This window comes from Streptomyces sp. NPDC048192 (assembly GCF_043202415.1).
Taxonomy (GTDB): Bacteria; Actinomycetota; Actinomycetes; order Streptomycetales; family Streptomycetaceae; genus Streptomyces.
The window spans coordinates 279,235-336,092 of sequence record NZ_JBIDAL010000003.1 but is presented as its reverse complement, the minus strand read 5'-3'; the positions used below and the strand labels follow the sequence as shown (position 1 = coordinate 336,092).

At 72.7% G+C, this 56,858-nt stretch carries 54 protein-coding genes (2 of these 54 only partly in view); 36 read left to right on the top strand and 18 right to left on the bottom strand.

From position 1 onward, the window contains the following. The 6 genes from ACGFZN_RS07175 to ACGFZN_RS07150 form a co-directional block, all read left to right on the top strand. On the top strand, positions 1-4 hold the 3' portion of the coding sequence (locus tag ACGFZN_RS07175) for a TraR/DksA C4-type zinc finger protein (protein ID WP_393857478.1). The gene continues 1,436 nt to the left of window position 1, outside the view; the window shows 4 of its 1,440 coding nt (coding positions 1,437-1,440); its start codon lies beyond the left edge, outside the window; its stop codon occupies positions 2-4. A 59-nt stretch (positions 5-63) separates the two neighbouring features. Next, entirely contained in the window at positions 64-633 is a 570-nt protein-coding gene (lspA, locus tag ACGFZN_RS07170; RefSeq protein ID WP_393857477.1) for a signal peptidase II, read from the top strand. A 71-nt stretch (positions 634-704) separates the two neighbouring features. After that, a complete protein-coding gene (locus tag ACGFZN_RS07165) occupies positions 705-1,649 on the top strand; it encodes an RluA family pseudouridine synthase (RefSeq protein ID WP_393857476.1) in 945 nt (314 codons plus the stop codon). Beyond that, entirely contained in the window at positions 1,646-2,113 is a 468-nt protein-coding gene (locus ACGFZN_RS07160; RefSeq protein WP_393857475.1) for a GNAT family N-acetyltransferase, read from the top strand. The genes ACGFZN_RS07165 and ACGFZN_RS07160 overlap by 4 nt, the downstream gene beginning before the upstream one ends. A gap of 95 nt (positions 2,114-2,208) precedes the next feature. Then, on the top strand, positions 2,209-3,795 hold the full coding sequence (locus tag ACGFZN_RS07155) for a Na+/H+ antiporter (protein WP_393857687.1): 1,587 nt from the start codon (positions 2,209-2,211) through the stop codon (positions 3,793-3,795). 101 nt (positions 3,796-3,896) lie between these two features. After that, complete coding sequence (locus ACGFZN_RS07150) at positions 3,897-4,637, top strand: SDR family NAD(P)-dependent oxidoreductase (protein WP_393857474.1); 741 nt, start codon at positions 3,897-3,899, stop codon at positions 4,635-4,637. 13 nt (positions 4,638-4,650) lie between these two features. Here the strand turns inward: ACGFZN_RS07150 and ACGFZN_RS07145 are convergent, their stop codons facing one another. Continuing rightward, positions 4,651-5,757 (bottom strand): mechanosensitive ion channel family protein, encoded by a 1,107-nt coding sequence (locus ACGFZN_RS07145; RefSeq protein WP_393857473.1) that lies wholly within the window; start codon positions 5,755-5,757, stop codon positions 4,651-4,653. 104 nt (positions 5,758-5,861) lie between these two features. On the opposite strand from ACGFZN_RS07145, the gene ACGFZN_RS07140 reads away from it, so the two are divergent. After that, positions 5,862-6,440 (top strand): dienelactone hydrolase family protein, encoded by a 579-nt coding sequence (locus ACGFZN_RS07140; RefSeq protein ID WP_393857472.1) that lies wholly within the window; start codon positions 5,862-5,864, stop codon positions 6,438-6,440. Between the two features lie 21 nt (positions 6,441-6,461). On the opposite strand, the gene ACGFZN_RS07135 is transcribed toward ACGFZN_RS07140, so the two are convergent. The 4 genes from ACGFZN_RS07135 to ACGFZN_RS07120 form a co-directional block, all read right to left on the bottom strand. After that, the gene (locus ACGFZN_RS07135) at positions 6,462-8,132 is read right to left on the bottom strand and encodes an alkaline phosphatase D family protein (protein WP_393857471.1); all 1,671 of its coding nucleotides are present in this window, start codon (positions 8,130-8,132) and stop codon (positions 6,462-6,464) included. Positions 8,133-8,228: 96 nt separating this feature from the next. Next, the gene (locus ACGFZN_RS07130) at positions 8,229-9,041 is read right to left on the bottom strand and encodes a DsbA family protein (protein ID WP_393857470.1); all 813 of its coding nucleotides are present in this window, start codon (positions 9,039-9,041) and stop codon (positions 8,229-8,231) included. A gap of 131 nt (positions 9,042-9,172) precedes the next feature. After that, positions 9,173-9,862 (bottom strand): hypothetical protein, encoded by a 690-nt coding sequence (locus tag ACGFZN_RS07125; RefSeq protein ID WP_393857469.1) that lies wholly within the window; start codon positions 9,860-9,862, stop codon positions 9,173-9,175. Between the two features lie 67 nt (positions 9,863-9,929). After that, positions 9,930-11,255, bottom strand: coding sequence for a DUF2252 domain-containing protein (locus ACGFZN_RS07120; protein ID WP_393857468.1), 1,326 nt, complete (start codon positions 11,253-11,255; stop codon positions 9,930-9,932). 209 nt (positions 11,256-11,464) lie between these two features. On the opposite strand from ACGFZN_RS07120, the gene dnaE reads away from it, so the two are divergent. Then, entirely contained in the window at positions 11,465-15,004 is a 3,540-nt protein-coding gene (gene dnaE / locus ACGFZN_RS07115) for a DNA polymerase III subunit alpha (protein ID WP_393857467.1), read from the top strand. Between the two features lie 88 nt (positions 15,005-15,092). Here the strand turns inward: dnaE and ACGFZN_RS07110 are convergent, their stop codons facing one another. After that, positions 15,093-15,272 carry a hypothetical protein gene (locus tag ACGFZN_RS07110; protein WP_393857466.1) on the bottom strand — a complete coding sequence of 60 codons (180 nt, stop codon included), beginning with the start codon at positions 15,270-15,272 and terminating at the stop codon, positions 15,093-15,095. A gap of 224 nt (positions 15,273-15,496) precedes the next feature. On the opposite strand from ACGFZN_RS07110, the gene ACGFZN_RS07105 reads away from it, so the two are divergent. The 4 genes from ACGFZN_RS07105 (at position 15,497) to ACGFZN_RS07090 (ending at position 19,387) form a co-directional block, all read left to right on the top strand. After that, a complete protein-coding gene (locus ACGFZN_RS07105; RefSeq protein WP_393857465.1) occupies positions 15,497-16,711 on the top strand; it encodes an NYN domain-containing protein in 1,215 nt (404 codons plus the stop codon). Positions 16,712-16,811: 100 nt separating this feature from the next. Continuing rightward, the gene (locus ACGFZN_RS07100; protein WP_393857464.1) at positions 16,812-17,825 is read left to right on the top strand and encodes an ABC transporter ATP-binding protein; all 1,014 of its coding nucleotides are present in this window, start codon (positions 16,812-16,814) and stop codon (positions 17,823-17,825) included. Between the two features lie 64 nt (positions 17,826-17,889). Further along, complete coding sequence (locus ACGFZN_RS07095; protein WP_393857463.1) at positions 17,890-18,711, top strand: ABC transporter permease; 822 nt, start codon at positions 17,890-17,892, stop codon at positions 18,709-18,711. Positions 18,712-18,745: 34 nt separating this feature from the next. Next, positions 18,746-19,387 (top strand): AAA family ATPase, encoded by a 642-nt coding sequence (locus tag ACGFZN_RS07090; protein WP_393857462.1) that lies wholly within the window; start codon positions 18,746-18,748, stop codon positions 19,385-19,387. 359 nt (positions 19,388-19,746) lie between these two features. On the opposite strand, the gene ybaK is transcribed toward ACGFZN_RS07090, so the two are convergent. The 4 genes from ybaK to ACGFZN_RS07070 all read right to left on the bottom strand — a co-directional run bounded on the left by ybaK (position 19,747) and on the right by ACGFZN_RS07070 (position 23,805). Beyond that, on the bottom strand, positions 19,747-20,247 hold the full coding sequence (gene ybaK, locus ACGFZN_RS07085) for a Cys-tRNA(Pro) deacylase (protein WP_393857461.1): 501 nt from the start codon (positions 20,245-20,247) through the stop codon (positions 19,747-19,749). An 18-nt stretch (positions 20,248-20,265) separates the two neighbouring features. Further along, on the bottom strand, positions 20,266-21,006 hold the full coding sequence (locus ACGFZN_RS07080; protein WP_393857460.1) for an LON peptidase substrate-binding domain-containing protein: 741 nt from the start codon (positions 21,004-21,006) through the stop codon (positions 20,266-20,268). Between the two features lie 11 nt (positions 21,007-21,017). Beyond that, positions 21,018-22,076, bottom strand: a complete 1,059-nt coding sequence (locus tag ACGFZN_RS07075; protein ID WP_393857459.1) for a hypothetical protein — start codon at positions 22,074-22,076, stop codon at positions 21,018-21,020. A gap of 151 nt (positions 22,077-22,227) precedes the next feature. Continuing rightward, positions 22,228-23,805, bottom strand: a complete 1,578-nt coding sequence (locus ACGFZN_RS07070; protein ID WP_393857458.1) for an oxidoreductase — start codon at positions 23,803-23,805, stop codon at positions 22,228-22,230. Between the two features lie 174 nt (positions 23,806-23,979). Between ACGFZN_RS07070 and hisD the strand changes: the two genes are divergently transcribed. The 10 genes from hisD (at position 23,980) to ACGFZN_RS07020 (ending at position 31,587) form a co-directional block, all read left to right on the top strand. After that, a complete protein-coding gene (hisD, locus tag ACGFZN_RS07065; RefSeq protein ID WP_393857457.1) occupies positions 23,980-25,305 on the top strand; it encodes a histidinol dehydrogenase in 1,326 nt (441 codons plus the stop codon). Next, on the top strand, positions 25,302-26,402 hold the full coding sequence (locus ACGFZN_RS07060) for a histidinol-phosphate transaminase (RefSeq protein WP_393857456.1): 1,101 nt from the start codon (positions 25,302-25,304) through the stop codon (positions 26,400-26,402). The genes hisD and ACGFZN_RS07060 overlap by 4 nt, the downstream gene beginning before the upstream one ends. 3 nt (positions 26,403-26,405) lie before the next feature. Then, positions 26,406-26,999, top strand: a complete 594-nt coding sequence (gene hisB, locus ACGFZN_RS07055; RefSeq protein ID WP_030783530.1) for an imidazoleglycerol-phosphate dehydratase HisB — start codon at positions 26,406-26,408, stop codon at positions 26,997-26,999. A gap of 4 nt (positions 27,000-27,003) precedes the next feature. After that, positions 27,004-27,168 (top strand): hypothetical protein, encoded by a 165-nt coding sequence (locus ACGFZN_RS07050; RefSeq protein ID WP_393857455.1) that lies wholly within the window; start codon positions 27,004-27,006, stop codon positions 27,166-27,168. Further along, complete coding sequence (gene hisH / locus ACGFZN_RS07045; RefSeq protein WP_393857454.1) at positions 27,159-27,803, top strand: imidazole glycerol phosphate synthase subunit HisH; 645 nt, start codon at positions 27,159-27,161, stop codon at positions 27,801-27,803. Before ACGFZN_RS07050 ends, hisH begins: the two co-directional genes overlap by 10 nt. A 4-nt stretch (positions 27,804-27,807) precedes the next feature. Next, positions 27,808-28,533 (top strand): bifunctional 1-(5-phosphoribosyl)-5-((5-phosphoribosylamino)methylideneamino)imidazole-4-carboxamide isomerase/phosphoribosylanthranilate isomerase PriA, encoded by a 726-nt coding sequence (priA, locus tag ACGFZN_RS07040; RefSeq protein ID WP_393857453.1) that lies wholly within the window; start codon positions 27,808-27,810, stop codon positions 28,531-28,533. Continuing rightward, the gene (locus tag ACGFZN_RS07035; RefSeq protein ID WP_393857452.1) at positions 28,530-28,925 is read left to right on the top strand and encodes a RidA family protein; all 396 of its coding nucleotides are present in this window, start codon (positions 28,530-28,532) and stop codon (positions 28,923-28,925) included. Before priA ends, ACGFZN_RS07035 begins: the two co-directional genes overlap by 4 nt. Before the next feature lie 6 nt (positions 28,926-28,931). Further along, entirely contained in the window at positions 28,932-29,687 is a 756-nt protein-coding gene (gene hisF, locus ACGFZN_RS07030; RefSeq protein WP_393857451.1) for an imidazole glycerol phosphate synthase subunit HisF, read from the top strand. A 66-nt stretch (positions 29,688-29,753) separates the two neighbouring features. After that, a complete protein-coding gene (locus ACGFZN_RS07025; RefSeq protein WP_393857450.1) occupies positions 29,754-30,341 on the top strand; it encodes an ArsR/SmtB family transcription factor in 588 nt (195 codons plus the stop codon). A 13-nt stretch (positions 30,342-30,354) separates the two neighbouring features. Beyond that, the gene (locus ACGFZN_RS07020) at positions 30,355-31,587 is read left to right on the top strand and encodes an MFS transporter (protein WP_393857449.1); all 1,233 of its coding nucleotides are present in this window, start codon (positions 30,355-30,357) and stop codon (positions 31,585-31,587) included. Between the two features lie 24 nt (positions 31,588-31,611). On the opposite strand, the gene ACGFZN_RS07015 is transcribed toward ACGFZN_RS07020, so the two are convergent. After that, positions 31,612-32,247, bottom strand: a complete 636-nt coding sequence (locus ACGFZN_RS07015) for a TIGR03085 family metal-binding protein (RefSeq protein ID WP_393857448.1) — start codon at positions 32,245-32,247, stop codon at positions 31,612-31,614. A 138-nt stretch (positions 32,248-32,385) separates the two neighbouring features. Between ACGFZN_RS07015 and hisI the strand changes: the two genes are divergently transcribed. The 11 genes from hisI (at position 32,386) to lgt (ending at position 41,371) form a co-directional block, all read left to right on the top strand. Next, complete coding sequence (gene hisI, locus ACGFZN_RS07010; protein ID WP_393857447.1) at positions 32,386-32,787, top strand: phosphoribosyl-AMP cyclohydrolase; 402 nt, start codon at positions 32,386-32,388, stop codon at positions 32,785-32,787. Positions 32,788-32,798: 11 nt separating this feature from the next. Further along, complete coding sequence (locus ACGFZN_RS07005) at positions 32,799-34,277, top strand: anthranilate synthase component I (protein WP_393857446.1); 1,479 nt, start codon at positions 32,799-32,801, stop codon at positions 34,275-34,277. A gap of 71 nt (positions 34,278-34,348) precedes the next feature. Beyond that, entirely contained in the window at positions 34,349-34,987 is a 639-nt protein-coding gene (locus tag ACGFZN_RS07000) for a TIGR02234 family membrane protein (protein ID WP_393857445.1), read from the top strand. Positions 34,988-35,154: 167 nt separating this feature from the next. Then, positions 35,155-35,415, top strand: coding sequence for an HGxxPAAW family protein (locus tag ACGFZN_RS06995; protein WP_393857444.1), 261 nt, complete (start codon positions 35,155-35,157; stop codon positions 35,413-35,415). A 127-nt stretch (positions 35,416-35,542) separates the two neighbouring features. Then, positions 35,543-35,995, top strand: a complete 453-nt coding sequence (locus ACGFZN_RS06990; RefSeq protein WP_393857443.1) for a DUF2752 domain-containing protein — start codon at positions 35,543-35,545, stop codon at positions 35,993-35,995. A gap of 143 nt (positions 35,996-36,138) precedes the next feature. After that, a complete protein-coding gene (trpC, locus tag ACGFZN_RS06985) occupies positions 36,139-36,948 on the top strand; it encodes an indole-3-glycerol phosphate synthase TrpC (protein WP_393857442.1) in 810 nt (269 codons plus the stop codon). Between the two features lie 19 nt (positions 36,949-36,967). Then, positions 36,968-37,192 (top strand): tryptophan biosynthesis modulator TrpM, encoded by a 225-nt coding sequence (gene trpM, locus ACGFZN_RS06980; protein WP_393857441.1) that lies wholly within the window; start codon positions 36,968-36,970, stop codon positions 37,190-37,192. A gap of 77 nt (positions 37,193-37,269) precedes the next feature. Further along, positions 37,270-38,553 (top strand): tryptophan synthase subunit beta, encoded by a 1,284-nt coding sequence (trpB, locus tag ACGFZN_RS06975; RefSeq protein ID WP_393857440.1) that lies wholly within the window; start codon positions 37,270-37,272, stop codon positions 38,551-38,553. Then, positions 38,550-39,368 (top strand): tryptophan synthase subunit alpha, encoded by an 819-nt coding sequence (gene trpA, locus ACGFZN_RS06970; protein WP_393857439.1) that lies wholly within the window; start codon positions 38,550-38,552, stop codon positions 39,366-39,368. Before trpB ends, trpA begins: the two co-directional genes overlap by 4 nt. Positions 39,369-39,496: 128 nt before the next feature. Continuing rightward, positions 39,497-40,276, top strand: coding sequence for a DsbA family protein (locus tag ACGFZN_RS06965; RefSeq protein ID WP_393857438.1), 780 nt, complete (start codon positions 39,497-39,499; stop codon positions 40,274-40,276). Between the two features lie 111 nt (positions 40,277-40,387). Next, a complete protein-coding gene (gene lgt / locus ACGFZN_RS06960) occupies positions 40,388-41,371 on the top strand; it encodes a prolipoprotein diacylglyceryl transferase (protein WP_393857437.1) in 984 nt (327 codons plus the stop codon). A 76-nt stretch (positions 41,372-41,447) separates the two neighbouring features. Here lgt and ACGFZN_RS06955 read toward each other — a convergent pair whose 3' ends face one another. From ACGFZN_RS06955 to ACGFZN_RS06925, 7 genes are read right to left on the bottom strand one after another with little or no spacing between them, the layout of a single operon-like run. Beyond that, on the bottom strand, positions 41,448-42,260 hold the full coding sequence (locus ACGFZN_RS06955; protein WP_393857436.1) for an HpcH/HpaI aldolase/citrate lyase family protein: 813 nt from the start codon (positions 42,258-42,260) through the stop codon (positions 41,448-41,450). Continuing rightward, positions 42,257-43,453 carry a CaiB/BaiF CoA transferase family protein gene (locus ACGFZN_RS06950; protein WP_393857435.1) on the bottom strand — a complete coding sequence of 399 codons (1,197 nt, stop codon included), beginning with the start codon at positions 43,451-43,453 and terminating at the stop codon, positions 42,257-42,259. Before ACGFZN_RS06950 ends, ACGFZN_RS06955 begins: the two co-directional genes overlap by 4 nt. Next, entirely contained in the window at positions 43,450-44,343 is an 894-nt protein-coding gene (gene rbsK, locus ACGFZN_RS06945; protein ID WP_393857434.1) for a ribokinase, read from the bottom strand. The genes ACGFZN_RS06950 and rbsK overlap by 4 nt, the downstream gene beginning before the upstream one ends. Next, entirely contained in the window at positions 44,340-45,722 is a 1,383-nt protein-coding gene (locus ACGFZN_RS06940; protein WP_393857433.1) for an ADP-ribosylglycohydrolase family protein, read from the bottom strand. The genes rbsK and ACGFZN_RS06940 overlap by 4 nt, the downstream gene beginning before the upstream one ends. After that, positions 45,710-46,906 carry an ADP-ribosylglycohydrolase family protein gene (locus tag ACGFZN_RS06935; RefSeq protein WP_393857686.1) on the bottom strand — a complete coding sequence of 399 codons (1,197 nt, stop codon included), beginning with the start codon at positions 46,904-46,906 and terminating at the stop codon, positions 45,710-45,712. The genes ACGFZN_RS06940 and ACGFZN_RS06935 overlap by 13 nt, the downstream gene beginning before the upstream one ends. 11 nt (positions 46,907-46,917) lie before the next feature. After that, positions 46,918-48,036: an ADP-ribosylglycohydrolase family protein gene (locus tag ACGFZN_RS06930; RefSeq protein ID WP_393857432.1), complete on the bottom strand. Its 1,119-nt coding sequence runs from the start codon at positions 48,034-48,036 to the stop codon at positions 46,918-46,920. Then, positions 48,033-50,054, bottom strand: a complete 2,022-nt coding sequence (locus tag ACGFZN_RS06925; protein ID WP_393857431.1) for an ADP-ribosylglycohydrolase family protein — start codon at positions 50,052-50,054, stop codon at positions 48,033-48,035. The genes ACGFZN_RS06930 and ACGFZN_RS06925 overlap by 4 nt, the downstream gene beginning before the upstream one ends. A 289-nt stretch (positions 50,055-50,343) precedes the next feature. On the opposite strand from ACGFZN_RS06925, the gene ACGFZN_RS06920 reads away from it, so the two are divergent. From ACGFZN_RS06920 to ACGFZN_RS06910, 3 genes are all read left to right on the top strand, one after another. Continuing rightward, complete coding sequence (locus tag ACGFZN_RS06920) at positions 50,344-51,075, top strand: VIT1/CCC1 transporter family protein (RefSeq protein WP_393857430.1); 732 nt, start codon at positions 50,344-50,346, stop codon at positions 51,073-51,075. Positions 51,076-51,637: 562 nt separating this feature from the next. Continuing rightward, on the top strand, positions 51,638-56,149 hold the full coding sequence (gene gltB / locus ACGFZN_RS06915) for a glutamate synthase large subunit (RefSeq protein ID WP_393857685.1): 4,512 nt from the start codon (positions 51,638-51,640) through the stop codon (positions 56,147-56,149). Further along, positions 56,142-56,858 carry the beginning of a glutamate synthase subunit beta gene (locus tag ACGFZN_RS06910; RefSeq protein WP_393857429.1) on the top strand. 747 nt of this gene lie beyond the right edge of the window, so 717 of the gene's 1,464 nt are visible here — the first part of the coding sequence; the start codon lies at positions 56,142-56,144; the stop codon falls past the right edge of the window. The genes gltB and ACGFZN_RS06910 overlap by 8 nt, the downstream gene beginning before the upstream one ends.

Sequence of the window (56,858 nt, the reverse complement as noted above, 5' to 3'; positions counted from 1 at the left end):
CTGAATGCGTGCGGCCGTGTCGTAGTCTCGTCCTCAGTCAGGCACCTAGGTTGAGGGACTCACGTGGCAGAGGCGGAGCGCATCATCGGTACGCCGGACACCCCGGACGGCAGCGGCGAGCAGGCCCCGGCCCAGGAGCGGGGGCGTCGCGGGCGCCGGATCGCCCTGCTGTTCGCGGTGGCCGCCTTCGCGTACGCCCTCGATCTGATCAGCAAGCTGCTCGTGGTCGCCAAGCTGGAGGGCCGCGAGCCGATCAGGCTGCTCGGGGACTGGCTCGAGCTGAACGCCACCCGCAACCCGGGCGCGGCCTTCGGCTTCGGCCAGGCCTTCACGATCATCTTCACCCTGATCGCCGCGGCCGTGATCGTGGTGATCATCCGGCTGGCCCGCAAGCTCTACAGCTACCCCTGGGCCATCGCGCTCGGCCTGCTGCTCGGCGGCGCGCTCGGCAACCTCACCGACCGGATCTTCCGGTCGCCCGGCGTCTTCGAGGGCAAGGTCGTCGACTTCATCGCGCCCAAGGGCTTCGCGGTGTTCAACCTGGCCGACTCGGCGATCGTGTGCGGCGGCATCCTGATCGTGCTGCTGTCCTTCCGGGGCCTGGATCCGGACGGCACGCTCCACAAGGACTGAGGGGCGCCGTCCGCAGCCGGTTTTCCACAGGCTCGTGCGGGCCGGTTCCGCCCGTCCGGCATACTCGACGGGTGAGCACGATTCCCGAGATCCGTACCCTGCCCGTGCCCGACGGCCTGGAGGGCGAGCGCGTCGACGCCGCCATCTCCCGCATGTTCGGCTTCTCCCGCACCAAGGCGGCGGAGCTGGCCGCCGCCGGCAAGGTCCAGGTCGACGGCGCGGTGGTCGGCAAGTCCGAGCGGGTGCGCGGCGGCGCGTGGCTCGAGGTCGAGATGCCCCAGGCGCCCGCGCCGGTGCAGATCGTCGCCGAGCCGGTCGAGGGCATGGAGATCGTGCACGACGACGATGACGTGGTGGTGATCGTCAAGCCGGTCGGCGTGGCCGCGCACCCGTCCCCGGGCTGGACCGGCCCCACCGTCATCGGCGGTCTGGCCGCCGCCGGATACCGGATCTCCACCTCCGGCGCAGCCGAGCGCCAGGGCATCGTGCACCGACTCGACGTGGGCACGTCGGGCCTGATGGTGGTCGCCAAGTCGGAGCGCGCCTACACCTCGCTCAAGCGCCAGTTCAAGGAGCGCACGGTCGACAAGCGCTACCACACCCTGGTCCAGGGCCACCCGGACCCCACGAGCGGCACCATCGACGCGCCGATCGGCCGCCACCCGAACCACGACTACAAGTGGGCGGTCACGGCCGACGGCAAGCCCTCCGTCACGCACTACGACCTCATCGAGGCGTTCCGCGCGGCCTCGCTGCTGGACGTCAAGCTGGAGACCGGCCGCACCCACCAGATCCGCGTCCACATGTCCGCCCACCGCCACCCCTGCGTCGGTGACCTCACCTACGGCGCCGACCCGACCCTCGCCAAGCGGCTGCGCCTGACCCGCCAGTGGCTGCACGCCGTGCGCCTCGGCTTCGAGCACCCCGGGGACGGCCAGTGGGTGGAGTTCGAGAGCGAGTACCCCGCGGACCTGCAGAAGGCCCTCGACCAAGTGCGCGAGGAGACCTACGCATGAGCGTGCCGTACACCGTGCGGGTCGCCGAGGACCCCGCCGACCGCGAGGCCTGCTTCGCGGTCCGCAAGGAGGTCTTCGTCCGCGAGCAGGGCGTCGCCGAGGACATCGAGTACGACGCCTACGACGCGGTCGCCGTGCATGTGCTGGCGGTCCGCGAGGACGGCGTGCCGCTGGGCACCGGGCGGCTGCTGCACGGCGGGGCCGCCGCGGCCAAGACGGGCGGGGACGCCTCGGTGGGCTCCCTGGGGCGGCTCGCCGTCACCCGCGAGGCCCGCGGGCTCGGCGTCGGCGCGGCCCTGGTGCGCGCCATCGAGGACGCGGCACGCGCGCGTGGCCTCACCGCGGTCGACCTGCACGCCCAGACCCACGCGCTCGGCTTCTACGAGCGGCTCGGCTACACGGCGTACGGCCCGGAGTTCCCGGACGCCGGGATACCGCACCGGGCGATGCGCCGCGCCCTGTAGGGGACCGGGCCCGGTCCGGGGGCGGTGGGCGTTCCCGTCGGCCGGATGGCAGTCTTGAACCCTGCGAGATGATCGTCGACCCCGGAGCGTCGTCCGTGGACCAGTTGGCTCTGCTGTTCGTCCTGCTGCTCGGGGCCCTGGTGAGCGTCCCGGTGGGAGACCGGTTCGGGGTGCCGGCGCCGGTGCTGATGACCCTGTTCGGCGGCGTCCTCGCGGTGGCCGACTTCGTGCCAGATGTGAACATCCCGCCGGAGCTGATCCTGCCGGGACTGCTCCCGCCCCTGCTCTACGCCGCCGTACGGCGCACCTCCTGGCGGCAGTTCGCGGCCAACATCCGCCCGATCCTCCTGCTGGCCGTCGCCCTGGTCTTCGTCACGACGGTGTGCGTGGCGGTCGTCGCCCACGCGATCGTGCCGGGCCTGACCGTCGCCGCCGCCGTCGCGCTGGGCGCGCTGATCGCCCCGCCCGACCCGGTCGCCGCGACCAGCGTCGCCGGGCAACTGGGGCTGCCGCGCCGTCTGGTGTCCATCCTCGAGGGCGAGGGGCTGTTCAACGACGTCACCGCCATCGTGCTGTACCACGTGGCGATCGCCGCGGTGCTCAGCGGATCGTTCTCGGTCTGGCGGGCCGGCGCGGACTTCGTGCTGTCCGCCGTCGTCGCCGTCGTCGTGGGTCTGGTGCTGGGCTGGGGCGCGAACAGGCTGATGGACCTGCTGGGCGATCCGACCCTGCAGATCGGCATGACCCTGCTGGTGCCGTACGCCTCGTACGTGCTCGCGGAGAAGCTGCACGGCTCCGGGGTGCTCGCGGTGCTCACCACCGCGCTGTTCCTCGCCGAGTACGCCACCGACGCCGACGACGTGATGACCCGGCTGGCCGGGCACACCTTCTGGGACATCATCGACACCCTGGTCACCGGGGTCGCCTTCGGACTGATCGGTCTGGAGCTGCACAACGCCATCCGCACCGCCCAGGGGCGCTGGGGCGAGCTGCTCGGCTGGGCGGCCGTCGTCGTGGGCGTGGTGATCGTCGTACGGCTGGTGTGGCTGCTGCCCGCGACCTGGCTGACCAAGCGGCTGCACGCGGGGCGGGACTACGACGAGGAGATCCCGGTGAGCCGGCGCGAGACCGTCGTCATGTGGTGGTCCGGGATGCGCGGGGTGGCCTCGGTGGCGCTGGCGCTCGCCGTCCCGCTGAAGACCGACTCCGGGGCCCCGTTCCCCGACCGCGACGAGATCGTCTTCATCGCCTTCGGCGTCATCATCGTCACGCTGGTCCTGCAGGGGCTCACGCTGCCGTCGCTCGTCAGATGGCTCGGGGTGCGGGCCGACTCCGAGCGGGAGAAGGAGTTCGAGAAGGAGCTCGCGGTACGCGCCGCGAAGGCGGCCAAGCGCCGGCTGCGGGAGATCGAGCAGGTCGAGGAGCTGCCTGAGGAGCTGTCCGAGCAGATGCTGCGGCGTGCCTACGACATCGGGATCCGGATCAGCCCCGACATGGGGGAGGAGGAGCGGCGCGAGGCGCAGCACCAGCGGGTCGGGCGGCTGAAGCGGATCCGGAGGATCCAGAGCGAGATGCTGAGCGCGGCGCGGCACGAGGTGCTGTCGGCGCGGAGCGAGCCGGGCGCGGACCCGGAGATCGTGGACCGCGTGCTCCGGCATCTCGACGTGCGCAGCCTGCGGTGAGCACCGGCGCACCTAGCCCCTGTGGATGAACAGTCGTACAAGCATGCAGAGCCTGGGGATAAATCCGGGCACGGCCGGTGACTGGCTCCTACTCTCGGATCATGACTCGCAACATCGTGATCAGTGGTGGCGGCACGGGCATCGGGCGGGCGACGGCCCAGACGTTCGCGGCGGACGGCGACCGGGTGCTGTTGCTCGGCCGGCGCGCGGAGGTGCTGGAGAAGGCCGAGGTGCCCGGGGCCCTGACCCATGCCGCGGATCTCGCCGAGCCGGACCAGGTGCGCCGGGCGGCCCGGTTCGTCGCCCAGGAGCTGGGCACCGTGGACGTCCTCGTGCACGCGGCGGGCGGCGCAGGGTACCGGGAGCAGCCGGCCACGAGCGCGGACCCGCTGGACCGGGTGGCCCACGACTGGACGGCCGCCTTCCGGCAGAACGTCCTCACCGCCGCCCTCCTCACCGAGGCGGTCAAGGACCGGCTCGCCGAGCCCGGCGGGCGGGTGCTGTTCATCAGCTCCATCGCCGCCTACCGCGGTTCCGGCAGCGGCGCCTACGCGGCGGCCAAGGCCGCACTCCATCCCTACGCGCACGACCTGGCCCGGCAGCTGGGGCCGCGCGGCATCACCGTGAACGTGGTCGCGCCGGGATACGTCGAGGACACCGAGTTCTTCGGGGACTCCATGGACGACGAGCGGCGGGCCCGGCTCGTCGCCGAGACGCTGAACGGCCGGCCGGGGATACCGGGCGACGTCGCCGCGACCCTGCACTGGCTGGCCTCGCCCGGCGCCGCGCATGTCACCTCGCAGATCATCCAGGTCAACGGCGGGGCCGAGCGCGGTCACTGAGACGCGGCGCCGGTCAGCTCCGGCCGCTGCGCGGCAGTTCGTACTCCTTGCGCAGCGACGTGCCGTCGGGCGACGGGCGCCGCTGCGGCGGGAGCACCGCGTCGGAGTGGTTGACGCGGGGAAGCGCGTAGGGATGCTCGGCCACCAGCCAGGTGATCATCTGCTCGCGGACCGCGACCCGCACCGTCCAGATGTCGTCGGCGTCCTTGGCGGTCACCAGGGCGCGCACCTCCATGGTGTTGGGTGTGCTGTCGGTCACCACCAGGCCGTAGGCGCGCCCGTCCCAGGCCGGGCACTCGCGCAGGATGTCGCGCAGCTTCTCGCGCATCGCCTCGACGGGCGCGCTGTGGTCGAGCTGCCAGAACACCGTGCCGGTCATCTGCGGGGTGCCCCGCGACCAGTTCTCGAAGGGTTTGGAGGTGAAGTACGACACCGGCATGGTGATCCGGCGCTCGTCCCAGGTCCGTACCGTCAGAAAGGTCAGGGTGATCTCCTCGACCGTGCCCCACTCGCCGTCCACGACGACCGTGTCGCCGATGCGCACCATGTCGCCGAAGGCGATCTGCAGCCCGGCGAACATGTTGGACAGGGTCGACTGGGCGGCCACCCCGGCGATGGCGGCGATGATGCCGGCCGAGGCCAGCAGCGAGGCGCCGGCGGCGCGCATCGCCGGGAACGTCAGCAGCATGGACGCGACGGCGACGACGATGACGATCGCGGACACCACCCGCATGATCAGCTCCACCTGGGTGCGCACCCTGCGCACCCGTGCAGCGTCCCGGTGCACCCGGGCGTAGCGGCTGTAGGTGGTCTCGACGATCGCCGCGGCGATGCGGATCACCAGCCAGGCGGCGGAGCCGATCAGCACAAGCGTCAGCGCCCGGCCGATGCCCACCTGGTGCCGCTCCAGCACCTTCGCCTGGTCGTAGGAGCCGCGGAGCAGGGCGGCGCACAGCACGAGCTGGTAGGGGATGCGGCCGCGGCGCAGCAGTTCCCACAAGGGTGAGTCGTGGTCGCGTGCGTCGGCCTTGCGCAGCAGCCGGTCGGTGACCCAGCCGACGGCCAGGGTGAGCAGCACCGAGCCACCGATCACGATCACGGGGCGGACCAGATTCTCCATGCCCCCGCTCCTAACCGGTGGTCGGCGGGCATGAACATGTGAGTTCCGGCTGATCGTGGGTACGGCGGCTCGGGCGCGTCGGCATCGGCTGGCACCATGGCCTCATGAACATCATGCTTTTTCACTCGACGTACGGGCTCAGGCCCGCGGTGCGCGACGCCGCGGACCGGCTGCGCATGGCGGGCCACGAGGTGTGGACGCCGGACCTCTTCGAGGGGCGCACGTTCGGCACCGTCGAGGAGGGCATGGAGTTCAACGAGTCGGTCGGCAGGGAGGAGCTGCTCAAGCGGGCCGTGCTGGCCGCGGCCCCGTACTCCGACCGCGGTCTGGTGTACGCCGGGTTCTCGCTCGGCGCGTCCGTCGCCCAGACCCTCGCGCTCGGCGACGGCAAGGCGCGCGGGCTGCTGCTCCTGCACGGCACCTCGGACATCGCGCCCAACGCCCACACGGACGGGCTCCCGGTGCAGCTGCACGTGGCCGAGCCGGACCCGTTCGAGACGGACGACTGGCTGACCGCCTGGTATCTGCAGATGGGCCGGGCCGGAGCCGATGTGGAGGTCTACCGGTACCCCGGCGCCGGGCACCTCTACACCGACCCCGCTCTGCCGGACTACGACCGTGAGGCCGCCGAGGCCACCTGGCGGGTGGCGCTCGGCTTCCTCGACAGCCTGCCGGCCGAGTAGCGGCGGGCAGGCCGGCACCGGCTACACCGGGTCGTAGGTCCGCTCGACCTTCTGCGTGCCGCTGCGGGTGCGGTAGGAGCGCACCCACTGCGCGGTCGCGTCCGGGTCGGTGCGGTCGGACAGGACGTAGTAGTCCATCTGCGCGCGGTCGGCGGTGATGTCGAGCACGCCGTAGCCGTGCCGGTCGGTGTCCACCCAGTGCACATGCCGGTTGGCGGCCTCGATGAGCGGCGCGGCCACGGCGGAGACCGTGCCCTCGGGGACCTTGACGATGTCGTCGAGGTTGTCGGAGGTCACCGAGGTGATCACGAACTCGGTGGCCGCCGACGGCGACAGCGGGTAGGTGCCCGCGTCCACCGGCACGTCGTTGGCCCACGACATGTGGATGTCGCCGGTCAGGAAGACGGTGTTGCCGATGCCGTTCGAGCGCAGATGGTCGAGGAGTTCGCGGCGGTCGTGCGTGTAGCCGTCCCACTGGTCGGTGTTGACGCCTATGCCGTCCTGCGGCAGGTCCAGCAGCTTGGCGAGCGGCTTGAGGAGGTCGGCGGTGAGGGAGCCGATGACGAACGGCGCGATCATCACCGAGTTGCCGACCAGCCGCCACCTGGTGTCGGAGGCCTTCAACCCCGCCTTCAGCCAGTCCAGTTGGGCCCGGCCGGTGATCGTCCGGTTCGGGTCGTCCACCGAGCCGCTGCCCGCGGAGGCCTGCTGGGAGCGGAAGGAACGCAGGTCCAGCAGCGACAGATCGGCGAGCTTGCCGAAGCGCAGCCGGCGGTAGGTGGTGCCCTCGATCGCGGGGCGGACCGGCATCCACTCGAAGTAGGCCTGCTTGGCGGCGGCCTTGCGGGCGGTCCAGGTGCCCTCGGCGCCCTCGGTGTGGTTGACGGCACCGCCCGACCAGGCGTTGTCGGCGAACTCGTGGTCGTCCCAGATCGCGATGACCGGCGCCTTCAGGTGCAGGGCCTGAAGATCGGGGTCGGTCTTGTACCGGGCGTGGCGGATCCGGTAGTCGGCGAGCGTGATGGTCTCGTTGGCCGGGGCGTGCGGGCGGACGACCGTGCCGCGGGCCGCGTACTCGCCGGACTTGTACTCGTAGATGTAGTCGCCGAGATGCAGCCAGGCGTCCAGGTCGCTGCGGGCCGCGAGATGGCGGTAGGCGGCGAAGTAACCGGCCTCCCAGTTGGCGCAGGTGACCACGCCGAAGCGCAGGGAGGACACGTTCGCGTCCGCCGCGGGCGCGGTGCGGGTGCGGGCCACCGGGGAGTCGGTGCCGCCGGCCGAGAAGCGGAACCAGTAGTCGGTCGCCGGCGCGAGGCCGCGGACGTCGGCCTTCACGGTGTGGTCGGAGGCGGCGGTCGCGGTGACCGAGCCCTTGGCGACGATGCTGGTGAACGCCTTGTCCCGGGCGACGACCCAGCTCACCTCGGTGTCCGGGCCGAGCCCGGAGCCGGGCACGGCCTCCGGGGCCGGGGTGACCCGGGTCCACAGCAGGACGCCGTCGGGCAGCGGGTCACCGGAGGCGACGCCGTGCAGGAAGGCGGGGGCCTGGGCGGCGGCGCGCGCAGGAAGGGAGGCGGCGAGCGGGCCGGCCAGCACAGCGGTCGCCGCCGCGGCCTTGACGACCGTACGGCGGCGGGGCGAAAGGGAGTTGCGGCCCTCGGGGGCCGGAAGCGATCTGTATCGACTGGTCACGACCGATCAGGTTACTGATCGGTATGCGCATGAGCGGGCGAACTCCCAAAGTTCGCCCGCTCTTCACGCGGGGGCCGGTTTCCGCGGAGTTCCGGATCAGCCCTTCAGGGCCGCGTCGATGGCCGTGTTGAACTCGGCCACGGTCATCGGCGGGTTCTTTCCGTCGGAGCCCGTCAGCGTCTTGCCGTCCATCTTCAGGGTCGGGGTGCCCTGGATGCCGTCCTTGTCGAAGATCTTGGACTCCTCCAGCGCCCACCGGTCGTAGGTGCCGTCCTTGACCGCCTTCTGGAACGCCGCGTTGCCCTTCAGGGCGGGCACCGTGTCGGCGATCTTGATCAGGTAGGAGTCGTCCTTGAACTTGTCGTCGTTCTCGTCGGGGTGCCACTTCGTCGAGTACATCGCGGCCTTGTACTCGAGGAACGCCTCGGGGCTGACGTTGAGCGCGGCGCCCAGCGCGCTCAGGCCGTTCTTGGAGCCGACCCCGGGCAGGTTCTTGTCGAGGAAGGTGGCGCCGACGTAGCGCAGCTTGAACTTGCCGTCGTCGACGTCCTTCTTCACGGTCGTGCCCACCGTCTGCTCGAACTGCGCGCACACCGGGCAGCGCGGGTCCTCGTAGATGGTGAGGGTCTTCTTGGCGGTGCTCTTGCCTATGAGGACGGTCGTGCCGTCCGGGCCCGAGGTGTTGGCCGGCTTCACGAGCGGCTTGGTCTTCGCGGCGTCCCACCCGGTGGGCTTGTTGGCCTGGACGACGGCGTAGCCGATACCGCCGGCGGCGGCCAGCACGGCCACGACCGAGACGGCCACGATGATCTGCCGCTTGGCCTTGGCGCGCTTGGCCTGCCGCTCGCGCTCCTGGCGCAGCCGCTCCCGGGCCGCCGTCTTCGCCGTCTGGCTGTTCCGCTTGCTCATGGTGGTGATCTCCGTAGGGGACGCGCACATGCCGTGCGCGGGAAAGGTGTGGGGACTGGGGTGCTCGGTGCCGCCGTCCGGGCCGTGCGGACCGGCGCCGCGGAGCGGGGCCGCTCAGCAGGGGCGGGCGCTCAGCGGAGGGCGAGGGCGGGGGAGCACGGCGGTCCACGCCGTCCCAGGGAGTGCACGAGAAGCCGGTCGCGGGCGGCGGCCCGGCGCGGGGCCGGGCGCGGCAGCCGGCGCACCTGCGCCGGCCGCGCGGCGACCGAGGCCACCGCGAGCAGCAGCGGCCGGAAGGTGGCGGCGGCGACCGCGCGCAGCAGCTGCACCAGCGCCCGCTCGCCCCGGCCCAGCCAGGCGGCGGCGAGCAGGCCCACGCCGACGTGCGCGGCGAGCAGCAGCCAGGCGGCCGCCGGAGTGGCGTGCGCGAGCAGTGCGTCCGGGCGGCCCTGCGCCGCGGTCATCCGGGCCAGCGGGGAGCCGACGGCGCCGCCCTGGCACAGCACGTTGAAACCGAACGCGTGCAGCGGACCGGCGACCGGGCCGCCCGCCCGGCCGTAACAGGTGTTCTGGCCGGTGGTGAAGACGGTGTCGGCGGCCAGTTCCAGCGGGACCAGCAGGGCCGCGATCCGGCCGAAGCCGCGCTCGCGGCCCGCCAGCGCGTACGCGGTGACGAAGACCCCGGCGCAGACCGCCAGCACCGCCGCCACCGGCAGCGGGGCCCGGGACAGCAGGACGTGCGACGCGGTGCTGAGCGTCACGACGACAGCCGTGAACAGCGCCGCGCGCACGGCTCTGAGCTGGGTCCCGGATATGTCCATAACGAGAGAGAGTCTGGCACGTGGACGGGTAAGCGACCCTTAAAGGGTGCCTGTGAGTGTGCGGAGCTTACAGCCCCGGGATCCGGCCGTTGCGGAACAGGTCGACGAAGATCTGGTGGTCGGTACGCGCGCGTGCGCCGTAGGTGTGCGCGAAGTCCACCAGAAGGGGCGCGAAGCCCTCCTCGTCGGCCGCGATGGCCGCGTCGATGGCCCGCTCGGTGGAGAACGGCACCAGGGACTCGCCGGAGGTGTCGTCCGCCGCCGCGTGCATCGCCGCCGTGGCCCGGCCCAGGTCGGCGACGACCTGCGCGATCTCCTCCGGGTCGTCGATGTCGCCCCAGTCCAGGTCGACCGCGTACGGCGAGACCTCGGCGACCAGCTGGCCGGCCCCGTCCAGCTCGGTCCAGCCCAGCCACGGGTCGGCGTGCGCCTGCAGCGCGCGCTGGGAGATCACCGTGCGGTGACCCTCGTGCTGGAAGTAGCCGGCGATGGCCGGATCCGTGACGTGCCGGGAGACGGCCGGGGTCTGGGCCTGCTTGATGTAGATGACCACATCGTTCTCCAGGGCGTCGCTGTGCCCCTCCAGGAGGATGTTGTACGACGGCAGCCCCGCCGAGCCGATGCCGATGCCGCGGCGGCCGACGACGTCCTTCACGCGGTAGGAGTCCGGGCGCGCGAGCGAGGAGTCCGGGAGCGTCTCCAGGTAGCCGTCGAAGGCGGCCAGCACCTTGTAGCGGGTGGCCGCGTCCAGCTCGATGGAGCCGCCGCCCGGCGCGAAGCGGCGCTCGTAGTCGCGGATCTCCGTCATCGACTCCAGCAGCTCGAAACGGGTCATGGAACGGGCGGCGCGCAGGGCGCCCAGCAGCGGGCCCTCGGCGGTGTCCAGCGTGAAGGGCGGCACCTCGTCGCTCTTGGCGCCGGTGGCCAGGGCGTGGATGCGCTCGCGGTAGGCGCCGGCGTAGATCCGCACCAGCTCGGTGATCTGCTCGTCGCTGAGCGCCTTCGCGTACCCGATGAGCGCGACCGACGCCGCGAAGCGCTTCAGGTCCCAGGTGAACGGGCCGACGTAGGCCTCGTCGAAGTCGTTGACGTTGAAGACCAGGCGGCCGCCCGCGTCCATGTACGTGCCGAAGTTCTCCGCGTGCAGATCGCCGTGGATCCACACGCGCGAGGTGCGGTCGTCCAGGAACGGGCCACCGCGCTTCTCGGCGTCGAGGTCGTGGTAGAAGAGGCACGCCGTGCCCCGGTAGAACGCGAAGGCCGATGCCGCCATCTTCCGGAACTTCACCCGGAACGCGGCCGGGTCGGCGGCCAGGAGCCGGCCGAAGGCGGTGTCGAAGACGGCGAGGATCTCCTCGCCGCGCTGCTCGTCGTTGAGCCGGTGGACCGACATCGCTGGGTGCCTCCTGGTGCTTGCCTGCATGACCTGTACGACAGCGTTTCTGCCGTCTTCAACGGGCGACGCCACGCGGGAGTGCCCGGTTCCCGGATGAAGGTACGCGGGGAACCGGGCCGAGTGTCAGTGCCCGGGCATAGACTTCGACGCTGACCCCAGAACTGTCCGCCAGCCCGTCGCCGAGTGTTTCCCCCGGAGGCTCAACCGTGTCGAAGCCGCCCTTCACGCACCTGCACGTCCACACCCAGTACTCGCTGCTGGACGGTGCCGCGCGGCTGAAGGACATGTTCAACGCCTGCAACGAGATGGGCATGACGCACATCGCCATGTCCGACCACGGCAACCTCCACGGGGCGTACGACTTCTTCCACTCCGCGAAGAAGGCCGGAATCACTCCGATCATCGGGATCGAGGCGTATGTCGCCCCCGAGTCCCGGCGCAACAAGCGCAAGATCCTCTGGGGCCAGCCGCACCAGAAGCGGGACGACGTCTCCGGTTCCGGCGGTTACACCCACAAGACGATGTGGGCGGTGAACAAGACCGGCCTGCACAACCTCTTCCGGCTCTCCTCCGACGCCTACGCCGAGGGCTGGCTGCAGAAGTGGCCCCGGATGGACAAGGAGACCATCGCCCAGTGGTCCGAGGGCATCGTCGCCTCCACCGGCTGCCCCTCCGGCGAGGTCCAGACGCGGCTGCGCCTCGGCCACTTCGACGAGGCCCTGAAGGCCGCCGCCGAGTACCAGGACATCTTCGGCAAGGACAAGTACTTCCTGGAGCTGATGGACCACGGCATCGAGATCGAGCGCCGGGTCCGCGACGGCCTGCTGGAGATCGGCAGGAAGCTCGGCATCCCCCCGCTGGTCACCAACGACTCGCACTACACCTACGCCCACGAGGCGCAGGCGCACGACGCCCTGCTGTGCATCCAGACCGGCAAGAACCTCTCCGACCCCGACCGCTTCAAGTTCGACGGCACCGGCTACTACCTGAAGTCCACCGACGAGATGTACGCCATCGACTCCTCGGACGCCTGGCAGGAGGGCTGCGCCAACACGCTCCTCGTCGCGGAGATGGTCGACACCACCGGCATGTTCGAGAAGCGCGACCTCATGCCCAGGTTCGACATCCCCGAGGGCTACACCGAGGTCACCTGGTTCCAGGAGGAGGTCCGCCGCGGCATGGAGCGCCGCTACCCGGGCGGCGTCCCCGAGGACCGCCAGAAGCAGGCCGAGTACGAGATGGACGTCATCATCCAGATGGGGTTCCCGGGCTACTTCCTCGTGGTCGCCGACTTCATCATGTGGGCCAAGCGCCAGGGCATCGCGGTCGGCCCCGGCCGAGGCTCCGCCGCGGGCTCGATCGTCGCCTACGCCCTCGGCATCACCGACCTCGACCCCATCCCGCACGGCCTGATCTTCGAGCGGTTCCTCAACCCCGAGCGCATCTCGATGCCCGACGTCGACATCGACTTCGACGAGCGCAGGCGCGTCGAGGTGATCCGGTACGTGACCGAGAAGTACGGCGCCGACAAGGTCGCCATGATCGGCACCTACGGCACCATCAAGGCCAAGAACGCCATCAAGGACTCCGCGCGCGTGCTGGGCTACCCGTACGCGATGGGCGACCGCATCACCAAGGCCATGCCCGCCGACGTCCTCGGCAAGGGCATCCCGCTGTCCGGCATCACCGACCCCAGCCACCCCCGCTACTCGGAGGCCGGCGAGGTCCGCGCGATGTACGAGAACGAGCCGGACGTGAAGAAGGTCATCGACACCGCGCGCGGCGTCGAGGGCCTGGTCCGGCAGATGGGCGTGCACGCGGCCGGCGTGATCATGTCCAGCGAGACCATCACCGAGCACGTCCCGGTCTGGGTCAGGCACACCGACGGCGTGACCATCACGCAGTGGGACTACCCGAGCTGTGAGTCGCTCGGCCTGCTGAAGATGGACTTCCTGGGCCTGCGCAACCTCACGATCATGGACGACGCGGTCAAGATGGTGAAGGCCAACAAAGGCCTCGACATCGACCTGCTGTCCCTGCCGCTCGACGACCCCAAGACCTTCGAGCTGCTCCAGCGCGGCGACACCCTCGGCGTCTTCCAGTTCGACGGCGGCCCCATGCGCTCGCTGCTGCGGCTGATGAAGCCCGACAACTTCGAAGACATCTCCGCCGTGTCGGCCCTGTACCGCCCGGGCCCGATGGGCATGAACTCCCACACGAACTACGCGCTGCGCAAGAACGGGCAGCAGGAGATCACGCCGATCCACCCCGAGCTGGAGGCGCCGCTCAAGGAGGTCCTGGACGTCACCTACGGCCTGATCGTCTACCAGGAGCAGGTGCAGAAGGCCGCCCAGATCATCGCGGGCTACTCGCTCGGCGAGGCCGACATCCTCCGCCGCGTGATGGGCAAGAAGAAGCCGGAGGAGCTGGAGAAGAACTTCGTCATCTTCCAGGCCGGCGCCCGCAAGAACGGCTACAGCGACGAGGCCATCCAGGCGCTGTGGGACGTGCTGGTCCCCTTCGCCGGCTACGCATTCAACAAGGCGCACTCGGCCGCGTACGGCCTGGTGTCGTACTGGACCGCCTACCTCAAGGCGAACCATCCCGCCGAGTACATGGCCGCGCTGCTGACGTCCGTCAAGGACGACAAGGACAAGTCGGCGGTCTACCTCAACGAGTGCCGCCGCATGGGCATCCGGGTGCTTCCGCCGAACGTCAACGAGTCCGAGGCGAACTTCGCGGCCCAGGGCGACGACGTGATCCTCTTCGGCCTCTCCGCCGTCCGCAACGTCGGCACCAACGTGGTCGAGTCGATCATCAAGTGCCGCAAGGCGAAGGGGAAGTACGCCTCCTTCCCCGACTACCTCGACAAGGTCGAGGCCGTCGTCTGCAACAAGCGCACCACCGAATCGCTGATCAAGGCGGGCGCGTTCGACACCATGGGCCACACCCGCAAGGGGCTCATGGCGCAGTACGAGCCGATGATCGACAACGTGGTCGCGGTCAAGCGCAAGGAGGCCGAGGGGCAGTTCGACCTCTTCGGCGGCATGGGCGAGGACACCGGCAGCGAGCCCGGCTTCGGACTCGACGTGGAGTTCTCCCCCGACGAGTGGGACAAGACCTATCTGCTCGCCCAGGAGCGGGAGATGCTCGGTCTGTACGTCTCCGACCACCCCCTCTTCGGCCTGGAGCACGTCCTCGCCGACAAGGCCGACGCCGGCATCGCGCAGCTCACCGGCGGCGAGCACGCGGACGGCGCGGTCGTCACCATCGGCGGCATCATCTCCGGCCTGCAGCGCAAGATGACCAAGCAGGGCAACGCCTGGGCCATCGCCACGGTCGAGGACCTCGCCGGCTCCATCGAGTGCATGTTCTTCCCGGCGACCTACCAGCTGGTGTCCACCCAACTTGTCGAGGACGCCGTGGTGTTCGTCAAGGGGCGCCTCGACAAGCGCGAGGACGTGCCCCGGCTCGTCGCCATGGAGCTGATGGTCCCGGACCTGTCCAACGCGGGCACCAACGCACCCGTGGTCCTCACCATCCCGGCGGTGAAGGTGACCCCGCCGATGGTCAGCCGCCTCGGCGAGATCCTCAGCCACCACAAGGGCGACAGCGAGGTCCGCATCAAGCTCCAGGGCCCGCGCAAGACCACGGTGCTGCGTCTGGACCGGCACCGGGTCAAGCCCGACCCGGCGCTCTTCGGCGACTTGAAGGTGCTGCTCGGCCCGTCCTGCCTGGCCGGCTGACCCGTCACCGCGAGCACCGCCCGATCACACGCGAAGGGGCGCACCCGACAAGGGTGCGCCCCTCCTGTGTGCCGGGCTTCAACTGCCCTTAGTTGTGGCCGAAGCTCTTCCGCTTCTTACCAGCAGCATCCGCGGGGCTGCCCGCGACGCCCGCCATCGGGGACTCGTGCTCCTCCGCCGACGGACGCTGTGCGCGCTCCTGAGTGTGCTCGCTGTGCTGAGCGCGGTTCTGCGGGCCAGCCTGCTTGCGGTTCTTGTTCTTGGCCATGGTGATCTGCCTCCTGTGGGGGATCTAGGGGCCAGGGCCGGGACCAGATTCACATACGCTGACATCAGGCGCATGTCGGATAATTACCGTGTGTGACAGGGCAGGTGGGCGAGCGGGCCCCGCAAACGCCACGCCGAAGATCGAGTTCGGGCCGTTAACCCCCGCGCGGTCGGGCAGACTCGAAGGAAGTCGGAAGCAAACCTGCCGGGAAGAGGGTGAGTCGCGTGGACCGCTGCATCGTCCTGGTGGACGCCGGGTACTTGCTGGGAGCCGCCGCCAGCCTCCTCGCCGGTGAGCCCTCGCGGTCCCGGATCACCGTCGACCACACCGCACTGATCCAGGCACTGCGGGTACGCGCCGAATCGGAGACCGAGCGCCCGCTGCTGCGCATCTACTGGTTCGACGGCGCCCCGGACCGGGTCCCCCAACCGGAGCATCGCCGGCTGCGCGTGATGCCCCGGGTCACCGTCCGGCTGGGCGCCCTCACCCGCAGCGACGGACGCTGGGCCCAGAAGGGCGTGGACGCCGCCATGCACGCTGAGCTGACCGAGCTGGCCCGCAACCGCGCCTGCTCCGACATCGTCCTCGTCACCGGCGACGGCGATCTGCTGCCCGGCATGATGGCCGCCAAGGAGCACGGCGTCGCCGTCCACCTGTGGGCCGTACAGGCCGCCGACGGCGACTACAACCAGTCCGAGGACCTGGTCGCCGAGGCCGACGAGCGGCGCGTGCTGGACCGCGCCTGGATCACCCAGGCCGTCCGCGCCAAGGAACTGACCGGCGTCTGCGCCCCGCCGCCCGAGCCCCGGCCCGAGATCGCCGCGATCCTCTCCGCGCCGCTGCCCGAGTCGGCGCTGGCCGCGGCGGCCGAGCAGCCGGCCGACCAGGGCGCGCCCCGGCCGGCCGCCGCCACGGAGAACGGCACGCAGGAGCGGGCCGCCGCCCACAAGGGCGTCCCCACCCCCAAGGACCTGGCCGCGCTGCGCGCCCCCGGCGCCCAGCCCGCCCAGCACCCGGCGACCGCCACCCTGCGCTGGTCCTCCGACAAGGGCTGGGTGGACCGGCCGGGCGTCGTCGCCGAGCCGCCCGACGTCGCCGCGATGCCGACGCTGGCCCAGCTCACCACCGCCGAGCAGCGGTGGGCCGACCGCGAGGAGGACATCACCACGGTCGGCGGCGACCCCTACGAGGTGGGCCAGGTCTTCGCCCGCCGCTGGATGTCCCGGCTCGGCGACCAGAGCCATCTGCAGAAGCTGTCGCAGATGTACCCGCGCATCCCGCACCGCATCGACGGGGAGCTGCTGCGGTACGCCGCGCGGTTCGGGCTGCTCGCTCACAAGGACGACCAGATCGACGAGCACGACCGTTACGCCATTCGGGCGGGCTTCTGGCGGGAGATCGACGTGCCGGCGGCCGCGGAGAGCGCGACGGGGGAGTGACCCGGAGTTCCCCACCGGCCGGGCCGGGCTTCTTACCGGTCACGTACGGAAGACGCCCCAAAGGCGAGTAAAGGGTCCCGACCCCGTACCCTCGTCCCTTGTGAGTACGCGCGCGGCACAGGCACTTCGGCAGGACGAGGTCGTCCGTGTGCGCGGGCTCGGCAAGACCTATCCGGCTGTGAAGGGCCGGCGCGGCGCGCCCGGCACCCCCGCGGTGCGGGCCACCGACGGCGTCGAGCTGGAGGTGCGGCGCGGCGAGGTCTTCGGACTGCTCGGGCCGAACGGAGCCGGCAAGTCCACGCTCGTCCGGCAGCTCACCGGGCTGCTGCGGCCGGACACCGGCAGCATCGAGATCCTCGGGCACGACATCGTCCGGCACCCCGAGCGGGCCGCGCGCCTGCTCGCCTACCTGGGCCAGGAGTCGTCCGCGCTGGACGAGCTGACCGTCTCCCTCGCCGCCGAGACCACCGGTCGGCTGCGCGGCCTGGACGCGGCGCGGGCGCGGGCCGAGCGGGACGCCGTACTGGAGGAGCTGGGGCTCACCCCGATCGCCGGGCGGGCGCTGAAGAAGCTGTCCGGCGGGCAGCGCCGGCTGGCCTGCTTCGCCGCCGCCCTGGTCGGGGAGCGGCCGCTGCTCGTGCTCGACGAGCCGACCACCGGCATGGACCCGGTGGCCCGGCGCGCGGTCTGGGCGGCCGTGGACCGGCGGCGCGCCGAGCGCGGTACGACCGTGCTGCTCGTCACCCACAACGTCATCGAGGCGGAGACCGTGCTGGACCGGGTCGCCGTCATCGACGCCGGCCGGGTCATCGCCTGCGACACCCCGGCCGGCCTGAAGGAGCAGGTGGCCGGCGAGGTGCGGGTCGAGCTGGTGTGGCGGGAGCGGGCGCCGCTGGAGGTGCCCGAGGTGGCCGTGCTGCGGGAGCGCGCGGTGGAGTCCGGCCGGCGCTGGACGCTGCGGCTCGCGCCCGAGGAGGCCCGTGCCGCCGTGGCCACCGTGACCGGCGGGGCCGCGTTCGCCGCCCTGGACGACTTCACGCTGGCCACGCCCAGCCTGGAGGATGTCTACCTGGCGCTCGGCGGAGCGGTCCGGCAGGGACTGGTGAAGGCGTGAGCGCGCGGGGTGCCGTATCCGTATGGGTGGGGGCGGCCGCCGTAGGGAAGGGGAGCAGCTCGTCGTGAGTGTCGTACCCGTGGAGGTGCTGCCGGGCGGCGGCCGGGTCGTGCCCGAGCCGGCGCGGGACGCGGCGGAACTCGCTCCGGCCGCGCGGCTGTGGCCGTCGCTGGCGGCCGTCTACCGGGCGCAGCTGTCCCGGGCCCGGGTGGCGCGGATCCCGCTGCTGTTCGTGGCCACCTTCCAGTCCGTCGGCATCACCGTGATGATGCGGGGCGTCGTCGACAGCACCGGGGAGGCCCGGTCCGTCGTGGCGGGGTCGTCGGTGCTGGTGGTCGCGTACGTGGCGCTGAACCTGCTGGCGCAGTACTTCGGGCAGCTGCGGGCGAGCGGCGGGCTCGACCACTACGCCACGCTGCCGGTGCCGCCGGCCGCGGTGGTGCTGGGCGCGGCGGCGGCGTACGCCTCCTTCACCGTGCCGGGGACGCTGGTGACGGCCGTCTTCGGATGCGTGCTGTTCGGGCTGCCGCTGGGCGGTCTGTGGATCCTGCTGGCCGTGATCCCGCTCGCCGGGGCCGCGCTGTCCGGGCTCGGCGCCGCCTGCGGTCTGCTCGCCCCGCGGCCCGAGCTGGCGACGCTGCTCGGCCAGCTCGGCATGTCGGCGGCGCTGCTGCTGGGCGTGCTGCCGGCCGACCGGATGCCGGAGATCGTACGGCTGGCGCGGGATCTGCTGCCGTCGACGTACGGTGTGGAGGCATACGCCCGGACCTTCGGGGCACACCCGGACTGGGCCGTCGTCCTTGTCGATCTGGGGGTGTGCGCGGGTGTCGGAGTCGTCTCGCTGGCCGTGGCGACGTGGGCGTACCGCAGGGCCGCCGTCCGGTGACGCGGCGCACAGCACGACCTGGCACGATGTCAGGGTGACCGCACCGTTGACTCCGCCTACGCCGCCGCACGACCAGTCCCCGCACGACGTCCGGCAGGCCCCGCCGCCCGCCGGTGCCGCCGGGGGCGTGTACGAACAGGACGGCCCCGGTATGAAGACCGAACTCCGGGAAGCCGCCGTGATCACGGTGGCCGTGGCGTTGGGCGGGGTGCTGCTCGGGCTGCTGTGGTGGTGGCTCGCGCCGCACGTGCCGCTGGTCGGCGACCAGTCCGGCGGGAGCTGGGTCGTGTATCTCAAGGACAGCGAGGGCGAGCAGGCGGTGGGGGTGGACGGCACGTTCACCCTGCTGGGGCTGGGCTTCGGGCTCGTCAGCGCGGTGCTGGTCTTTCTGCTGCGGCGGCGCGGGGGAGTGCCGCTCGTGGTGGCGCTGGGCCTCGGCGCGCTGCTCGGGTCGCTGCTGGCGTGGCGGCTCGGGGTGTGGCTCGGGCCCACGACCGACGTGCTCGCCCATGCCAAGCAGGTGGGCAAGGGCGTCACCTTCTCCGCGCCGCTGAAGCTCTCGGCGAAGGCCGCGCTGCTGGCGTGGCCGCTGGCCGCCCTGCTGGTACACCTCGGCCTCACGGCCCTGTTCGGCCCCCGCGACCCCGAGCCGCCGTACCCCCAACAGCAGTCCTAGAGCCCGCCCGGCTCTTCCGGCCCGTCGCGCGGCAGCAGGCCCGGCGCGCCGGGCTCTTCCGGTCCGCCGCGCGGCAGCATGTCTAGGGCCTGCCGGGCTCTTCCACCCCGCGGCACCACAGAAGGCCTGGCGCGCCGGGCTCTTCCGGTCTGTCGCCCGACAGCAGGCCAAGGGCCCGCCTGGCTCTTCCATTGGCGTGGGCGTCCCCTACCCCTAAAGGAGCCCCCGCTCGCCGCAGTCCCCCGCAGGGGCGGCCCCCGGCCCCCTGCCAGCCCCTGCTGGCCTGAGTCCCCGGCGTGGGTGGCGCGCCCCTTACAGCCCCCCTCCTGCCGGCCCCGCTCGCCGCAGGCCCCGGTGGGTCAGGGGCGGCCGATCGGGGCCAGTACCGCGTCGGTCAGCTTGGTCAGGTCCTGCGGTGACAGTTCGACCTCCAGGCCGCGGCGGCCCGCCGAGACGCAGATCGTCTCGTGGGCCTCGGCAGAGTCGTCGAGGACCGTCGGCAGCCGCTTGCGCTGGCCGAGCGGGGAGATGCCGCCGCGGACGTAGCCGGTGGTGCGCTCGGCCAGCGTCGGGTCGGCCATCGTGGCCCGCTTGCCGCCCACCGCCGCCGCCAGGGCCTTGAGGTCCAGGGAGCCGGAGACGGGGACCACGGCCACGGTCAGGGCGCCGTCGACGTCCGCGACCAGGGTCTTGAAGACGCGGTCGGGGGAGACGCCCATCGCCTCCGCCGCCTCCTCGCCGTAGGAGGGGTGGGCGGGGTCGTGGTCGTAGGCGTGGACCGTGAAGGCCACGCCGGCCGCCGACAGGGCGACCGTCGCGGGGGTGCCGGCGGACTGCTGCTTCTTCGGCTTCTTCGCCATCGGTGAGTGCTGGGCCCCTCAGTTCAGGCTGGTCGGCGTCCGCGTCAGCTCGGACGCGGGCAGTGACGGCAGGCTACGGATGATGGCCGTCTCCGCGCGAAGGAGTTTCAGCTCGTCGCGCAGCCGGGACGCGGTGTCGGGAGCCTGCAGCAGCCGCTGCTTCGTCGGCGTGTCGTGCATCATCGCCGCCGCCACCAGGTACGACACCACCGACGGGTCGTCGGGCAGGTCCGCGCCCGCGGACAGCGAGCGCTCCCGCGCGCCCGCGAGCCGCTTCTGGTACTGGCGGAAGGAGCGCAGCACCCCCTCGGCCAGCGCGCCCGCCTCGTCGCCCGGCTCCTCCGTGAGCTCCTCCAGCTCCGCCGTCAGGAACGGGCCCGACGCGTCGACGGACAGCAGCCGCACCCGGGTCGTCCCCGTCGCCAGCACCTCGAAGGTCCCGTCGGCGCGCTCCCGTACGGTCGCCGCGTCCGCCACGCAGCCCACCCCGTGGAAGGCCTTCACCGGGTCCGGGCCGAAGCCCGCGGCCGGTCCCCGCTCGGGCTGCGCCGTGGGGTCGGGCATGCCGGGGGCGCTCGGCGCCACCTCGTGGCCGTCGCGGATGGCCACGACGGCGAACCGGCGCGGCTCGTCCTCCGGTGTCTTGAGCAACTCGCGCATCATCGCGCGGTAGCGCTCCTCGAAGACGTTCAGCGGCAGCACGAGTCCCGGGAACAGCACGGTGTTCAGCGGGAAGAGCGGAAGACGGACGGTGGTCACGACGCCCCAGCCTAGTGGTCACCGGCGCCCGTGTGTCCGCCGCGCCCGCCGAGCGACGCCGCGGGCCCGCTCATCAGGCCCGCCAGCGCCGCGGGCACCGCCTGCCGTCCCGGCGTCAGCAGCTGGTCGCGCACCCGCAGGAAGTGCCCGAGCGGGTCCTCGGAGAAGCGCTCCCAGGGGAACGACGTGGCGTACGGGCCGATCAGCCGCAGCTGGGCGCGGGCGTCCTCCCAGCGGTCCAGGCGGATCAGCAGGTACAGCAGCTTGTTGCGGATCGGCGCGGGCCACGGGTCGGCCGCCGGGAAGCGGGCGGACAGCGCGAGCGCCCGGTCGGCCGCGGCGTCCAGCCGGGCCCGCGGGATCCCGGAGCCGCCGCCGGTCAGGTAGCCGAAGGCGGCCCGGGCCGGCAGGGCCTGGACGAGTGAGTCGGCCGGGGCGTCCTGCGCGGCCCCGTCGGCGAAGTCGAAGCACTCGCGGTGGGAGCCGCGCCAGCTCGCGGCGAGATAGCGCAGCGCGGCCACGTGGCAGCCGTAGTGGTGCGGGGCACGGCGGACCGCCGCCGCCCACAGCTCCTCGAAGTACCGGTGCCCGGCGCGCGAGCCGCGCGCGTGGTCCAGGGCGATCCGCCAGGGCACCGGATCGCGGTCGTCGGCGCGGGCGGCGGCGGTGATCAGCGGGCTCGCCTCGCGCAGCAGCTCGGCCCGGGCCGGCGACACCCAGGCGCGGTCCACCGCCAGCTGCGCCCCGACCAGCAGGACCCCGGGATCCTCGGGGGCGGCGGCGCGCCAGGCGTCGAACCACTCGGGGCGGGAGCGGGCGAAGGCGGCCAGGTGCCGGACGTACCGGTCGTGGTTCTCCCACTCGGCGCCGGCGCGGGTGACGGCGAGCAGCCCGGCGGCGGCCGGGTACTCGCCCCGGCCGGCCGCGACCAGGGCGGGCGAGAGACGGTCGTCGGGGGCGTCGAGCAGGACCTCGTCCCCGGCGGGCGCGGGGCCGGCCGGGCGGGTGAAGCGTCTGCCCATCCGAGTGGGGCGGATGAACGGGGGGAGCGCAACCATCGTGCCGACCATTGAAAGTCCGCAGGTGGGCGGCGCGCCAGAGGCTTCCGGCAAGTAATGGAAAGTTGTACGACAGACGGTCAAGGACCGGTAAAGGTGAGGGTGCAACCTTTGTCACGACTGTGAACGTGCGCCCCTCCACCCTCACCGGCCCCGCCGGCGCTCAGCTCCGGCGCAGCAGCCGGGTCGCCCCCGCCGCCACGGTCGTCGCCAGGATCCAGCCGAGCAGGATCATCGCGGCCGCAAGCCACTGCCAGCCGCCGCTCAGCTGCCACTGGCCGGCCTGGCCCAGGTCGATCACCGGCAGCAGCAGGTCCAGCGTGAACAGGGCCGGGCTCCAGGCGGGATGGGAGTCGTGGTTCGTCGGCGGATGCCCGGCGTGCGCGAACGCCAGCGTGCCCGCCGCCCACAGCACCGCCATCCACACGGCGGCCCGGCCGGGCCGGTAGCCGTAGGCGACCGTCCAGTCCTGCACGTACCCCCAGAACTTCCCGGCCAGCGGAAGCGTCTCGCGGCGCCGGCGCTGCTTGGCGAGCAGCACCTCCCGCGCGTCCTCGTCCTCGCCCGCCGCCCGCAGCACCGCCGCCAGGCGCTCGTACGGCTCCGGGGCGTACTCGGCGGTGGCCGCCGCCACCCAGTCCAGCCGGCCGGTGAGCGGGAACGGGCCGCGCGGCACGAGGTTCTCGTAGACGAAGCCGCCCATGTGCAGATTGCCCGGCCCCGGCCAGCTCGCCGCCCGGTCCACCAGGTTGACGATCCTCGCGCCGGACAGCACCACCTTGCCCCGCTGCGGCCCGTCGCCCAGGAACCGCAGCTCCGAGGCGTGCACCCGGCGCAGGGACAGCTCCTGGTCGTCGGTGAGGGTGAACCGGGCCCGCTCGAAGTCGACCGCGTCCCCGAACCGCCCGTCGTCCAGGCGTATCCCGCCCCGGCAGTCGAAGCGCTGGATCCGCGTCCCGCGCGCCGGTGTCGTCCCGCTCAGCAGGGGGCTGCCCACGCCGGCCGGGGTGAGGTACAGGGTCCGCTCGACGGTCAGCTGCGGGGCGTTCAGGGCGTAGCGCGCGTACGGGTTGTCCAGGCTCGCCCCGCGCAGGCTCAGCGACACGCCGACCTTGGCGCCGCGCAGCCGCAGCTCGCCGTGCGACTGGAGCATCTCCGCCTGCAGGTCCTGGCCCACACTCACGCCGTCCCCGGAGATCGACCGCCCGCTGCGGTCGCGGTACACCACCGCCTCGTTGAGCAGCAGGTCGGTGCCTATGTGCGCGTCCGTCAGCCGCACCCCGCTGCGGAAGCGGCAGCGCGGCAGATGCAGGTCGCCCTCGGTGTGCACGCGGGCCGCCTCCAGCCGGGGCACCGCGCAGTCCACCAGGCGCAGCGTGGTGAACCGGGCCTCCGGCAGCAGCACCTCGTCGTCGAAGCGGCAGCCGCGCAGCTCGACGTACGGCCGTACCGTCCCGCCCGACAGGTCCAGCTTGCCGCTGATCCGCACGCCGGCCAGCTTCAGCGACGACACCCGGCCCGCGAGGGCCGGCGGGCCGTCCAGCAGCAGCCACGCCACCGTCCGCGCCCGCACGGTGCGCTCCGGACCCCACGGGTGTCCGCCGTGCGGATCGTCCACCACGGCGTCGCCGCAGCTCAGGTCGTACACACTGCCGTTGCGGAAGGCCTGCCACATGCCCGCCTCCGCCGCGGTCAGGTCGTCCGGCAGGTCCCCGGCCGCGAAGCCGGCCTCCTCGGTCACCTCTGTCGTCTCCCGGTCCCCGTGCCATGCTGTGCTTTCGTACAGCCGTTCATGCCCGCTGGGTCACGTCCGCAACACTGCGGGTGAAGACGATCTTCCAAGTCGCGCCACGTTCTGTATCAGCCATTGATACGCGCCACCGGCTCCGGACGGCGGTCTGAGAGTATTGAGACTGTGATTTCCCGAATCGATCTGCGCGGCGACGCCCTTCCCGAGGGCCTCGCCCTGCGCGACCTGCTGCCCCGAGCCGACTTCGACGTGTCGACCGCCCTGGAGAAGGTGCGTCCGATCTGCGAGGCCGTGCATCATCGGGGCGACGCGGCGCTGATCGACTTCGCCGAGAAGTTCGACGGAGTACGGCTGGAATCCGTCCGTGTCCCGGCCCAGGCCCTCACCGACGCGCTCGAGGCCCTCGATCCGGCCGTGCGCGCCGCGCTGGAGGAGTCCATCCGCCGCGCCCGCCTGGTCCACCGCGAGCAGCGCCGCGGCACCCACACCACCCAGGTCGTCCCGGGCGGCTCGGTGACCGAGAAGTGGGTGCCGGTCGAGCGCGTCGGGCTGTACGCGCCGGGCGGCCGGTCGGTCTACCCCTCCTCCGTGATCATGAACGTCGTACCGGCCCAGGAGGCCGGCGTCGGCTCCATCGCGCTCGCCTCGCCGGCGCAGGCAGAGTTCGGCGGGCTGCCCCACCCGACCATCCTGGCCGCCTGCGCCCTGCTCGGCGTGGACGAGGTCTACGCCGCGGGCGGCGCCACCGCCGTCGCGATGTTCGCCTACGGCACCGAGTCCTGCCCGCCGGCCAACATGGTCACCGGCCCCGGCAACATCTGGGTCGCCGCCGCCAAGCGCTTCTTCACCGGCCGGATCGGCATCGACGCCGAGGCCGGCCCCACCGAGATCGCGATCCTCGCGGACTCCACCGCCGACCCGGTGCACGTCGCCTCCGACCTGATCAGCCAGGCCGAGCACGACCCGCTCGCGGCGGCCGTCCTCGTCACCGACTCCGTCGAGCTGGCGGACGCGGTGGAGCAGGAGCTGCAGCCGCAGGTCGCGGCCACCAAGCACGTCGACGACCGGATCGTGCCCGCCCTGAAGGGCCGGCAGTCCGCGATCGTCCTGGTCGACGGCATCGAGGAGGGCCTGCGGGTGGTCGACGCGTACGGCGCCGAGCACCTGGAGATCCAGACCGCCGACGCCGCCGCGGTGGCCGACCGGGTGAAGAACGCGGGCGCGATCTTCATCGGCCCCTGGGCCCCCGTCTCCCTCGGCGACTACGCGGCCGGCTCGAACCACGTCCTGCCCACCGGCGGCTGCGCCTGCCACTCCTCGGGCCTGTCCGTCCAGTCCTTCCTGCGCGGCATCCACATCGTGGACTACACGAAGGACGCGCTCGCCGAGGTCGCCCACCACGTGGTGACGCTGGCGGAGGCGGAGGACCTGCCGGCGCACGGCGCGGCGGTCAAGGCACGTTTCGGGTGGAAGGTTCCTGAAGGCAAGTGACCAGGATCGACGATCTCCCCGTACGGGACGAGCTGCGCGGCAAGTCCCCTTACGGCGCGCCCCAGTTGGACGTCCCCGTACGGCTGAACACCAACGAGAACCCCTATCCGCTGCCCGAGCCGCTGGTCGAGCGGATCGCGGAGCGGGTGCGGGAGGCCGCCCGCGGCCTGAACCGCTACCCGGACCGGGACGCGGTGCAGCTGCGCACCGAGCTGGCCAAGTACCTGACGAAGACCGGCAACCACCCGCTCGGCGCCGAGAACGTGTGGGCGGCCAACGGCTCCAACGAGGTCATCCAGCAGCTGCTGCAGACCTTCGGCGGACCGGGCCGTACGGCGATCGGCTTCGAGCCGTCGTACTCGATGCACGCCCTCATCGCACGGGGGACGGGCACCGGCTGGATCTCCGGTCCGCGCAACGAGGACTTCACCATCGACCTGGCGGTCGCGGAGAAGGCGATCGCCGAGCACAAGCCGGACGTCGTCTTCGTCACCACCCCCAACAACCCCACCGGCAACGCCGTTCCGCCCCGGACGGTGCTCGCGCTGTACGAGGCGGCGCAGGCGGCCAAGCCGTCGATGGTGATCGTGGACGAGGCCTACATCGAGTTCAGCCACGGCGCCTCCCTGCTGCCGCTGCTGGAGGGCCGCCCGCACCTGGTGATCTCCCGCACGATGTCCAAGGCGTTCGGCGCGGCGGGCCTGCGCCTCGGCTACCTCGCCGCCGACCCGGCGGTCGTGGACGCCGTGCAGCTCGTCCGGCTGCCGTACCACCTGTCGGCGATCACCCAGGCGACCGCCCTGGCCGCGCTGGAGCACACCGACACGCTGCTGGGCTACGTCGAGCAGCTGAAGGCGGAGCGGGACCGGCTGGTCGCCGAACTTCGCGCGATCGGCTACGAGGTCACCGAGTCCGACGCCAACTTCGTGCAGTTCGGCCGGTTCCCGGACGCCCACGAGGCCTGGCGGAGGATCCTCGACCGGGGCGTCCTGGTCCGGGACAACGGCGTACCGGGGTGGCTGCGGGTGTCCGCCGGCACCCCGGAGGAGAACGACGCGTTCCTCGACGCGGTACGGGAACTGAAGAAGGAGCTGTAAGGCATGAGCCGCGTTGGACGCGTGGAGCGCACCACCAAGGAGACCTCCGTCCTGGTCGAGATCGACCTCGACGGCACCGGCAGGACCGACATCGCCACCGGCGTCGGCTTCTACGACCACATGCTCGACCAGCTCGGCCGGCACGGTCTGTTCGACCTGACCGTGAAGACCGACGGCGACCTGCACATCGACTCCCACCACACCATCGAGGACACCGCCCTCGCGCTCGGCGCGGCCTTCAAGCAGGCGCTCGGCGACAAGGTGGGCATCTACCGCTTCGGCAACTGCACGGTCCCGCTGGACGAGTCCCTCGCCCAGGTCACCGTCGACCTGTCCGGCCGCCCCTACCTCGTGCACACCGAGCCCGAGAACATGGCGCCGATGATCGGCGAGTACGACACCACCATGACCCGGCACATCCTGGAGTCCTTCGTCGCCCAGGCGCAGATCGCGCTGCACGTGCACGTGCCGTACGGGCGCAACGCGCACCACATCGTGGAGTGCCAGTTCAAGGCCCTCGCCCGGGCGCTGCGCTACGCCTCCGAGCGCGACCCGCGCGCGGCCGGCATCCTCCCCTCCACGAAGGGCGCGCTGTAGAGCCATGAACAGCACCTCGTCCCTGCTGATCCTCGTCGGTCTGTTCCTGGTCGGCGGCATCGTCTCCTTCGTCAAGCAGAAGATGCCCGCGAGCCTGATCGTCCTGCTCTCCATCGGTGCGGGCCTGTGCCTGGTCGCGGGCGTCATGCGGCTGGGGGTGTGGAATTGACCGGCAAGAAGGTCGTGGTCTTCGACTACGGCTTCGGCAACGTCCGTTCCGCCGAGCGCGCCCTCGCGCGGGTGGGCGCCGACGTCGAGATCACGCGTGACTTCGACGCGGCCATGAACGCCGACGGACTGCTGGTGCCCGGCGTCGGCGCCTTCGCCGCCTGCATGCAGGGCCTGCGCGCCGCGCGCGGCGACTGGGTGGTCGACCGCCGGCTGTCCGGCGGGCGCCCCGTCATGGGCATCTGCGTCGGCATGCAGATCCTCTTCGCGCGCGGCATCGAGCACGGCGTGGAGGCCGAGGGCCTGGACGAGTGGCCCGGCACGGTCGAGCCGCTCCAGGCCGAGATCGTGCCCCACATGGGCTGGAACACCGTCGACGCCCCCGCCGGCTCGGAGCTGTTCGCGGGCCTCGACGCCGACGCCCGCTTCTACTTCGTGCACTCCTACGCCGTCCACGACTGGCGGCTGGAGGCCCACAACCCCCGGATCGACGCCCCCAAGGTGACCTGGTCGACGCACGGCAAGCCGTTCGTGGCCGCCGTGGAGAACGGCGCCCTGTGGGCCACGCAGTTCCACCCCGAGAAGTCCGGCGACGCCGGCGCCCAGCTCCTCACCAACTGGATCGGAACCCTGTAGAGACATGGCCAAGCTCGAACTCCTCCCCGCCGTCGACGTCCGCGACGGCCAGGCCGTACGCCTCGTGCACGGCGAGTCCGGGACCGAGACCTCCTACGGCTCCCCGCTCGAGGCCGCCCTCGCCTGGCAGCGCTCGGGCGCCGAGTGGCTGCACCTGGTCGACCTCGACGCGGCCTTCGGCACCGGCGACAACCGCGAGCTGATCGCCGAGGTCACCCGGGCGATGGACATCAAGGTGGAGCTGTCCGGCGGCATCCGCGACGACGCCTCGCTGGCCGCCGCCCTGGCCACCGGCTGCACCCGGGTCAACCTGGGCACGGCCGCCCTGGAGAGCCCCGAGTGGGTCGCCAAGGTCATCGCCGAGCACGGCGACAAGATCGCGGTGGGCCTGGACGTGCGCGGCACCACCCTGCGCGGCCGCGGCTGGACCCGCGACGGCGGCGACCTCTACGAGACGCTGGACCGCCTGAACAAGGAGGGCTGCGCCCGCTACGTCGTCACCGACATCGCCAAGGACGGCACCCTGCAGGGCCCCAACCTGGAGCTGCTGAAGAACGTGTGCGCGGCCACCGACCGCCCGGTCGTGGCCTCCGGCGGCGTGTCGTCCCTGGACGACCTGCGCGCCATCGCGGAGCTGGTACCGCTCGGTGTCGAGGGCTCCATTGTCGGGAAGGCGCTGTACGCGAAGGCGTTCACCCTGGAAGAAGCACTGGAGGCAGTGTCGTCATGACATCCGAAGCCGTGCGGCGTGTGCAGAGCGGAAGTCCCTGGGAAGAGAGTTTCGGTTTCGCACGGGCCGTCGCGGCGGGCGACCGGGTGCTGGTGGCGGGCACGACGTCCTTCCGGGGCGATGTGCTCTACGGCGAGGGCGACCCGTACGAGCAGGCCAAGGTGGCCTTCACCAGCGCCCTCGAGGCGATCGGCGAGTTCGGGCTCGGCGTCGGCTCCGTCGTCCGCACCCGGACGTACCTGACCCACGCCCGGGACGTGGACGCCGTGGGCCGGGCGCACAAGGAGATCTTCGACTCCGTGCGCCCGGTGTCGACCCTGCTGGTCGTGGAGGGGTTCGTCGATCCGCGGATCCTGGTCGAAGTAGAACTCGAAGCATTCAGAGGAGCCTGAGCAGTCATGACCCTGGCGGTCCGAGTCATCCCCTGCCTGGACGTGGACAACGGCCGGGTCGTCAAGGGCGTGAACTTCCAGAACCTGCGCGACGCGGGCGACCCCGTCGAGATGGCCAAGGTGTACGACGCCGAGGGCGCCGACGAGCTGACGTTCCTGGACATCACCGCGTCCTCCGGCGACCGGGAGACGACCTACGACGTGGTGCGCCGCACCGCGGAGCAGGTGTTCATCCCGCTGACGGTCGGCGGCGGCGTCCGCACCGCCGAGGACGTCGACAAGTTGCTGCGGGCGGGCGCCGACAAGGTGGGCGTGAACACCGCCGCCATCGCCCGGCCCGACCTGATCCGGGAGATCGCCGAGCGCTTCGGCCGGCAGGTGCTGGTGCTGTCGGTGGACGCCCGCCGCACGCCGACCGGATCCTTCGAGGTCACCACCCACGGCGGCCGGCGCGGCACCGGCATCGACGCGGTGGAGTGGGCGCACCGGGCGGCGGAGCTGGGGGCCGGCGAGATCCTGCTGAACTCCATGGACGCCGACGGCACCAAGGACGGCTACGACCTGGAGATGATCACCGCCGTCCGCAAGCACGTCACCGTCCCCGTCATCGCCTCGGGCGGCGCCGGCAAGCTGGCCGACTTCCCTCCGGCGATCGAGGCGGGCGCGGACGCCGTACTGGCCGCGTCGGTGTTCCACTTCGGCGACCTGCGCATCGGCGAGGTCAAGCAGACCCTCCGGGAGGCAGGCCACCCGGTCCGCTGAGATCACGAAAGAGAAGTTGCGCAAAATCTGTTGTGCAACTTTTCTTTCGTATCTACGGTGGGCGGCATGGCGAGCACCGAGAACCGCCGCATCGCGGACGTGAGCACGCTCAAGGCTCTGGCGCATCCGCTGCGGGCCAACCTGTACCGGCTGCTGTGCATGGAGCGGGTGGCGACCGCGTCCCAGCTCGCGGAGCACGTCGACGAGGTCGTCTCCCTGGTCAGCTATCACCTGCGCAAGCTCGCCGATCACGGGCTGATCGAGGAGGCCGAACCGCAGACGGCCGACGGCCGGGAACGCTGGTGGCAGCCGGCCTCGGACGGTGTGACCATCCGGGACGAGGACTTCCGGGGTGAGCCGGGGAAGGCCGCCGCGCACCTGGCCGCCAGCCGGCTCTTCCACGACCAGCGGGCCGGCCAGTACCGCCGCTACCTGGACGAGCGCCCCGCCTGGGGGCCCGAGTGGAACACCGCGTCGGTCGACACCGAGTCCTGGATGCGGCTGACCCCGGCCGAACTCACCGAACTGAAGAACGAGTTGGACGCCCTTCTGCGCAGGTTCGACGCGCGGGGGCGGGCCGCCGAGGCCGCCGGCGAGACCGAAGGGCGTGAGCACGTGGCGCTCCACCTGTACGGCTTCCCGTTCCGCGCCTGAGAGGACCCCTCGCGTGACCGCCACGCTCATACCGCCGGTGAGCGCACCGCCGGCCCATCGCGACCCCAACGTCCGGCGCTGGCTCGCCGCCTACACCTCCTCGATGCTCGGGGACAGCGTCTACTACCTCGCGCTGTCCTGGGCCGCCGTCCGCTCCGGCACCCCGGCCCAGGCCGGGCTCGTGATGTCGGCGAGCGCGCTGCCCCGGGCCGTACTGATGCTGGGCGGGGGAGTCCTCGCCGACCGCTTCGGACCGCGCCGGGTCGTCGTCGGCAGCGACGCCGTGCGCTGCGCGGCCGTCCTCGCCGTGGCCGCACTGCTGTTCCTCACCAGCCCCGGGCTGTGGCCGCTCGCCCTGCTGGCGCTGGTCTTCGGCACCGTCGACGCCGTGTTCATGCCCGCCGTGGGCGCCCTCCCGGCCCGCCTCACCGACCAGGACCAGCTCACCCGGGTGCAGGGCATGCGCGGCCTGGCCATCCGGATCTCCAGCGTGGTCGGGGCCCCGCTGGGCGGGCTGGCCGTGGCCCTCGGCGGCGCGGCCGCGGCGTTCGTCCTCGCCGGGCTGCTCATCGCCGTCTCGGTGCCCCTGCTGCTCTCCGTGCGGGTACGGCATCTGCCCGGACCCGGCAGCGGCAGCACCGCCTGGAGCGACCTCGGCGCCGGTCTGCGCTACATCGGCCGGCACCGCGTCCTCGCCCCCCTGATGCTGGCCATCGCCCTGGGCGACCTCGGTTTTGTCGGCCCGCTGAACGTCGGGCTGACCCTGCTCGCCGACCGGCGCGGCTGGGGCGCCGCCGGCATGGGCTGGGTGCTGGCCGGGTTCGGGACCGGCGCCGGAGCGGCCTCGCTGCTGCTGGCGGTGCGGGGGCGGCTGCCGCGCGCCGGGCTGGTCACCGGGTGGGCCTGCGCGGTGGGGGCCGTGGCCGTCGGCGCCCTCGCGTTCGTGCCCACCCTGCTCGCGGCCGTCGTCACCGCCCTGTTCGTCGGCCTGCTCACCGGGCTCAGCGGCGCCCTGTGCGGCGCCCTGCTCCAGACCCAGTCCGACCCCGCGTACCTGGGCCGGGTCACCGCAGTCTCCAGCCTGGTCAGCCTCGGTCTGACCCCGCTCAGCATGCCGTTCGCGGCCGCCGCGGCCGGCGCCTGGGGGCTCCGCCCGGTCTACGCCGTCAGCGCCGCCGTCTGCGGGCTCGGCGGGGTCGTCGCCCTCGTCGTACCGGCCCTGCGCCGCGCGGAACTCCCCGGCTGACCGGACGGCGGCACCTTCGCCGGCTCAGATGCCCAGCTGCTTCGACTCGTGCAGCTTGGCGATCGCGTCCGCGTCGCCCTGCACGTCCACCTTGGCCGCGTCCTGCCGGCCGAACGCGTACATCAGCAGCTCCGACGGCTCGCCGGTCACCGTCACCACCGGCGCGCCCCGGTGCGCCACCGCCGTCTGCCCGTCCGGGCGGCGCAGCACCAGACCGGTCGGCACCCCCCGGGCCACCAGCCGCGCCGTGCGCTCCAGCCGCGACCACAGGGCGTCCTGGAACACCGGGTCCAGCTCGCGCGGCGCCCACTGCGGCTGCGCGCGGCGGACGTCCTCGGTGTGGACGTAGAACTCCACGATGTTGGCCGCCTCGTCGACCTGCTTGAGCTGGAACGGCGAGAACCGCGGCGGGCCGGTGCGGATCAGCTGCATCAGCTCCTCGTACGGCTTCGCCGTGTACTCGGCCATCACCTTCTCCAGGCGCGGCGCGAGCTGCTTGATCAGCGAACCCCCGGCCGCGTCCGGGCGGCGCTCGCGCACGACGACGTGCGCGGCCAGGTCCCGGGTCCGCCAGCCCGTGCAGAGGGTCTCGGCGTCCGGCCCGACGGTTTCCAAGAGGTCGGCGAGCAGCAGCCGTTCACGCTTGGCGAAGGTCGACATGCCCTCAGCCTACGACCAGCCGGTCGGTCCGCCCACCCGTCTCCCGGCCACCACCCCTCAACGAGCCGCTTCGCGGCGCTGTGACCATCCCATGGACACGGCACGGCGCTGTCGTACCCGCGCGGCACAATGGCACCCATGACCAGTACGACCGGGACCGACCGGCCCAGCAGCCTCGACCCCGAGATCGCCGCCCGCCTCAAGCGCAGCGCCGACGGTCTCCTGCCCGCCATCGCCCAGCAGTACGACACCGGAGAGGTGCTCATGCTCGGCTGGATGGACGACGAGGCGCTGCACCGCACGCTGACCACCGGCCGCTGCACCTACTGGTCGCGCAGCCGGCGGGAATACTGGGTCAAGGGCGACACCTCCGGCCACGTCCAGTGGGTGAAGTCGGTCGCGCTGGACTGCGACGCCGACACCGTGCTCGTCAAGGTCGACCAGGTGGGCGCCGCCTGCCACACCGGCGCGCGCACCTGCTTCGACGAGGACGTGCTCCTCGAGGACGCCTCCGCCCGTCCCGCGGGCCCGGATCAGTAAGGTCAGCGGCCATGGACCTCGAGACCTTCCGCAAGCTCGCCACCGACCGGCGCGTCATCCCCGTCACGCGCAAGCTCCTCGCCGACGGCGACACCCCGGTCGCGCTCTACCGCAAGCTGGCCGCCGAGCGCCCCGGCACCTTCCTGCTGGAGTCCGCGGAGAACGGCCGCTCCTGGTCCCGGTACTCCTTCGTCGGCGTCCGCTCCGCCGGGACCCTGACGGAGCGCGGCGGACAGGCCCACTGGCTCGGCACCCCGCCGGTCGGCGTGCCCGTGGACGGCGACCCGCTGCAGGCCCTGCGCGCCACCATCCAGGCCCTGCACACCCCGCGCCAGGACGGCCTGCCGCCCTTCACCGGCGGCATGGTCGGCTATCTGGGCTACGACATCGTCCGCCGCCTGGAGAAGATCGGCCCCGGCGAGCGCGACGACCTGAAGCTCCCCGAGCTGACCATGCTCCTGACCAGCGACCTCGCCGTCATGGACCACTGGGAGGGCTCGGTCCTGCTGATCGCCAACGCGATCAACCACAACGACCTCGACACCGGCGTCGACGAGGCGTACGCCGACGCCGTCGCCCGGCTCGACGCCATGGAGGCCGACCTCACCCGCGCGGTCGCCCAGCCCCCGGCCGCGCTGCCGCCGTCCGAGCTGCCCGAGTACACCGCGCTGTGGGGCGGCCCCGACTTCCAGGCGGCCGTCGAGGACGTCAAGGAGCGCATCCGCGCGGGCGAGGCCTTCCAGGTCGTGCCCTCCCAGCGCTTCGAGACCCCGTGCACCGCGAGCGCCCTGGACGTCTACCGGGTCCTGCGGGCCACCAACCCGTCGCCGTACATGTACCTGTTCCGCTTCGACGGCTTCGACGTCGTCGGCTCCTCCCCGGAGGCCCTGGTCAAGGTCGAGGACGGCCGGGCGATGGTCCACCCCATCGCCGGCACCCGGCCCCGCGGCAGCACGCCGCAGGAGGACCAGGCCCTCGCCGACGAGCTGCTCGCCGACCCCAAGGAGCGGGCCGAGCACCTGATGCTGGTCGACCTCGGGCGCAACGACCTCGGCCGGGTCTGCGAGCCCGGCTCCGTGGAGGTGGTCGACTTCATGTCCATCGAGCGCTATTCGCACGTCATGCACATCGTCTCGACCGTCACCGGCACGGTGGCCGAGGGCCGCACCGCCTTCGACGTCCTCACCGCCTGCTTCCCCGCGGGCACCCTGTCCGGCGCCCCCAAGCCCCGCGCGATGCAGATCATCGACGAACTGGAGCCGTCCCGGCGCGGCCTGTACGGCGGCTGCGTCGGCTATCTGGACTTCGCCGGCGACTCCGACACCGCGATCGCCATCCGCACGGCCCTGCTGCGCGACGGCACGGCGTACGTCCAGGCGGGCGCCGGCATCGTCGCCGACTCCGACCCGGTCGCCGAGGACCAGGAGTGCCGCAACAAGGCGGCGGCGGTCCTCCGCGCGGTGCACACGGCCAACCGGCTCGGCGGGTAGGGCCCTTTCCGGCACATAGGACGCTTGTCATACGAACCCCGGGTGACGGTTCGCCCGGGGTTCAGGCGATAGTGGACTACGTGACTGCCGTACCTCACCCCCGTACCGAAGCCGCCGGTCCCGCCCGGTCCGGCCGCCGGAGCCTCGCCGTGGCCCTCCTGTGCGGTGCGCTCGGCGCGGCCGTGGCCCTGCTCGCGACCCGGCAGCGCTGGGCGGAGGGCACCGCGTCGGTGGCCGGCGGAACCTTCCCGCTGACCGCCAAGGGCAGCGACGTCACGGGCGTCCCCGCGGCCCTCGCGATAGTGGGCCTCGCCGCGCTCGTCGCCGTCTTCGCCGTCCGCAGGGCCGGCCGGCTCCTCGTCGCCGCGCTGCTCGCCCTGTCCGGCGCGGGCATCGTGGCCGCCGCTCTCGTGGCCGCCTCCGACAACTCCGCGCTGGACGAGAAGGCGGCCCAGGCGAGCGGCGACACCTCCGCCACCGTCGCCGCGCTCAGCCACACCGGCTGGCCCTACGTCGCGGCCGCCGGCGGCGCGCTGATCCTGCTGGCCGGCCTGCTCGCGCTGCGCTTCGGCAGCCGCTGGCCCGCGATGTCCGGCCGCTACGAGCGCGGCGCCGACCGCCCGCGCCGCACCGCCCGCCCGGTCGACCCCGAGCGCCCCGAGGAGCTCTGGAAGGCCCTGGACCGGGGCGAGGACCCGACCGGTTCCTGACCCCGGGCGGGATGTGGCGAACCAGACGCCACCCCCGCGTCCGGCGGACGCGCGCGTACGGGACAATGGACGCGAGCGTCCGGCTCGGTCAGCGACGGACGGGCTCGGAGCCGTACGTCAGTACGACGCTCCCCCTGGACACGTACACAGCAACGAGGAGCACAGACATGGCGGGCAGCAGCCACGGCCACGGTCACACCCCGGCCGCCTGGACCGGTGTCATCATTTCCTTCATCGGTTTCTGCGTGGCGGGTGCCTTCATGGTGATGGCCCAGCCCGTCGGTTTCTGGGCCGGCATGGTGCTCATCGCCGGCGGCGCGGTGGTCGGCGGCATCATGCGCGCCATGGGCCTCGGCCACAACCCCAAGCCGCTCAAGGTCGCCGGCGCCCCCGCCGCGACCCGCGAGCCGGCCGGCGTGGAGAGCTGACCGCGCACACGGCTTCCCCCGAGGGGCGGCCCGGCACCCGCACCGGGTGCGGGCCGCCCCTCGGCGTCTCCCGGCCCTCTTCGCGCACCGGCGCGCGGGGCACCGGATCGCAGGGGACAATGCTGGGGTGAACCCCGACACGTGCCCGGTCCCGTCCACGGTCGCACCACCGGCCCCCCGAGCCACGGTGTGGCGGCGGCTCGCCGTCCCCGCGGGGCTGCTCGCGGCCGTCGCCGGCGCCTTCGCGTACGTCGGGGCCGTCGACCCGGGGCAGCCGGGTCACTACCCCGTCTGCCCCCTGTACCGGCTCACCGGCCTGTACTGCCCCGGCTGCGGCGGGCTGCGCAGCGCGCACGCCTTCGTCCACGGCGACCTGCTCGCCGCCCTGCGGGACAACGCGCTGGGCGTGGCCGCCTACCTGGGCTTCGCCGTGCTGTGGACCGTATGGGTGGTCCGCGCGGTGCGGGGCCGGCCGTTCCGGCTGGAGCTGCGGCCGGCGCCGATGCGGGCGATCGGCGTGCTGCTGCTGGTGTTCACGCTTGTCCGGAACCTGCCGTCCGGTGGCTGGTTGCATCCTTGATCATCACCGGAACGTCCAGGTACTGGGACCGGCGTCCACCGGATGCGAGAGCCGGCCACACCTCCGGATACCATCGCAATGACCACGGGTTTCACGAGCTGAAGGAACCCGAAGGAACCACCGTCTGAAAGGGGGCCGCTCGCGTGAGTGTGCTCGACGAGATCATCGACGGCGTCCGTGCCGACCTCGCGGAGCGGCAGGCACGCGTCAGCCTCGACGAGCTCAAGGAGCGCGCGGCCAAGGCCCCCGCCGCGAAGGACGGGGTGGCCGCGCTCAAGGGCGACGGCGTCAAGGTGATCTGCGAGGTCAAGCGCTCCAGCCCCTCCAAGGGCGCGCTGGCGGCGATCGCCGACCCGGCCGGACTGGCCGCGGACTACGAGGCGGGCGGCGCGGCCGTCATCTCCGTCCTCACCGAACAGCGCCGCTTCGGCGGCTCGCTGGCGGACCTGGAGGCCGTCCGCGCACGCGTGGACATCCCCGTCCTGCGCAAGGACTTCATCGTCACGTCGTACCAGCTGTGGGAGGCACGCGCGTACGGCGCCGACCTCGCGCTGCTGATCGTGGCCGCCCTGGACCAGCCGGCCCTGGAGTCGCTGATCGAGCGCGCCGAGTCGATCGGGCTCACCCCGCTCGTCGAGGTGCACGACGAGGACGAGGTGGAGCGGGCCGTGGACGCGGGCGCCAAGGTCATCGGCGTCAACGCGCGCAACCTGAAGACGCTGGAGGTCGACCGCGGCACGTTCGAGCGGGTCGCGCCGGAGATCCCCGACCACCTCGTCAAGGTCGCCGAGTCCGGCGTCCGCGGCCCGCACGACCTGATCGCCTACGCCAACGCCGGCGCCGACGCCGTCCTGGTGGGCGAGTCCCTGGTCACCGGCCGCGACCCCAGGACCGCCGTCGCCGACCTGGTCGCCGCGGGCGAGCACCCCGCGCTGCGGCACGGCCGGAGCTGATCACGGTAGGCTGACCCCGATGAACCTCACCGTGACGACCGTGGACCGGCACGCGCGCCTGGCGCGCGGCTGCCGCCCCCGGGGCTGCCGCGCCCCGGCCCGGCGTGTCCACGGCCGCCGGGTGCGGTACGTCATCGGTGACGAGCCCGGTCAGGTGAACGGGCGTCGATGGCAGCGCCCCGTCAGGGGCGCGGGGCTCTGTCCGATGTGCGGCCACCGCCGCGCGGGCGCGAGCAACCACTGACGGCACGCGGCCGGCAGACGAACCCCCGCCCCCACGGCGAACAGTGTCTTTTCACGCACTCACCGTGAGGTATTCGCATGCCCAGCGATTTCTTCTTCCCTGACCCCACCGGCCAGGTGCCCAGCGCCGAGGGCTACTTCGGCGCGTTCGGCGGCAAGTTCATCCCGGAGGCCCTCGTCGCCGCCGTGGACGAGGTCGCCGTCGAGTACGACAAGGCCAAGCAGGACCCTGAGTTCGCCCGCGAACTCGACGACCTGCTGGTCCACTACACCGGCCGCCCGTCGGCGCTCACCGAGGTCCCCCGGTTCGCCGAGCACGCCGGCGGCGCCCGCGTCTTCCTCAAGCGCGAGGACCTCAACCACACCGGCTCCCACAAGATCAACAACGTGCTCGGCCAGGCCCTGCTCACCAAGCGGATGGGCAAGACGCGCGTCATCGCGGAGACCGGCGCCGGACAGCACGGCGTCGCCACCGCCACCGCCTGCGCGCTGTTCGGCCTCGACTGCACCATCTACATGGGCGAGGTCGACACCAGGCGGCAGGCCCTGAACGTGGCCCGGATGCGGATGCTCGGCGCCGAGGTCGTCGCCGTGAAGTCCGGCAGCCGCACCCTGAAGGACGCCATCAACGAGGCGTTCCGCGACTGGGTCGCCAACGTCGACCACACCCACTACCTGTTCGGGACCGTCGCCGGGCCCCACCCCTTCCCGGCCATGGTCCGCGACTTCCACCGCGTGATCGGCGTGGAGGCCCGCCGCCAGCTCCTGGAGCGCGCCGGCCGGCTGCCCGACGCCGCGATCGCCTGCGTCGGCGGCGGTTCCAACGCCATCGGCCTGTTCCACGCCTTCATCCCCGACGAGGGCGTGCGGCTCATCGGCTGCGAGCCCGCGGGGCACGGCATCGAGACCGGCGAGCACGCCGCCACCCTGACCGCGGGCGAACCGGGCATCCTGCACGGCTCCCGCTCCTACGTCCTGCAGGACGACGAGGGCCAGATCACCGAGCCGTACTCCATCTCGGCCGGTCTGGACTACCCGGGCATCGGCCCGGAGCACTCCTACCTGAAGGACACCGGCCGCGGCGAGTACCGCGCGGTCACCGACGACGCGGCCATGCAGGCCCTGCGCCTGCTGTCCCGCACCGAGGGCATCATCCCGGCCATCGAGAGCGCCCACGCCCTCGCCGGCGCCCTGGACGTCGGCAGGGAGCTGGGCCCGGACGGGCTGATCGTCGTCAACCTGTCCGGCCGCGGAGACAAGGACATGGACACCGCCGCCCGCTACTTCGGCCTGTACGACACCGACGCCGAGGTGGCCGCCGACGAGACCGCCACCGCCGAGATCGAGGGGGACGCCAAGTGAGCGGGAACATCCGGCTGCTGACGGACACGCTCGCGGGCGCGAAGGCCGAGGGCCGGTCCGCGCTCATCGCCTACCTCCCGGCCGGGTTCCCGACCGTGGACGGCGGCATCGAGGCGATCAAGGCCGTCTTCGACGGCGGTGCGGACGTCGTGGAGGTCGGTCTGCCGCACAGCGACCCCGTCCTCGACGGCCCGGTCATCCAGACCGCCGACGACATCGCCCTGCGCGGCGGCGTCAGGATCGCCGACGTCATGCGCACGGTCCGCGAGGCCTGCGACGCGACCGGCAAGCCGGTGCTCGTCATGACGTACTGGAACCCCATCGACCGCTACGGCGTCGAGCGGTTCACCGCCGAGCTGGCCGAGGCGGGCGGCGCGGGCTGCATCCTGCCCGACCTGCCGGTGCAGGAGTCGGCGCTGTGGCGGGAGCACGCCGAGAAGCACGGTCTGGCGACCGTCTTCGTCGTGGCGCCGAGCAGCAAGGACGAGCGGCTCGCCCAGATCACCGCGGCGGGCAGCGGCTTCGTCTACGCCGCCTCGCTGATGGGCGTCACCGGCACCCGGGAATCCGTCGGCGCGCAGGCCCAGAACCTGGTCGAGCGCACCCGCGCCACCGGCACCGGGCTGCCCGTCTGCGTCGGCCTCGGCGTCTCCAACGGAGCTCAGGCCGCCGAGGTCGCCGGCTTCGCCGACGGCGTGATCGTCGGCTCGGCCTTCGTGAAGCGGATGCTGGACGCCCCCGACCACGCGGCCGGGATCGAGGCGGTCCGCGAGCTGGCCGGAGAGCTGGCCAAGGGCGTGCGCGGACAGGCGTAACCGCAGGTCACTTTCGCCGGCGGGTCACTTTCCGTATCAGAACACCCCTGTCGGATCACCCGGTCACTCGAACGGGTGGACCTGGGACCGGGGAGGCGCGCTGTGCCTCCCCGGTTCGTTCTGGGGGTGTGAGCGAGAAGAACCATGAGGGAAAGCGCGCGGCCCGGGAGCGGCTGGCGGTCGAGCGCGAGAAGCAGAAGGCGGCGGAGAAGCGCCGGCGCACGCTGATCGTGGGCGCGAGCGTCGTCTGCGTCCTGGGCCTCGCGGCGGTCATCGGCGTCGTCGCCGCGAACGCCGGCAAGGACAAGGGCGGTGAGAAGGCGGCAGGTCCGGTCGTGGCGCCCTCGGGAGCGCAGGGCAAGGACAGTCTCGCGATCCCGGTCGGCAAGGACGCCGCGAAGTCCACGCTCACCGTCTGGGAGGACGTCCGCTGCCCGGCCTGCCAGGCCTTCGAGACCGCCTACCGCCCCACGCTCCACGAACTGGCCGACTCCGGCAAGCTCAGAATCGAGTACCACCTGGTCCGGCTGATCGACGGCAATCTCGGTGGCACCGGCTCCCTGCGCGGGGCCAACGCCGCGGCCTGCGCCCAGGACGCCGGAAAGTTCCGCGACTACCACGACGTGCTGTACGCGAACCAGCCCAAGGAGACCGACGACGCGTTCAGCAGCAACGACAAACTCGTCGAGCTGGCCGGCAAGGTCACCGGCCTGGACACGCCCGCCTTCCGAAAGTGCGTCGAGGACGGCACCCACGACAGCTGGGTGGAGAAGTCGCACAAGGCGTTCCAGTCCGGCGGCTTCACCGGCACGCCCGCGGTCCTGCTCAACGGCAAGAACATCTACCAGGACCAGACGATGACCCCGGCCAAGCTCAAGCAGATGGTGGAGGCGGCCGACCGCGGTTGAGGACCTTCCTCCCGGGGTCCTTTTCGGGGCCCGTTCCCACGCCCCCGTTATCCACCCGTAGCCGGGCTGCTTGCCGTCACCACGGCCCGGCACGGTAGCGTCGGACCTGCCATGGAACTTGCCTACATTCCCAGCCCGTCGCGCGGGGTGCTGTATCTCGGCCCCATCCCGCTGCGCGGCTACGCCTTCTGCATCATCATCGGCGTCTTCGTCGCCGTCTGGCTCGGCAACAAGCGCTGGATCGCCCGCGGCGGGCGGGCCGGGACGGTCGCCGACATCGCGGTCTGGGCTGTGCCGTTCGGCCTGGTCGGCGGCCGGCTGTACCACGTGATCACGGACTACGAGCTGTACTTCAGCCCCGGCCGTGACTGGGTGGACGCCTTCAAGGTGTGGCAGGGCGGCCTGGGCATCTGGGGCGCGATCGCGCTCGGCGCGCTCGGCGCGTGGATCGGCGCGCGCCGCCGCGGCATCCCGATGCCGGCGTACGCGGACGCCGTCGCCCCCGGCATCGCGCTCGCGCAGGCCATCGGCCGCTGGGGAAACTGGTTCAACCAGGAGCTGTACGGCCGCGAGACGCACGTTCCCTGGGCGCTGCACATCACCTCCTCCGAGGGCGGCCGGGTGCCGGGCTACTACCACCCGACCTTCCTGTACGAGTCCCTGTGGTGCATCGGCGTGGCCCTGCTGGTGATCTGGGCCGACCGCCGCTTCTCGCTGGGGCACGGCCGGGCCTTCGCCCTGTACGTCGCCGCGTACTGCGTGGGCCGCGGCTGGATCGAGTACATGCGCGTGGACGACGCCCACCACATCCTGGGCCTCCGTCTGAACGACTGGACCGCGATGCTCGTGTTCCTCGCGGCGGTGGCGTACATCGTGGTGTCGTCGAAGAAGCGGCCGGGCAGGGAGGCCGTGGTGGAACCGGAGGCGGTCGCCGAGGCCGCCGGTGAGACGCCGGACGCCGCCGAGGCGGAGGACAAGCCGGAGCAGAAGGCGGAGGCCGAAGCGGAGGAGAGCAAGGCCGAGCCGGAGGCCGTGGAGCAGGCGGAGCCGGTGGAGGCGAAGGACGAGCCCGAGTCGGCGACGAAGAAGAGCTGACCACCCGCCGTACGACACCGAGGGCGCCTGGATCTTCCGGGCGCCCTCGGCGTGTGCGGGGCCGGCCGGAAGACGGTCACCGTCTGTGGGCCAGGGACAGGGTGCGCCGGGCCGTCGTCACCACGGCCGCGTCGATGAAGCGGCCGTCCGGCAGAGCCTGGGCGCCCGGCTGCGCCGCCGCTGCCTTGACGACCGTCTCGGCGTGTTCGATCTCCGCCGGGGTGGGCAGATAGGCCCGCTCGATCACCGGGAGCTGGCGGGGGTGGATCGCGGCGCGGCCCAGGAAGCCGAGGGCGCGGCCGTGGGCGCAGGACGCGGCGAGGCCGTCCAGGTCCCGGATGTCGGGGTGGACCGACTGCGGCGGCGGGGCGAGGCCGGCCGCGCGGGCGGCGACGATCACCCGGGACCGCGGCCAGTCGAGACCCGCGTCGGCCCGTACGCCCAGGTCGGCGCGGAGATCGGCCTCGCCGAGGGCGATGCCCCGCAGCGCGGGGTGCGCGGAGGCGATCGCGTACGCGCGCTCGATGCCGAGGGCCGTCTCCAGCAGGGCGTACAGCGGCACCGGGGTGGCGGCGGCGACCCGCAGGATCTCGGCCGGGCCCGTCACGTTCGGCAGCCGCAGGCCGGACAGGCCCGGCAGCCCCGCCAGCGCGCCCAGGTCGGCGGCCGCCCAGGGGCTGTCGAGGGAGTTGACGCGGACGTGCACCGGCACCGGCTGGGGGTCGGCGAGGCGCTCGGCGGTGGCGGCACGGGCGTACTCCTTGCGGTCCGGGGCGACCGCGTCCTCCAGGTCGATCACCACCACGTCGGCGCCCGCGGCCAGCGCCTTGGCCACCACGGGCGGGCGGTCGCCGGGGACGTAGAGCCAGGTCAGCGGGTGCGGTGTCACAGGGCGCCCTCCTCGCGCAGGGTGTGCAGCTCGGCCGGGGTGAGACCCAGCTCGGTGAGGACCGCGTCGGTGTCGGCGCCGTGCGGGCGGCCGGCCCAGCGGATCGCGCCGGGCGTGGCGGAGAGCCGGAAGAGGACGTTCTGCATGCGCAGCGGGCCCAGTTCCGGGTCGTCGACGGTGGTGACCGTGCCCAGCGCCTGGTACTGGGGGTCGGCCAGCACGTCCCGGACGTCCTGGACCGGGGCCACCGCCGCCTCCGCCTTCTCGAACGCCGCGAGCACCTCGGCGCGGGTGCGGGCGGCGATCCACGAGCCGACCGCCTCGTCCAGTTCACCGGCGTGGGCGGCCCGGTCCGCGCCGGTGGCGAACCACGGCTGCTCCGCCAGTTCGGGGCGGCCCACCAGCCGCACCACCCGCTCCGCGACCGAGTGCGCGGAGGTGGAGACCGCGACCCAGTGGCCGTCGGCGGTGCGGTAGGTGTTGCGCGGGGCGTTGTTCACGGAGCGGTTGCCGGTGCGCGGCTGGACGTGACCGAGCTGGTCGTACCAGGTGAGCTGGGGGCCGAGGACCGACAGGATCGGCTCGATGATGGCCGTGTCCACGACCTGCCCGGCGCCGGTGCGCTCCCGCGCGGCCAGCGCGGTGAGCACGGCGCAGGCGGTCGCGAGACCGGCGACGGAGTCCGCCAGCCCGAAGGGCGGCAGCGTGGGCGGCGCGTCCGGCTCGCCGGTGATCGCGGCGAAGCCGCTCAGCGCCTCGGCGAGGGTGCCGAATCCGGGCCGGTGCGCGTACGGGCCGAACTGGCCGAAGGCCGTCACCCGGGCGAGGACCAGCCGGGGGTTGACGGCCGACAGCTCCTGCCAGCCCAGCGCCCACTTCTCCAGGGTCCCCGGGCGGAAGTTCTCGACCACCACGTCGGCGGTGGCGGCGAGCCGCAGCAGCACGGCCCGGCCGCCGGGCGTGGACAGGTCCAGGGTGATGGTCCGCTTGTTGCGGCCCAGTACCTTCCACCACAGGCCGACGCCGTGCTTGGCCGGGCCGTGCCCGCGGGAGGGGTCGGGCCTGCGCGGATGCTCCACCTTGATCACGTCGGCGCCGAAGTCGCCGAGCAGGGTGGCGGCCAGCGGACCCGCGAACAGCGTCGCCAGGTCCAGCACCCGCACACCGGCGAGCGGCGGGGTCGTCGTGCTCATGCGGTGCACAGGGCGTCGATCTCCGGACGGTACGGCATCGACACCGACGCCCCGGCCCGCTGGACGGAGATCGCCGCGGCGGCCGCCGCCCAGGACAGCGCCTCCCGCACCGGCTTCTCCTCGGCCAGGGCCACCGCGAGCGCGCCCACGAAGGTGTCCCCGGCGCCGGTGGAGTCGACGGCGGTCACCCGCGGCGCCGGGACCACCAGCGGCTCGGCGCCCCGGGCCAGATACAGACAGCCGGTCGCGCCCAGGGTGACGACGACCTCGGGCACCTGCCGCAGCAGGTCGGCGGCGGCCTCACGCGGGTCGGTGCGGCCGGTGAGGGTCAGCGCCTCGTACTCGTTGGGCACCAACAGGTCGGTGACGGCGAGGAGTTCGGGCGGCAGCGGTTGCGCCGGGGACGGGGTGAGCACCGTACGGACCCCGTGCCGGCGGGCCGCCTCGGCGCCCAGCACGACCGCGCGCAGCGGGATCTCCAGTTGGAGCAGCAGGGCGTCGGCGGAGGCGATCACGCCCTCGTCGCCGGGCGAGAGATGGTCGACGGTGCCGTTCGCACCGGGGATGACCACGATCGAGTTGGCGCCCTCGTCGTCCACCACGATGTGCGCGGTGCCGGACGGGCCCTCGACCGTGCGCAGGGAGTCGGTGTCCACACCGGAGTGTTCGAGGGTGTCGCGCAGCCGCAGGCCGAAGGCGTCGTTGCCGACCGCGCCGATCATCGAGACGGTGGCGCCGGCGCGGGCCGCGGCGATCGCCTGGTTGGCGCCCTTGCCGCCGGGGATCGTGCGGAACTCCCGTCCCGTCACGGTCTCGCCGCGCTGCGGGGCCTTCGCGACGTAGGTGACGAGGTCCATGTTGGTACTGCCGAGGACGACGATGTGGGTCATGAGCGGATCGCCTCCCAGTGGGCTGCCTGGTGGGTGAGGTGGGCGAGGGTGTCGAAGCCGGTGCCGTCGAAGTCGGCGACGGTGGTGGCGAGCCGGTTCTTCAGCGGGGCGCGCCAGCGCTCGGGGAGGGCGGCGGGGTCGCGCGCGAGCAGCCCGGCGACGCTTCCGGCCGTGGCGCCGGTGGAGTCCGTGTCCCAGCCGCCCGACACGGCGCGGCAGACGGAGCCGGTGAAGTCGCCGTCGGCGTGGGTGAGGGCTGCGGCGAGCAGGGCGGTGTTGGGGATGGCGTGGACCCAGTGGTGGGCGGGGGAGTAGCGGGCGTGCAGCCGGTCCACGACCTCGTCGAAGTCCTCGTGGGCCGTGGCCAGTCCGACGGCGTGGTCGATCGCCCGCGCGAGCCGGGAGCGGGGCGGGACCACCGTGCGGCCGGTGCGCAGACAGGCGTGGACGTCCTGCTCGCCGGTGGCGGCCGCGGCGATGACGGCGGCGGTGAACATCGCCGCGTACACGCCGTTGGCGGTGTGGGTGAGGGCCGCGTCCCGGTGCGCCTGCTCCGCAGCGGCGGCCGGGTCGCCGGGGTTGGTCCAGCCGTGCACGTCGGCGCGGATCAGGGCGCCGATCCACTCGCGGAAGGGGTTGCGGTGGCGGGCCGTGTGCGGGGGTTCGATGCCGGTGAGCAGGTTGCGGTACGCGATGCGCTCGGCGGTGAAGGCGCGGCCGGGCGGGAGTTCGTCCAGCCAGAGCCGGGCGACGTCGGCGGTGGTGAACGTCCTTCCGTGGCGCCGCAGGAGCAGCAGATTGAGCAGGGGGTAGTCGAGGTCGTCGTCCTGCGGCATGCCGTCGATGTTCTCGGCGAGCGAGGTGGCGGCCGAGCGCCGGTTCCAGGGGTACTCGGCGAGCAGTCCGTCCGGGACGCCGCGTGCCGTGAAGTACGCGGTGAGGGGCCAGTTGCCGGCGGCGCGGGCGAGGGCGCGGATGCCGTCGAGGGGGAGCTTCTCGACGGGTTTGCCGAGGAGGCACCCGATGGCCCGGCCCAGCCAGGCGGCTTCGAGGGCGGCCGGCGCGGGCGCCGCACCGCCCGTCCGCGCAGGGGGCGCCGGCCAGTGAGGGCACAGGGACCTGATGCGGGCCAGGTCCGTCGGCTCGTCCTCCGACAACGCGCTGGGCAGGTCGGCCAGTTCGTCCAGCAGGTCCTCCGCCAGCAGCCGCAGGTAGCGGGACACGCCGTGCGGGGAAGCGCCCGCGCGGAGCGGCGCGTCCGGGCCGCCCGCCGCCCGCCAGCGCGCCTCGATCCGGGACGGCTCGCGCCCGTCCAGCCGGGCCTGGCGGATCTCGTGGCCGAGCAGGTCCTCCGGCTGGACCCAGGTCAGTCGGAGCATGCGGCGCCCCCGAGGTCCGCGAACGCCCGCTCGTGCGCGCGCCGCCGGTCCACGTCCCGCCGGAAGACCTCCCGCGTGACCTCGGCGAGCGTGCGGGCCGGCTCCCACAGGTCCAGCCGGCTGGCCTCCGCCACCGTCTTCGCCCAGTCCTCGGGGACCGGCGAGCCCAGGGCGCCGGCCAGCGCACCGGCCATCGTCGCGATCGAGTCGCAGTCGCGGCCGTAGTTGACCGCGCCGAGCACGGCGTGCCGGTAGTCGCCGCCGGAGACCACCAGCATGCCCAGCGCGACGGGGAGTTCCTCGATCGCGTGGAGCCGGGAGGGGCGGCGGGCGCCGAGGGAGGGCGCGCGGTAGTCGGGGCCGACGGTGTCGTACGGGGCGACCGCCGCGCGCAGCGGCCGCAGCGCCGACTCGAAGTCCCGGTGCCCCGCGGCCACTTCGCAGACCTTCTCGATCGCCTCACGGGTGCCGTCCTTCGCCAGGGACAGGCACGCGGCGACGACCGAGTCCGGGGTCGCGCCCGGCGCCGCGGCGGCGGCGACGGCCGCGGCCAGGACACCGGCCGCCTCACGGCCGTACGACGACTGGTGCGCGCCGGCGACGTCCAGCGCCTCGGCGTAGGCGGCGGCCGGGTTGGCCGCGTTGACCAGGCCGACGGGGGCCATGTACATCGCCGCGCCGCAGTTGACGATGTTGCCGGTGCCCGCCTCCCGGGGGTCCGCGTGACCGTAGGCGAGCCGGGCCACCAGCCACTTCTCGGCGAGGAAGAGGCGGTGCAGCGGCAGGGTCTCGGTCTCCAGCTCCGGGATCCAGCGCGGGTTCGTCATCAGGTCCGGCACCAGATGGTCGGCGACGGCGTACGCGTCGAGGTGGTCGCGGACGCGGGCGTACACCCGGACCAGGGCGTGGGTCATCAGGGTGTCGTCGGTGACGTGGCCGTCGCCCTTGTGGTACGGGGCGAGGGGGCGGGCGGTGCGCCAGGCCTCGCCGTGCCAGGGGCCGACGACGCCGTGGACGCGCCCGCCGTGGCGCTCGGTGATCTGGTCGGGGGAGTACCCCTCGACGGGGCCGCCGAGGGCGTCGCCGACGGCGGCCCCGACGAGGGCGCCGGTGATCCGTTCGTCGAGACCGGGCGAGGACGGCCGACCGCGCTCTTCTTCGGGCGGTTGGGGCGCTTTGGGCATCATGCCCCGAATCATCCTCCTGGCTGGGCCGGTTGCGCGGCTTCCAGGAGCCCGGCGAGTTCCACCAGGTCGGTGCCGGTGAGGCGGGGCAGGACGCAGCCAGAGAGGGTGCGGCAGGCGTCCCGCCAGGTCTCCGGGATCGCCGCGGCGCCGCCGAGGGCTCCGGTGAGGGCGCCCGCGAGGGCGGGGGCGGAGTCGGCGACCCGGGACAGGCAGGCGGCGGCCGGGACGGCGTCGGCGATCCGGCCGCCTGCCGCGGTGGCCAGGGCGAGGGCGACCGGGACGGTCTCGGCGGCGGCGACGCCGTAGCTGTAGACGTGGTCGACGATCTGGTGCTCCAGGAGCGGCACCAGGGCGAAGGCGGGCATGCGGTCCTCGGCGAGGGCCAGCGCGTGGCGGGCGTTGCGCCCGATCTCCGTGCCGGCCGGCAACTCGGCGAGCGCCGCGGCCACGCAGGTGTCCAGGCCGGTGCCGGTGAGGGCCAGCGAGAGGGCCGCGGCCATGGCGCGGGCGCCGTGCACGCCGTCGCCGTCCTGGGTGTAGCGGGCGTCGAACTCGGCGAGCGCGGCAGCGCGTTCGGGGTCCCCGGGGTGGGCGACGGCGAGCACGCAGGCGCGGACGCAGGCGGCGTCGTCGAAATAGTGCGGGTTGTCGTGGCCGGTGGCGGGCGGCCGCAGCCCGGCGGCGAGGTTGCCGAGACCGGCGCGCACGGAGATGCGGGCGCGCAGGGGCAGGACGGCGGACTCCACCTCAGGGGCGCGGTCCGCGGCGGCGGCCAGCTCCGCGGCCACGGCGGTCCAGGTCAGGTCGATGGCGGCGCGGGTACGGCGCTCCCGGCTGAGGTCGCCGAGGGCCTCGTCGTCTCCGGCCCGCAGCACCGCCTCCGCGGCGAACGCCGCCCACTCGGCGTCGTCGGAGGGACCGAGACGTAGGGGCTCGGGGGGCTGGTTGAGGGCGATCGGCACCGGGAGGGTGGTGGTGGCGTTCTGCTCCGCGAAGGTGTCCAGTTCGCGGGTGAGGCGCCGGGTCCACTCGGGCATACGGGCGGCCCGGTGCCGCGCGGCTGGCCAGCCGGCGGCGTCGCCCACGGCGAGGCCGAGCAGAAGCCCTTCGATACGACGCGCTGTCATGACTGCCCCTCACCCTCCGGGTGCCCCCCGTTCCCGGCCCCAACCAGCGGCCCGCGCCCCCGCCCACCGGCTCGCGACGCGGGCTCGGCGGGGTGCGGTGCGGGGGTTAGGGGCGGGGGCGGCTCGGCGGGTTCGGGGGCGGTGGTGAGGGGTGGGGGCGGCTCGGCGGGGTTGGGGGCGGTGGTGAAGGGCGGCGGCTGGGTGGGCGCGGAGGCGGCGGTGAGGGACGAGGGCTGGGCGGGTTCGGAGGGGGCGGTAGGGAGCGGGGGCGGCTCGGCGGGTTGGGAGGCGGCGGTGAGGGGCATGCCGGCCCGCGCCCCGTCTGGTAGCACGGCATCTGGGCCGACCGGCGAGGCCTCTCTGCCGTCCGGCGGGCGGGCCGGCGCTACGGCCCCCACCCTCTTGGGCAGCCCCATACCCTCTGGCAGCACCGCCGCTTTCGACAGCACCGTCTCCTCCGGCAGTAGCGCACCCTGCGGCAGCACCGCCCCTTCAGGCAGCTGCGCGACTTCGACCGGCACCACCGCGTCCGCCGGCACGTCTCCCTTCGCCAGAGCCACCCCCTCCGCAGGTGTCACCACCTCTGCCAGAGCCACGCCGTCCGCAGGTGTCACCACCTCTGCCGGAGCCACGCCGTCCGCAGGTGTCACCGCCTCTGCCAGAGCCACGCCGTCCGCAGGTGTCACCGCCTCTGCCGGAGCCACGCCGTCCGCAGGTGTCACCGCCTCTGCCAGAGCCACGCCGTCCGCAGGTGTCACCGCCTCTGCCAGAGCCACCCCCTCCGCAGGCACGACTCCCTCTGCCAGAGCCACCCCCTCCGCAGGCACGACTCCCTCTGCCAGAGCCACCCCCTCCGCAGGCACGACTCCCTCTGCCAGAGCCGCACCCTCCGCCGGCATCACCGCCTCGGCCGGCGCCACCTCCCCAGGCAGCACCGCCCGCAGCACCACCCTCGCGCCCCGCACCACCCCCGCGCCCCGCGCCTCATCCCCGCCCGGTACCGGCAGATCCCGCGCCTCGCCCCCGCCCGGTACCAGCAGGTCCGCCACGTCCAGGACGTGGTGGCCTGCCATGGAGGGCAGGCAGCGGCCGCGGGCCGGGCCGATCGCCGCGGCCCAGGGGGCCGGGATCGCGGCGGTCCCCTGCGCCGCTCCGGCGAGGGCGCCGGCCACCGCCGCCGTCGTGTCGGCGTCGCGGCCCATGTTGACGGCGGTCAGCACCGCCTCCCCGAAGTCGCCGTCGGCCGCCGCGTACGCGCCGAAGGCGAGGGCGACCGCCTCGGGGGCCAGGTCGGTCCAGGGGTAGCCGCCGATGACGACGGTGGAGCGGAGGGCGCGTTCGCCGCGGTGGGAGACGGCCACCGCGCGCCGCAGGGAGCGGGCCGTCCAGGAGTCGTCGGGGATCACCGCCAGCGCGGCGGCGATGACCACCGCCACCGGGGCGCCGGTCATCGCCGTGGCCACCCCCGCGGCGACGGCCTGGCCGCCGTAGATGCCCTCGCCCTCGTGGCTGACCGAGCCGTCGATCGCCACCAGGCGGGCCGCTTCGGCGGGGCGGCCGGCGGCGAAGACGCCGAAGGGCGCCGCCCGCATCGCCAGGCCGTCGCTCCAGGCGTGGCGGTGCTGGGCCGAGACGGGGGCGGCGAGGCCGCGGCGCAGGTTCTCCAGCGTGCCGCGTTCGCTGAACCCCGCGCCCCGGAAGGGGCCCTCGGCGCGGCCGGCGATCCACTCGTGCCAGGCCGCCTCCGCCTGCGCGGCGGTCAGCGCCGAGCCGTGCCGGGCCAGCAGCAGACCCGAGAAGATCGCGTACTCGGTGTCGTCCGTGCCGCAGGGGCTGTCGGTCACGTACCCGGTGATCCGGCCCCAGCGGGCGCGGATCTCGGACGGCCTGAGGTTCTCCGCGGGCGCCCCGAGCGCGTCCCCGACGGCCAGGCCGAGCAGCGCGCCGCGGGCCCTGTCCCGGAGCCCGGCGGCGCCGTCGGGCGCCGATGCCGGGGGAGTGCGGACGATCGATGCCATGGGCGGCCTCCTTCGGCGGGACCACGGACGCGGCGGGGCGGCGAAGACGCTCTGCGCATGTGTGCCACGTGCCGCCGCCGCGCGTGCCTCCACCGGCCCCGCGTCACCCGCTTGGCATCTGAGCAAGATCACGCACGGATGAGCAAATAGGCGGTCGTTTCTGGTAAAGGTGCAGGTTAGCCCAGCCTTTCCTTGCTGGCGGCGCCACGGAAACCGGCGTAGGTTCTGTGGTGTCGAAAAGTAGAACTCGTCCAAAGTTAGCTTTGGCTAAGCTATCCGGGGGGCCCGCATGGCCGTCATCGAAACGCAGGCCGCGCTCCACGAGGCGCACCGCGACAACCACACGCACCGCGATGTCAACGGCGGCTGGCTGCGCCCCGCCGTCTTCGGCGCCATGGACGGCCTCGTCTCCAACCTCGCTCTGATGACCGGTGTCGCCGGCGGCTCCGTGAGCCAGCAGACCATCGTCATCACCGGGCTCGCCGGGCTGGCCGCCGGCGCCTTCTCCATGGCGGCCGGCGAGTACACCTCCGTCGCCTCCCAGCGCGAGCTGGTCGAGGCCGAGCTCGACGTCGAGCGCCGTGAGCTGCGCAAGCACCCGCAGGACGAGGAGAACGAACTCGCCGAACTGTACGTCTCGCGCGGGGTGGAGCCCGAGCTGGCCCGGCAGGTCGCCCGGCAGCTGTCCAGGGACCCCGAGCAGGCCCTGGAGATCCATGCCCGCGAGGAGCTGGGCATCGACCCCGGGGATCTGCCCTCGCCGCTGGTCGCCGCCGTGTCCTCCTTCGGCTCCTTCGCCCTCGGCGCCCTGCTGCCCGTCCTGCCGTTCCTGCTCGGCGCGACCGCGCTGTGGCCCACCGTGCTGCTCGCCCTCGCCGGGCTCTTCGGCTGCGGCGCCGTGGTGGCCAAGGTGACCGCGCGCACCTGGTGGTACAGCGGTCTGCGGCAGCTCGCGCTGGGCGGCGCCGCGGCCGGTGTGACGTACGCCCTGGGCAGCCTGTTCGGTACGGCCGTAGGATAGCCGCGCTGGTACTTATGCGTTGGGCCGCATATGTACCCGCCAAAGTCCCGTTACTCGTGGGTTTCGACCGCGTGACCACCGGGCATGAGCCGTAAGCGCTGCGGGCAACGACGCCCGTCGCACCCCCGCGGGATGAGTGGAAGCCGCTCCTCCTGCCCCCTCGGGCCGCCGGACGCCGATCCGACCGATCTCGTCCGTACGGTCCCCTCTCGCCTCCGCCGCCACGGCGCGGCATCCCGGGCCGCCACGCGCGGCACCCACCGCCTTCGCGCGGTGACCGCCGCCCCGTGCGGCACCTCCGCCACGGACCCCGTGGCGTCCGCATGCTGGAACGGAGTATCCGGTTCCCGAGAACCGTTCCATCATGTAACCTGCACGAAATTTCGAGATCACGCCTTTTGTGCGGCGATCTCACGCAGAGGGCCAACGTCGTCCCTCGGCACCTGCCACATGCCACATGACGACGACGGGAGAGCCGATGCGTACGCCGCGCCAGCCGTCCCAGCACTCCGAGAACGGCCAGAACTGGTCGTTCATGGATGCTCGCCCTGCTGCGCAGGGTATGTACGACCCCCGCAACGAACACGACGCGTGCGGCGTCGGTTTCGTCGCCACCCTCACCGGCGAGGCGTCCCACACCCTGGTCGAGCAGGCGCTCACCGTGCTGCGCAACCTCGAGCACCGCGGCGCCACCGGCTCCGAGCCGGACTCGGGTGACGGCGCCGGCCTGCTCTCCCAGGTGCCCGACGCGTTCCTGCGCGAGGTGGCCGGATTCGAGCTGCCCGCCGCCGGCTCCTACGCCGTCGGCATCGCCTTCCTGCCCACCGAGGGCACCGAGGACGCCGTCTCGAAGATCGAGACGATCGCCGCCGAGGAGGAGCTGACCGTCCTCGGCTGGCGCGAGGTGCCGGTCGCGCCCGAGCTGCTCGGCGCCACCGCCCGCTCCACCATGCCGTCCTTCCGGCAGATCTTCGTCGCCGACGGCGCCAGCGAGGGCATCGCGCTGGACCGCAAGGCGTTCGTGCTGCGCAAGCGCGCCGAGCGCGAGGTGGGCGTCTACTTCCCGTCGCTGTCCGCGCGCACCCTCGTCTACAAGGGCATGCTGACCACCGGCCAGCTGGAGCCCTTCTTCCCGGACCTGTCCGACCGCCGCTTCGCGTCCGCGATCGCGCTCGTGCACTCCCGGTTCTCCACGAACACCTTCCCGTCGTGGCCGCTCGCCCACCCGTACCGCTTCGTCGCGCACAACGGCGAGATCAACACCGTCCAGGGCAACCGCAACTGGATGCGCGCCCGCGAGTCGCAGCTGGCCTCCGACCTGTTCGGCGGCAAGGAGAAGCTGGAGCGGATCTTCCCGGTCTGCACCCCGGGCGCCTCCGACTCCGCCTCCTTCGACGAGGTGCTGGAGCTGCTGCACCTCGGCGGCCGCTCCCTGCCGCACTCGGTGCTGATGATGATCCCGGAGGCGTGGGAGAACCACGACTCCATGGACCCGGCCCGGCGCGCCTTCTACAACTTCCACTCCACGATGATGGAGCCCTGGGACGGCCCGGCCTGCGTCTGCTTCACCGACGGCACCCAGGTCGGCGCCGTGCTCGACCGCAACGGCCTGCGCCCCGGCCGCTACTGGGTCACCGACGACGGCCTGGTCGTCCTCGGCTCCGAGGTCGGCGTCCTCGACATCGACCCGGCCAAGGTCGTCCGCAAGGGCCGCCTGCAGCCCGGCCGCATGTTCCTCGTCGACACCGCCGAGCACCGCATCATCGAGGACGACGAGATCAAGGCCTCCCTCGCCGCCGAGAAGCCGTACGCCGAGTGGCTGGAGGCCGGCGAGATCGAGCTCTCCGACCTGCCCGAGCGCGAGCACATCGTCCACACCCACGCCTCGGTCACCCGCCGCCAGCAGACCTTCGGCTACACCGAGGAGGAGCTGCGCGTCATCCTCGCCCCGATGGCCCGCACCGGCGCCGAACCGATCGGCTCCATGGGCACGGACTCGCCGATCGCGGCCCTGTCCGAGCGCCCGCGGCTGCTCTTCGACTACTTCACCCAGCTGTTCGCGCAGGTCACCAACCCGCCGCTGGACGCGATCCGCGAGGAGCTGGTCACCTCCCTGCGCAGCTCGCTGGGCCCGCAGGGCAACCTGCTGGAGCCCACCGCGGCCTCCTGCCGGTCCGTCGTGCTGCCCTTCCCGGTGATCGACAACGACGAGCTGGCCAAGCTCATCCACATCAACGCCGACGGCGACATGCCCGGCTTCAAGGCCGCGACCCTGTCCGGCCTGTACCGGGTGAGCGGCGGCGGCGAGGCGCTGGCCGCCCGCATCGAGGAGATCTGCGCCGAGGCCGACGCGGCCATCGACAACGGCGCCCGCCTGATCGTCCTGTCCGACCGCCACTCGGACGCAGAGCACGCGCCGATCCCGTCGCTGCTGCTCACCGCGGCCGTCCACCACCACCTCATCCGCACCAAGCAGCGCACCCACGTGGGCCTGCTGGTGGAGGCCGGCGACGTCCGCGAGGTCCACCACGTCGCCCTGCTCATCGGCTACGGCGCCGCCGCCGTCAACCCGTACCTGGCGATGGAGTCGGTGGAGGACCTGCTGCGGGCGGGCACCTTCATCAACGGCGTCGAGCCGGAGAAGGCCATCAAGAACCTGATCTACGCGCTCGGCAAGGGCGTGCTGAAGGTCATGTCGAAGATGGGCATCTCCACCGTCGCCTCCTACCGCGGCGCCCAGGTCTTCGAGGCCGTCGGCCTGGACGAGGCCTTCGTCGAGAAGTACTTCAACGGCACGACCACCAAGATCGGCGGCGTCGGCATCGACGTCATCGCCCGGGAGGTCGCCGCCCGGCACGCCAAGGCCTACCCGGCCTCCGGCATCGCCCCGGCGCACCGCGCGCTGGAGATCGGCGGCGAGTACCAGTGGCGCCGCGAGGGCGAGCCGCACCTGTTCGACCCGGAGACGGTCTTCCGCCTCCAGCACTCCACGCGCGCCGGCCGCTACGACATCTTCAAGAAGTACACCTCGCGGGTGAACGAGCAGTCCGAGCGCCTGATGACGCTGCGCGGCCTGTTCGGCTTCAAGTCCGACCGGGGGCCCATCCCGATCGAGGAGGTCGAGCCGGTCTCCGAGATCGTCAAGCGGTTCTCCACCGGCGCGATGTCGTACGGCTCCATCTCCAAGGAGGCGCACGAGACCCTCGCCATCGCCATGAACCAGCTGGGCGGCAAGTCCAACACCGGTGAGGGCGGCGAGGACCCGGAGCGCCTGTACGACCCGGCGCGCCGCTCGGCGATCAAGCAGGTGGCCTCCGGCCGCTTCGGCGTGACCTCGGAGTACCTGGTCAACGCGGACGACATCCAGATCAAGATGGCCCAGGGCGCCAAGCCCGGCGAGGGCGGCCAGCTGCCCGGCCACAAGGTGTACCCGTGGGTGGCGAAGACCCGGCACTCGACGCCGGGCGTGGGGCTCATCTCCCCGCCGCCGCACCACGACATCTACTCCATCGAGGACCTGGCCCAGCTGATCCACGACCTGAAGAACGCCAACCCGCAGGCGCGGATCCACGTCAAGCTGGTCTCCGAGGTCGGCGTCGGCACGGTCGCCGCGGGCGTGTCCAAGGCCCACGCGGACGTCGTGCTGATCTCCGGCCACGACGGCGGCACCGGCGCCTCCCCGCTCACCTCGCTCAAGCACGCCGGCGGCCCCTGGGAGCTCGGTCTGGCCGAGACCCAGCAGACGCTGCTGCTCAACGGCCTGCGCGACCGGATCGTCGTGCAGACCGACGGCCAGCTCAAGACCGGCCGCGACGTGGTCATCGCCGCGCTGCTCGGCGCCGAGGAGTTCGGTTTCGCGACCGCCCCGCTCGTCGTCTCCGGCTGCGTGATGATGCGCGTGTGCCACCTGGACACCTGCCCGGTCGGCATCGCCACCCAGAACCCGGTGCTGCGCGACCGCTTCGCCGGCAAGGCCGAGTACGTGGTCAACTTCTTCCGGTTCATCGCCGAGGAGGTCCGCGAGCTGCTGGCCGAGCTGGGCTTCCGCTCCATCGAGGAGGCCGTCGGCCACGCCGAGGTGCTGGACGTCGAGCGCGCGGTGGACCACTGGAAGGCGCAGGGCCTGGACCTGGAGCCGCTGTTCCACGTGCCCGAGCTGTCCGACGGCGCGGTGCGCCACCAGGTCGTCGCCCAGGACCACGGCCTGGAGAAGGCGCTGGACAACGAGCTGATCAAGCTCGCCGCCGACGCCCTGGCCGCGAACGACGCCACCGAGGCCCAGCCGGTGCGGGCCCAGGTCGCCATCCGCAACATCAACCGCACGGTCGGCACCATGCTCGGCCACGAGGTGACGAAGAAGTTCGGCGGCGCGGGCCTGCCCGACGACACCATCGACATCACCTTCACCGGCTCCGCCGGCCAGTCCTTCGGCGCCTTCCTGCCGCGCGGCGTCACGCTGCGCCTGGAGGGCGACGCCAACGACTACGTCGGCAAGGGCCTCTCCGGCGGCCGGATCATCGTCCGCCCGGACCGGGCGGCCGACCACCTCGCCGAGTACTCGGTCATCGCGGGCAACACCATCGGCTACGGCGCCACCGGCGGCGAGCTGTTCCTGCGCGGCCGTACCGGTGAGCGGTTCTGCGTGCGCAACTCCGGCGCGCTGGTGGTGTCCGAGGGCGTGGGCGACCACGGCTGCGAGTACATGACCGGCGGTCACGCGGTCGTCCTCGGCCCGACCGGCCGCAACTTCGCGGCGGGCATGTCCGGCGGCGTCGCCTACGTCATCGACCTCGACCGCGACAACGTCAACGCCGGCAACCTCGCGTCGGTCCAGGCGCTGGACGAGACCGACAAGCAGTGGCTGCACGACGTCGTGCGCCGCCACGCCGAGGAGACCGGTTCGACGGTCGCCGAGAAGCTGCTCGCCGACTGGGACACGGCAGCGGAGCGGTTCAGCAAGATCATCCCCAGCACCTACCAGGCAGTGCTCGCCGCCAAGGACGCCGCCGAGCGGGCCGGTCTCTCCGAGAACGAGACCCACGAGAAGATGATGGAGGCTGCGCTCCATGGCTGACCCCAAGGGCTTCCTGAACCACGGCCGCGAGGTCGCCAAGACCCGTCCCGTCGCCGAGCGCGTCAAGGACTGGAACGAGGTCTACGTCCCCGGCTCCCTGCTGCCGATCATCAGCAAGCAGGCCAGCCGGTGCATGGACTGCGGCATCCCGTTCTGCCACAACGGCTGTCCGCTGGGGAACCTGATCCCCGAGTGGAACGACTACGCCTACCGCGAGGACTGGTCGGCCGCCTCCGAGCGGCTGCACGCGACCAACAACTTCCCGGAGTTCACCGGTCGCCTCTGCCCGGCCCCCTGCGAGTCGGCGTGCGTGCTGGGCATCAACCAGCCGCCGGTGACCATCAAGAACGTCGAGGTCTCGATCATCGACAAGGCGTGGGAGACCGGTGACGTCGCCCCGCAGATCCCGGAGCGGCTGTCCGGCAAGACGGTCGCGGTGATCGGCTCGGGCCCGGCGGGTCTCGCCGCCGCCCAGCAGCTGACCCGGGCCGGCCACACGGTCGCCGTCTACGAGCGCGCGGACCGCATCGGAGGCCTCCTCCGGTACGGCATCCCCGAGTTCAAGATGGAGAAGCGGCACATCAACCGCCGTATCGAGCAGATGCGCGCGGAGGGCACCCGCTTCCGCACCGGCGTGGAGATCGGCCGCGACATCAACGCCCGCGACCTGAAGAAGCGCTACGACGCGATCGTGATCGCCGCCGGCGCC

Bases quoted from the DNA above. Each gene is read 5' to 3' on its own strand.
- ACGFZN_RS07160 (WP_393857475.1), top strand. From the start codon at position 1,646: ATGAGCGTGCCGTACACCGTGCGGGTCGCCGAGGACCCCGCCGACCGC.
- ACGFZN_RS07150 (WP_393857474.1), top strand. From the start codon at position 3,897: ATGACTCGCAACATCGTGATCAGTGGTGGCGGCACGGGCATCGGGCGG.
- ACGFZN_RS07145 (WP_393857473.1), bottom strand. From the start codon at position 5,757: ATGGAGAATCTGGTCCGCCCCGTGATCGTGATCGGTGGCTCGGTGCTG.
- ACGFZN_RS07140 (WP_393857472.1), top strand. From the start codon at position 5,862: ATGAACATCATGCTTTTTCACTCGACGTACGGGCTCAGGCCCGCGGTG.
- ACGFZN_RS07130 (WP_393857470.1), bottom strand. From the start codon at position 9,041: ATGAGCAAGCGGAACAGCCAGACGGCGAAGACGGCGGCCCGGGAGCGG.
- ACGFZN_RS07125 (WP_393857469.1), bottom strand. From the start codon at position 9,862: ATGGACATATCCGGGACCCAGCTCAGAGCCGTGCGCGCGGCGCTGTTC.
- ACGFZN_RS07120 (WP_393857468.1), bottom strand. From the start codon at position 11,255: ATGTCGGTCCACCGGCTCAACGACGAGCAGCGCGGCGAGGAGATCCTC.
- ACGFZN_RS07110 (WP_393857466.1), bottom strand. From the start codon at position 15,272: ATGGCCAAGAACAAGAACCGCAAGCAGGCTGGCCCGCAGAACCGCGCT.
- ybaK (WP_393857461.1), bottom strand. From the start codon at position 20,247: ATGGCGAAGAAGCCGAAGAAGCAGCAGTCCGCCGGCACCCCCGCGACG.
- ACGFZN_RS07075 (WP_393857459.1), bottom strand. From the start codon at position 22,076: ATGGTCGGCACGATGGTTGCGCTCCCCCCGTTCATCCGCCCCACTCGG.
- hisB (WP_030783530.1), top strand. From the start codon at position 26,406: ATGAGCCGCGTTGGACGCGTGGAGCGCACCACCAAGGAGACCTCCGTC.
- ACGFZN_RS07050 (WP_393857455.1), top strand. From the start codon at position 27,004: ATGAACAGCACCTCGTCCCTGCTGATCCTCGTCGGTCTGTTCCTGGTC.
- priA (WP_393857453.1), top strand. From the start codon at position 27,808: ATGGCCAAGCTCGAACTCCTCCCCGCCGTCGACGTCCGCGACGGCCAG.
- ACGFZN_RS07035 (WP_393857452.1), top strand. From the start codon at position 28,530: ATGACATCCGAAGCCGTGCGGCGTGTGCAGAGCGGAAGTCCCTGGGAA.
- hisF (WP_393857451.1), top strand. From the start codon at position 28,932: ATGACCCTGGCGGTCCGAGTCATCCCCTGCCTGGACGTGGACAACGGC.
- ACGFZN_RS07025 (WP_393857450.1), top strand. From the start codon at position 29,754: ATGGCGAGCACCGAGAACCGCCGCATCGCGGACGTGAGCACGCTCAAG.
- ACGFZN_RS07015 (WP_393857448.1), bottom strand. From the start codon at position 32,247: ATGTCGACCTTCGCCAAGCGTGAACGGCTGCTGCTCGCCGACCTCTTG.
- hisI (WP_393857447.1), top strand. From the start codon at position 32,386: ATGACCAGTACGACCGGGACCGACCGGCCCAGCAGCCTCGACCCCGAG.
- ACGFZN_RS07005 (WP_393857446.1), top strand. From the start codon at position 32,799: ATGGACCTCGAGACCTTCCGCAAGCTCGCCACCGACCGGCGCGTCATC.
- ACGFZN_RS06995 (WP_393857444.1), top strand. From the start codon at position 35,155: ATGGCGGGCAGCAGCCACGGCCACGGTCACACCCCGGCCGCCTGGACC.
- trpM (WP_393857441.1), top strand. From the start codon at position 36,968: ATGAACCTCACCGTGACGACCGTGGACCGGCACGCGCGCCTGGCGCGC.
- trpB (WP_393857440.1), top strand. From the start codon at position 37,270: ATGCCCAGCGATTTCTTCTTCCCTGACCCCACCGGCCAGGTGCCCAGC.
- lgt (WP_393857437.1), top strand. From the start codon at position 40,388: ATGGAACTTGCCTACATTCCCAGCCCGTCGCGCGGGGTGCTGTATCTC.
- ACGFZN_RS06950 (WP_393857435.1), bottom strand. From the start codon at position 43,453: ATGAGCACGACGACCCCGCCGCTCGCCGGTGTGCGGGTGCTGGACCTG.
- rbsK (WP_393857434.1), bottom strand. From the start codon at position 44,343: ATGACCCACATCGTCGTCCTCGGCAGTACCAACATGGACCTCGTCACC.
- ACGFZN_RS06940 (WP_393857433.1), bottom strand. From the start codon at position 45,722: ATGCTCCGACTGACCTGGGTCCAGCCGGAGGACCTGCTCGGCCACGAG.
- ACGFZN_RS06935 (WP_393857686.1), bottom strand. From the start codon at position 46,906: ATGCCCAAAGCGCCCCAACCGCCCGAAGAAGAGCGCGGTCGGCCGTCC.
- ACGFZN_RS06930 (WP_393857432.1), bottom strand. From the start codon at position 48,036: ATGACAGCGCGTCGTATCGAAGGGCTTCTGCTCGGCCTCGCCGTGGGC.
- ACGFZN_RS06925 (WP_393857431.1), bottom strand. From the start codon at position 50,054: ATGGCATCGATCGTCCGCACTCCCCCGGCATCGGCGCCCGACGGCGCC.
- ACGFZN_RS06920 (WP_393857430.1), top strand. From the start codon at position 50,344: ATGGCCGTCATCGAAACGCAGGCCGCGCTCCACGAGGCGCACCGCGAC.
- gltB (WP_393857685.1), top strand. From the start codon at position 51,638: ATGTACGACCCCCGCAACGAACACGACGCGTGCGGCGTCGGTTTCGTC.